Origin of the sequence: Carnobacterium gallinarum DSM 4847 (assembly GCF_000744375.1) — a bacterium.
GTDB lineage: Bacteria > Bacillota > Bacilli > Lactobacillales > Carnobacteriaceae > Carnobacterium > Carnobacterium gallinarum.
The window spans coordinates 173,014-230,684 of the sequence record NZ_JQLU01000004.1; the positions used below are offsets into that span (position 1 = coordinate 173,014).

Annotated in this window: 59 protein-coding genes and 1 riboswitch (2 of these 60 only partly in view); of the genes, 51 read left to right on the forward strand and 8 right to left on the reverse strand. The window is 34.5% G+C overall.

Annotated elements, in window-relative coordinates:
- The 6 genes from BR43_RS03550 to BR43_RS03570 form a co-directional block, all read right to left on the reverse strand.
- Positions 1-798 carry the 5' portion of a pre-toxin TG domain-containing protein gene (locus tag BR43_RS03550; protein WP_034559565.1) on the reverse strand. 156 nt of this gene lie to the left of the window's left edge, so the window shows 798 of its 954 coding nt (coding positions 1-798); its start codon is at positions 796-798; the stop codon falls past the left edge of the window.
- 264 nt (positions 799-1,062) lie between these two features.
- Complete coding sequence (locus BR43_RS19435; protein ID WP_084679716.1) at positions 1,063-1,338, reverse strand: RNA 2'-phosphotransferase; 276 nt, start codon at positions 1,336-1,338, stop codon at positions 1,063-1,065.
- An 86-nt stretch (positions 1,339-1,424) separates the two neighbouring features.
- Positions 1,425-1,757, reverse strand: a complete 333-nt coding sequence (locus tag BR43_RS19440; RefSeq protein WP_084679720.1) for a hypothetical protein — start codon at positions 1,755-1,757, stop codon at positions 1,425-1,427.
- Between the two features lie 12 nt (positions 1,758-1,769).
- A complete protein-coding gene (locus BR43_RS19445) occupies positions 1,770-3,302 on the reverse strand; it encodes a deaminase domain-containing protein (protein WP_169741014.1) in 1,533 nt (510 codons plus the stop codon).
- A complete protein-coding gene (locus BR43_RS03565) occupies positions 3,295-3,654 on the reverse strand; it encodes a hypothetical protein (protein WP_034559567.1) in 360 nt (119 codons plus the stop codon). Before BR43_RS03565 ends, BR43_RS19445 begins: the two co-directional genes overlap by 8 nt.
- On the reverse strand, positions 3,651-3,920 hold the full coding sequence (locus BR43_RS03570; protein WP_034559569.1) for a DUF3130 family protein: 270 nt from the start codon (positions 3,918-3,920) through the stop codon (positions 3,651-3,653). The genes BR43_RS03565 and BR43_RS03570 overlap by 4 nt, the downstream gene beginning before the upstream one ends.
- Positions 3,921-4,335: 415 nt before the next feature.
- Between BR43_RS03570 and BR43_RS03575 the strand changes: the two genes are divergently transcribed.
- The 11 genes from BR43_RS03575 (at position 4,336) to BR43_RS03625 (ending at position 15,898) form a co-directional block, all read left to right on the forward strand.
- The gene (locus BR43_RS03575) at positions 4,336-5,694 is read left to right on the forward strand and encodes a nuclease-related domain-containing protein (protein ID WP_034559571.1); all 1,359 of its coding nucleotides are present in this window, start codon (positions 4,336-4,338) and stop codon (positions 5,692-5,694) included.
- Between the two features lie 419 nt (positions 5,695-6,113).
- Entirely contained in the window at positions 6,114-6,989 is an 876-nt protein-coding gene (locus tag BR43_RS03580) for a YitT family protein (protein WP_051933799.1), read from the forward strand.
- 162 nt (positions 6,990-7,151) lie between these two features.
- A complete protein-coding gene (gene clpB, locus BR43_RS03585) occupies positions 7,152-9,782 on the forward strand; it encodes an ATP-dependent chaperone ClpB (protein ID WP_034559572.1) in 2,631 nt (876 codons plus the stop codon).
- Between the two features lie 399 nt (positions 9,783-10,181).
- A complete protein-coding gene (locus tag BR43_RS03590) occupies positions 10,182-11,087 on the forward strand; it encodes a helix-turn-helix transcriptional regulator (RefSeq protein ID WP_034559575.1) in 906 nt (301 codons plus the stop codon).
- Between the two features lie 795 nt (positions 11,088-11,882).
- Positions 11,883-12,170 carry a TIGR04197 family type VII secretion effector gene (locus tag BR43_RS03595; RefSeq protein ID WP_034559578.1) on the forward strand — a complete coding sequence of 96 codons (288 nt, stop codon included), beginning with the start codon at positions 11,883-11,885 and terminating at the stop codon, positions 12,168-12,170.
- Positions 12,167-12,523 (forward strand): DUF3958 family protein, encoded by a 357-nt coding sequence (locus tag BR43_RS03600; RefSeq protein WP_034559580.1) that lies wholly within the window; start codon positions 12,167-12,169, stop codon positions 12,521-12,523. The genes BR43_RS03595 and BR43_RS03600 overlap by 4 nt, the downstream gene beginning before the upstream one ends.
- On the forward strand, positions 12,513-13,145 hold the full coding sequence (locus BR43_RS03605) for a T7SS effector LXG polymorphic toxin (RefSeq protein ID WP_034559582.1): 633 nt from the start codon (positions 12,513-12,515) through the stop codon (positions 13,143-13,145). The genes BR43_RS03600 and BR43_RS03605 overlap by 11 nt, the downstream gene beginning before the upstream one ends.
- A gap of 105 nt (positions 13,146-13,250) precedes the next feature.
- Positions 13,251-14,141, forward strand: a complete 891-nt coding sequence (locus BR43_RS18945) for an HNH endonuclease signature motif containing protein (protein WP_169741015.1) — start codon at positions 13,251-13,253, stop codon at positions 14,139-14,141.
- Positions 14,142-14,156: 15 nt separating this feature from the next.
- Positions 14,157-14,630: an SMI1/KNR4 family protein gene (locus BR43_RS03615; protein ID WP_034559584.1), complete on the forward strand. Its 474-nt coding sequence runs from the start codon at positions 14,157-14,159 to the stop codon at positions 14,628-14,630.
- Between the two features lie 168 nt (positions 14,631-14,798).
- Complete coding sequence (locus tag BR43_RS03620) at positions 14,799-15,017, forward strand: hypothetical protein (RefSeq protein ID WP_034559586.1); 219 nt, start codon at positions 14,799-14,801, stop codon at positions 15,015-15,017.
- Positions 15,018-15,109: 92 nt separating this feature from the next.
- Positions 15,110-15,898, forward strand: a complete 789-nt coding sequence (locus tag BR43_RS03625; RefSeq protein ID WP_034559588.1) for a hypothetical protein — start codon at positions 15,110-15,112, stop codon at positions 15,896-15,898.
- Between the two features lie 31 nt (positions 15,899-15,929).
- Here BR43_RS03625 and BR43_RS03630 read toward each other — a convergent pair whose 3' ends face one another.
- A complete protein-coding gene (locus tag BR43_RS03630) occupies positions 15,930-16,130 on the reverse strand; it encodes a YjzD family protein (protein WP_034559590.1) in 201 nt (66 codons plus the stop codon).
- 190 nt (positions 16,131-16,320) lie between these two features.
- Here BR43_RS03630 and dnaE point away from each other — a divergent pair, with 190 nt between their 5' ends.
- The 19 genes from dnaE (at position 16,321) to BR43_RS03725 (ending at position 37,100) form a co-directional block, all read left to right on the forward strand.
- Positions 16,321-19,665: a DNA polymerase III subunit alpha gene (gene dnaE / locus BR43_RS03635; protein ID WP_034559592.1), complete on the forward strand. Its 3,345-nt coding sequence runs from the start codon at positions 16,321-16,323 to the stop codon at positions 19,663-19,665.
- 231 nt (positions 19,666-19,896) lie between these two features.
- The gene (gene pfkA, locus BR43_RS03640; protein WP_034559595.1) at positions 19,897-20,859 is read left to right on the forward strand and encodes a 6-phosphofructokinase; all 963 of its coding nucleotides are present in this window, start codon (positions 19,897-19,899) and stop codon (positions 20,857-20,859) included.
- Between the two features lie 68 nt (positions 20,860-20,927).
- A complete protein-coding gene (gene pyk / locus BR43_RS03645; protein ID WP_034559597.1) occupies positions 20,928-22,685 on the forward strand; it encodes a pyruvate kinase in 1,758 nt (585 codons plus the stop codon).
- A 150-nt stretch (positions 22,686-22,835) separates the two neighbouring features.
- Positions 22,836-23,057: a hypothetical protein gene (locus BR43_RS03650; protein WP_034559599.1), complete on the forward strand. Its 222-nt coding sequence runs from the start codon at positions 22,836-22,838 to the stop codon at positions 23,055-23,057.
- Positions 23,058-23,242: 185 nt separating this feature from the next.
- Complete coding sequence (locus tag BR43_RS03655; RefSeq protein ID WP_034559601.1) at positions 23,243-23,935, forward strand: response regulator transcription factor; 693 nt, start codon at positions 23,243-23,245, stop codon at positions 23,933-23,935.
- 177 nt (positions 23,936-24,112) lie between these two features.
- Positions 24,113-24,574, forward strand: coding sequence for a DUF441 domain-containing protein (locus BR43_RS03660; RefSeq protein ID WP_034559602.1), 462 nt, complete (start codon positions 24,113-24,115; stop codon positions 24,572-24,574).
- A gap of 67 nt (positions 24,575-24,641) precedes the next feature.
- Complete coding sequence (locus BR43_RS03665) at positions 24,642-25,523, forward strand: CvfB family protein (protein WP_034559604.1); 882 nt, start codon at positions 24,642-24,644, stop codon at positions 25,521-25,523.
- Positions 25,524-25,638: 115 nt separating this feature from the next.
- Entirely contained in the window at positions 25,639-26,124 is a 486-nt protein-coding gene (gene fur / locus BR43_RS03670; protein ID WP_051933801.1) for a ferric iron uptake transcriptional regulator, read from the forward strand.
- 82 nt (positions 26,125-26,206) lie between these two features.
- The gene (xerD, locus tag BR43_RS03675; protein WP_034559607.1) at positions 26,207-27,097 is read left to right on the forward strand and encodes a site-specific tyrosine recombinase XerD; all 891 of its coding nucleotides are present in this window, start codon (positions 26,207-26,209) and stop codon (positions 27,095-27,097) included.
- A gap of 147 nt (positions 27,098-27,244) precedes the next feature.
- On the forward strand, positions 27,245-28,414 hold the full coding sequence (gene deoB / locus BR43_RS03680; RefSeq protein WP_034559609.1) for a phosphopentomutase: 1,170 nt from the start codon (positions 27,245-27,247) through the stop codon (positions 28,412-28,414).
- Positions 28,415-28,426: 12 nt separating this feature from the next.
- On the forward strand, positions 28,427-29,248 hold the full coding sequence (locus BR43_RS03685) for a purine-nucleoside phosphorylase (RefSeq protein WP_034559611.1): 822 nt from the start codon (positions 28,427-28,429) through the stop codon (positions 29,246-29,248).
- 310 nt (positions 29,249-29,558) lie between these two features.
- A complete protein-coding gene (lysA, locus tag BR43_RS03690; protein WP_034559613.1) occupies positions 29,559-30,878 on the forward strand; it encodes a diaminopimelate decarboxylase in 1,320 nt (439 codons plus the stop codon).
- A 21-nt stretch (positions 30,879-30,899) separates the two neighbouring features.
- Positions 30,900-31,292, forward strand: a complete 393-nt coding sequence (locus BR43_RS03695; RefSeq protein WP_034559615.1) for a GNAT family N-acetyltransferase — start codon at positions 30,900-30,902, stop codon at positions 31,290-31,292.
- 19 nt (positions 31,293-31,311) lie between these two features.
- Complete coding sequence (locus tag BR43_RS03700; RefSeq protein ID WP_034559617.1) at positions 31,312-32,109, forward strand: segregation/condensation protein A; 798 nt, start codon at positions 31,312-31,314, stop codon at positions 32,107-32,109.
- Positions 32,106-32,690 (forward strand): SMC-Scp complex subunit ScpB, encoded by a 585-nt coding sequence (scpB, locus tag BR43_RS03705; RefSeq protein WP_034559619.1) that lies wholly within the window; start codon positions 32,106-32,108, stop codon positions 32,688-32,690. Before BR43_RS03700 ends, scpB begins: the two co-directional genes overlap by 4 nt.
- 25 nt (positions 32,691-32,715) lie before the next feature.
- Positions 32,716-33,459 carry a pseudouridine synthase gene (locus tag BR43_RS03710; RefSeq protein ID WP_034559620.1) on the forward strand — a complete coding sequence of 248 codons (744 nt, stop codon included), beginning with the start codon at positions 32,716-32,718 and terminating at the stop codon, positions 33,457-33,459.
- Between the two features lie 91 nt (positions 33,460-33,550).
- Positions 33,551-34,273 (forward strand): response regulator transcription factor, encoded by a 723-nt coding sequence (locus BR43_RS03715; RefSeq protein WP_034559622.1) that lies wholly within the window; start codon positions 33,551-33,553, stop codon positions 34,271-34,273.
- Between the two features lie 6 nt (positions 34,274-34,279).
- Positions 34,280-36,097, forward strand: a complete 1,818-nt coding sequence (locus BR43_RS03720) for a HAMP domain-containing sensor histidine kinase (RefSeq protein ID WP_034559623.1) — start codon at positions 34,280-34,282, stop codon at positions 36,095-36,097.
- A gap of 107 nt (positions 36,098-36,204) precedes the next feature.
- A riboswitch (FMN riboswitch) is annotated at positions 36,205-36,330 on the forward strand.
- Between the two features lie 176 nt (positions 36,331-36,506).
- A complete protein-coding gene (locus BR43_RS03725) occupies positions 36,507-37,100 on the forward strand; it encodes an ECF transporter S component (RefSeq protein WP_034559624.1) in 594 nt (197 codons plus the stop codon).
- Positions 37,101-37,216: 116 nt separating this feature from the next.
- Here BR43_RS03725 and BR43_RS03730 read toward each other — a convergent pair whose 3' ends face one another.
- Positions 37,217-37,444, reverse strand: coding sequence for a ferredoxin (locus BR43_RS03730; RefSeq protein ID WP_034559626.1), 228 nt, complete (start codon positions 37,442-37,444; stop codon positions 37,217-37,219).
- A 44-nt stretch (positions 37,445-37,488) separates the two neighbouring features.
- On the opposite strand from BR43_RS03730, the gene BR43_RS03735 reads away from it, so the two are divergent.
- From BR43_RS03735 to BR43_RS03835, 21 genes are all read left to right on the forward strand, one after another.
- Positions 37,489-38,556 (forward strand): YpbB family protein, encoded by a 1,068-nt coding sequence (locus BR43_RS03735; protein WP_034559628.1) that lies wholly within the window; start codon positions 37,489-37,491, stop codon positions 38,554-38,556.
- Complete coding sequence (locus BR43_RS03740; protein ID WP_034559630.1) at positions 38,549-40,012, forward strand: RecQ family ATP-dependent DNA helicase; 1,464 nt, start codon at positions 38,549-38,551, stop codon at positions 40,010-40,012. Before BR43_RS03735 ends, BR43_RS03740 begins: the two co-directional genes overlap by 8 nt.
- A 101-nt stretch (positions 40,013-40,113) precedes the next feature.
- Positions 40,114-40,734, forward strand: a complete 621-nt coding sequence (locus tag BR43_RS03745; protein ID WP_034559632.1) for a LysM peptidoglycan-binding domain-containing protein — start codon at positions 40,114-40,116, stop codon at positions 40,732-40,734.
- A 92-nt stretch (positions 40,735-40,826) separates the two neighbouring features.
- A complete protein-coding gene (cmk, locus tag BR43_RS03750; protein ID WP_034559634.1) occupies positions 40,827-41,498 on the forward strand; it encodes a (d)CMP kinase in 672 nt (223 codons plus the stop codon).
- Between the two features lie 108 nt (positions 41,499-41,606).
- Positions 41,607-42,833, forward strand: coding sequence for a 30S ribosomal protein S1 (gene rpsA / locus BR43_RS03755; protein WP_034559636.1), 1,227 nt, complete (start codon positions 41,607-41,609; stop codon positions 42,831-42,833).
- Between the two features lie 358 nt (positions 42,834-43,191).
- Positions 43,192-44,505: a ribosome biogenesis GTPase Der gene (gene der / locus BR43_RS03760; protein WP_034559638.1), complete on the forward strand. Its 1,314-nt coding sequence runs from the start codon at positions 43,192-43,194 to the stop codon at positions 44,503-44,505.
- 262 nt (positions 44,506-44,767) lie between these two features.
- Positions 44,768-45,043 (forward strand): HU family DNA-binding protein, encoded by a 276-nt coding sequence (locus BR43_RS03765; protein WP_010050136.1) that lies wholly within the window; start codon positions 44,768-44,770, stop codon positions 45,041-45,043.
- A 163-nt stretch (positions 45,044-45,206) separates the two neighbouring features.
- The gene (locus BR43_RS03770; RefSeq protein WP_034559639.1) at positions 45,207-46,283 is read left to right on the forward strand and encodes a dehydroquinate synthase/iron-containing alcohol dehydrogenase family protein; all 1,077 of its coding nucleotides are present in this window, start codon (positions 45,207-45,209) and stop codon (positions 46,281-46,283) included.
- Positions 46,284-46,305: 22 nt separating this feature from the next.
- A complete protein-coding gene (locus BR43_RS03775) occupies positions 46,306-47,574 on the forward strand; it encodes a tetratricopeptide repeat protein (RefSeq protein WP_034559641.1) in 1,269 nt (422 codons plus the stop codon).
- Between the two features lie 110 nt (positions 47,575-47,684).
- On the forward strand, positions 47,685-48,242 hold the full coding sequence (locus BR43_RS03780) for a ReoY family proteolytic degradation factor (protein ID WP_034559643.1): 558 nt from the start codon (positions 47,685-47,687) through the stop codon (positions 48,240-48,242).
- Positions 48,243-48,391: 149 nt separating this feature from the next.
- On the forward strand, positions 48,392-48,706 hold the full coding sequence (locus BR43_RS03785; RefSeq protein WP_169741020.1) for a nucleotide pyrophosphohydrolase: 315 nt from the start codon (positions 48,392-48,394) through the stop codon (positions 48,704-48,706).
- On the forward strand, positions 48,699-49,490 hold the full coding sequence (gene dapB / locus BR43_RS03790) for a 4-hydroxy-tetrahydrodipicolinate reductase (protein WP_034559647.1): 792 nt from the start codon (positions 48,699-48,701) through the stop codon (positions 49,488-49,490). The genes BR43_RS03785 and dapB overlap by 8 nt, the downstream gene beginning before the upstream one ends.
- Positions 49,490-50,683, forward strand: a complete 1,194-nt coding sequence (locus BR43_RS03795; RefSeq protein WP_084679754.1) for a CCA tRNA nucleotidyltransferase — start codon at positions 49,490-49,492, stop codon at positions 50,681-50,683. Before dapB ends, BR43_RS03795 begins: the two co-directional genes overlap by 1 nt.
- Before the next feature lie 33 nt (positions 50,684-50,716).
- Positions 50,717-51,088 (forward strand): thioesterase family protein, encoded by a 372-nt coding sequence (locus BR43_RS03800; protein ID WP_034559651.1) that lies wholly within the window; start codon positions 50,717-50,719, stop codon positions 51,086-51,088.
- A gap of 182 nt (positions 51,089-51,270) precedes the next feature.
- Complete coding sequence (locus BR43_RS03805) at positions 51,271-51,870, forward strand: nitroreductase family protein (RefSeq protein WP_034559654.1); 600 nt, start codon at positions 51,271-51,273, stop codon at positions 51,868-51,870.
- A gap of 192 nt (positions 51,871-52,062) precedes the next feature.
- Positions 52,063-53,094 (forward strand): N-acetyl-gamma-glutamyl-phosphate reductase, encoded by a 1,032-nt coding sequence (gene argC, locus BR43_RS03810; RefSeq protein ID WP_034559656.1) that lies wholly within the window; start codon positions 52,063-52,065, stop codon positions 53,092-53,094.
- Positions 53,095-53,117: 23 nt separating this feature from the next.
- Positions 53,118-54,314, forward strand: a complete 1,197-nt coding sequence (gene argJ, locus BR43_RS03815) for a bifunctional glutamate N-acetyltransferase/amino-acid acetyltransferase ArgJ (RefSeq protein WP_034559658.1) — start codon at positions 53,118-53,120, stop codon at positions 54,312-54,314.
- Between the two features lie 24 nt (positions 54,315-54,338).
- A complete protein-coding gene (gene argB / locus BR43_RS03820; RefSeq protein ID WP_245617816.1) occupies positions 54,339-55,088 on the forward strand; it encodes an acetylglutamate kinase in 750 nt (249 codons plus the stop codon).
- Positions 55,085-56,218: an acetylornithine transaminase gene (locus BR43_RS03825; protein WP_034559659.1), complete on the forward strand. Its 1,134-nt coding sequence runs from the start codon at positions 55,085-55,087 to the stop codon at positions 56,216-56,218. Before argB ends, BR43_RS03825 begins: the two co-directional genes overlap by 4 nt.
- 21 nt (positions 56,219-56,239) lie before the next feature.
- Positions 56,240-57,166 carry an ornithine carbamoyltransferase gene (gene argF / locus BR43_RS03830; protein ID WP_034559660.1) on the forward strand — a complete coding sequence of 309 codons (927 nt, stop codon included), beginning with the start codon at positions 56,240-56,242 and terminating at the stop codon, positions 57,164-57,166.
- Positions 57,167-57,373: 207 nt separating this feature from the next.
- Positions 57,374-57,671, forward strand: partial view of a hypothetical protein gene (locus BR43_RS03835; protein WP_034559662.1) — the 5' portion only. Its footprint extends 176 nt past the window's final position; only the first 298 of its 474 coding nucleotides appear in the window; its start codon is at positions 57,374-57,376; its stop codon lies off the right edge, out of view.

The following is a 57,671-nucleotide window of genomic DNA, read 5'->3' on the forward strand; positions in this document are numbered from 1 at the left end:
CCTAGATTCTGTTTTTAAAATATTGGAAGAATCATTCACTACATTTTTCAAATGATTATTCAAAAGTTCTCTGCTACTTGGCGTATCATAAATACCAATCTTACTTAACTCACTTTGCATAGTTTGTGACCTTTGAATGTTGTGTTTATTTCCCTTGGCTTTTCCGAAAAGATAGTCAAGTTTATTTCCTATCTCTGGATTTTTTAGTTTTCCAGCCCCACTAGCTTTCTCAAGCTTCCCAACATCCTCAAAATACCCAGCTTGATTCAACAGTTTTAATTCTTTTTCTGTCAAATTCAACCCTTTAAGAGCCTGATTTCCAGCTTTTAATTCCTTTGCGGCCATGACCATTTTGGCTTGTGGTAATAACAAGATTGCTGTCCAAAGTCCCGCTTCTAAACGCCCAGTTTTATCACCCGTTAGTGGATCTTTTCCAGTGAATAGACGGTAAACATCATACGCACCGGTTAATTCGCCAGTCATTGTGACAGCGGTCATCCCCATTTCTTTCAAATAATCTTGCGATTGAGCATACATGAGATTATCCGAAGCTTGCTTGCTATAATGTCCATCGATATAAACTTTCAATCCATAGCCATAGTCATCCGTTTGAACAATCTCAATCCGCTGAGTAGGGGAGGAGTCATTATAGTCAGAAATCTTTTTATACCAATCTTTTCCAGAACAATCGACATACGTGTATGTCCCAGTTTTCTTATCAAAACTCTTGCTTTTTCCTAAATCATTCATTGCTTGTTCTAACTCAAGTCCAAGTGGGATTAGTTCCGCTAGTTTCAAAATTTTAATAAGAATAATAGCGTGAAATCTTATTTTCAGATTTCATGCTATTCATAAATTATCTACAAATTTTATTTATCTTCCTAAGGAATATGAATATGCTTATAATTATTAACTTTATCAGGCGGGGCAATTTTAACTCTACAATTCACCATGCATTTTTAATATGAACTCGTCCATTTCAAAGTTTCGTCCTTAGGACCTAGCAGGATTTTTTTCTTTATCATTACCTTAAGCATCTAAAAACAGAATTAGAGAGTATCTTTATTTTTTTAATACTTCAAGAAATTCTGTGGGGATACTATCTGCTAGCCAAACTTTTTCATTTTCCAAATAGAATTTCGTCCCTTTGATTCTAGCATGCTTTGTATTAATCATTAAAATAAAAGGATTTTTCTCTTTTCTCTTTCCAACTAAATTAGCTGTTTCAATGTCTTCAGATAAATGAACATATTTCCTGAACATTGGAGATAAGCCCTTTTTTTCAATCTCAGGTAAAAAATTATGAGCAGTTCCATGATAAAAAATTTTAGGAGGAATTGCTTCTTCCTAAAATTTTTTCGTGGGAACGGAATGTCCATTCAAGGCTTTACTATCCGATTCCAACTAGATAGTAAAGTGCCTTTTTATTTTAACTGTTCTTTTGTAGTATCAACATCTTTACAAAACAAGGAAACTTCATCACTTTCCAAGTTATTGATAATTTCTTTTAAATTATTGTCAGACATCAAGCTAACTAGTTCACTTCTCAAAAAATCAAAATTTTGCTTTTTATCAATTAATAATGTAACAAATGATACATATAGAGAAGTTTCTTCAGTCTTATCATAATTTTCATTTAGTTCAAAATCACCAAGAAATGCATAAAAAGTATCTTCTATTGGATATTTTGCATTTATATAGAGCCTTTCATAAGTGTCAATGGCACTCTCTTTTATCTCCTCATATCTTAATTCCATAAAATATCACTCCTAATTTTTTGTAAATATATTTAGTTGAATATTTGGAAACTTACTTCTGAATTCTAAAATAATATTTGAGCAGCTTTGACAAGCAGGTAGTTCTGTAAACAAATCTATTGTTCCAAAAGTATTGGGGTCTGTAATCTTTGAAGCAATGTCCTCCAAAATTTTTGCTTCGGTATCATGAAACCTATCGTATTTGCGCCCATTGATAGTTGAAGCAGATGGTTCATAATTTTTAAAAAACCTTTCCGATTCAGAATTTTTCATTGAAAAATCTCCCAAATCTGCACCTTTATCTGTCAACGAATCAATCTGACTATGAGCCATAAATGTATCTGGTAATCCAGTCACATTAACATCCGCTGTTGCCATGTTTCCTCTTTTTTTCAAAGTATTATTCGGCATTTTATTTCTTACATCATTAATTCTATCTTGAAATTTCTCAACTTTTTGTGCTTTAGTAAGTCCACTGGCTTTCTCAAGTTTCCCAACATCCTCAAAATACCCAGATTTATTCAACAGGTTCAATTCTTTTTCTGTCAAATTTAGCCCTTTAAGTGCTTTGTTTCCAGCTTTTAATTCCTTCGCTGCCATCACCATTTTTGCTTGTGGTAATAATAAGATTGCTGTCCAAAGTCCCGCTTCTAAACGCCCTGTTTTGTCACCCGTTAGTGGATCTTTTCCAGTGAATAGACGGTAAACATCATACGCACCGGTTAATTCGCCTGTCATTGTGACAGCGGTCCTACCCATTTCCTTCAAATAATCTTGCGATTGGGCATACATGAGATTGTCCGAAGCTTGTTTGCTATAATGTCCATCGATATAAACTTTCAACCCATAGCCATATTCATCCGTTTGGACAATCTCAATCCGCTGAGTAGGGGAGGCGGTGTTATAGTCAGAAATCTTTTTATACCAGTCTTTTCCAGAACAATCGACATAGGTGTAAGCTCCAGTTTTCTTATCAAAACTCTTACTTTTTCCTAAATCATCCATTGCCTGTTCTAATTCATTTCCAAGTGCCACAAGTTCCGTAAAATCATTGGCATGATTGGTTTCAAAGGTTTCGTACTTTTCCAATAAATCGACTTTTTTCTGGGTTTGTCCAATCTGAAAATCTTTGTAAAAAACACCAATTCCAGCAGTATCCATCATTCCACTTAAAATATTAGTGGCGATATTCTCCATTAAATCAGCTTTTTCTTGTTGGATCCGATTCAGTCTATCTTGTAAATCTCTTAATTGATCAGTATCTAAAACCTTGGTTGTTTCGCCAACTTCACTTTCAAAACTAGCGAGAAAGGCGGCGGAGGTTTCACCGAAGTCACAGTGATAATTATACAACGATTTCGACACAACTGTATAGGGGGAGAGTGCTTCTTTGGCGGCATCCCAACCAAGACCTGTTAAATCAGGTGAAGTGGTGAACTCATCAACGGTTTTTTCGATTTTTGAAAAGGTCGGTAAATAAGTGACTCGTGCTGTTTGAACCGCCGCGTATGCCGCCTTGACTTCGGAGTAGCTAAATCTAGTCATTGGCAGCCTCCTCCTTTTTGGCTTCGTAATAGTCTTCATTTAAATCATCTTCTAATGTAATAAGCTTCTTTTTCTTTTGGTCAAATTCATCCTCAATCTTGGCAATAAAATGGCTATGTTTCCTACGTTCTTCTTCAAAATAGTCTAATTGTTGTGAGGCATCTCTGGCAGAGGTTGTCTGTTGGCTAAGATAGTCAATTTCACCTAGCACATCTTGTTCTTGTTGCTGTATGTAATCCCAATGATCCTGATACTCTTCCCATAGAGTCTTCTTTTTTGATAATTCAACTTTTTCATCATCAACTTGTTGGAGCTGTTTTGAAATTGTGTGTGAGTCTAATTTGTCCTTCATTTAGAAAATACCTGCTTTATTTCTGCATCGGTTTTCTCATAAGAATCACTCATTGCTAGAATATTTTTCCCATCAGTTTGAGTACTAGTTTCAAATTTTTCCGTGAGATTCGTTAATTGTGTAAGAACACTTTGGCTGTCTTTCACTGCACTTCCATCAGAAGCGGAAATAAATGTATTCCCAACTGAATAGGGTGCCATTGAAGGCAGAACCAATCCACTAGAAAAAGCAAGCGCTTTTTGTGAATCATGTTTAATCTCGGTCATTTTTTAAATCCTCCTGTAAAAATTAAAAAGTTTGTAACTTTCTATAATATAATTATATCATAAAATTAAATGAAGTTCGTTTTTTTTAAATTCGGTATTATGTACTAAAAGTAGAAATCCTTTCAATTTAATAGGTATAAAGTGAAAGAAAGGATAATAAGGTTTTACATAATTGGGAATTAAAAAGAGAAGATTTTTGTAAAAGTGGAAATTAACTATCGGAAAAGTGAAGCATAAATAGTTGTTTTTTATTGATATTTTGAATAGATGAGTAGTTAATTTGTGAGTGATTCACGAAAAAAATTATGCATAATATTATAGAAAATAAATAATACGTGTGATACTATATTGATAGTACTATTTTATATAGGATAATGGTATATGAATATAGTTTGAAGAAAATGGAGGATTTAATTTGTCAGTATTAAAAGAAGTTTTTGATGTGTATATGAATACAATGACATTTATTTTAGGTGGATTATTAATTATTGGTTTACTTATTTTAATTGTAGGAATCTATAGGCAATTTAATTCGGTTATAATTACAGCAATCCTTACATTTGTTGTTCTATCCGTTTTGAAAAAATTAACAGAAAATTCGATTATTTCTATTCTAATAAAGTTCCTAACAATTTTGTTTGTTTTATCTCCCTTAATAGCAATTGGATTAGGTGTTAGCATTCTTGTTTATTGGCAGTATAAAAAAATTCAAAACAAAGAATCTTTTGAAATTGTTCAAGAAGAAAGAGAATATGAAAGGCTTCAAAGAAATGAACCAAATAGAATGCTTAAACAAGAAAAAATACTTAAAGATCAATCAGAACGCATCGCGGCTCAAAATGAATGGAAGATTTTTGAAAATAAGTACTTACGAAATAAAATTCTTCCTAATGAAAAAGATGTGTTTCTAAATAAGAAAGTCAATAACTATCAATTAAAAGAAATCTATGTTAGTTTTATAGAAAATTCAGGTTATAAATTTTCTGAATCAAAATTTATAGAAGAATACATAGATAAACTATTAAAAACGATAGATAATTTAGAAGAGAAAGTTCAAACTACTGTCACTATTTTTCGTGCTAAAAGCATTGGGGAAAATGACTGCATGGATTCTTTAAAGAAAGATATAACACTATACAAAATAAAACTTAATAAGATACGTTCCAATTATATTTCCTTTGTCTATGGACAAAAAGGAGAAGAAAAAGTTGAGCATGCTTTAAGAAAATTAAAAGAAATATATAACTATCACTATTTTAGAAATATTGGAATTGCATGTTGTAATGAACAAGCAGATATTGATTTTTTGGCTGTATCCAGAGCAGGTATTTTCATAATAGAAGTAAAGAATATTAGTGATACAGTAAACAAACAAGCCAAGATTCACTTTATGAAAGATGGCCGAGTAGAAAGAATATATGGCAATGGAACTCAAGCTAGAGATACTGAAATTTTGAATCAGCATAATTTCCATGAAAAAGTTGTTAAAAATTTTTTAAAGGAAAATAGATGTGAAAGGGTACCTATTCACTCGATTATTGTCATTGCTAATGATCATATAGATATCAAAAATGAGAATGATTTATTGCAAGTTGTACGTATTGATATGTTGGTTAGACTAATGGATTCTAAAGTGGAAAAAATAAACCAGCAAATGTATCTAAGCTTAGTTGATTTGATTGATCTAAATAAAAAAGAAGAAAAAGTCCGGAATGTAACAGTCTTAAATGATGAGATAGTTAAAAAAATTATTCAATTAAATGATGAATTTTAACTAAGAGAAAAAGATTTAATCTGGATTTAGTTTACCATAATAAAATTATGGTAAACTAAATGTATTTGCTCCATCTAATAGTTAATCGTACTTTCTTTTTAGGCTGAACCTTTCTTTTTTTAAAGTTTAGCTAATCTAGAATGGATTGAAGATAAGCGCTAGTAGGGCTACAAATTTCGGAACATGACTTTCATGTTTTAGAAAAAGAAATGTAGCTATTAGACAGTCTAATTTAATTTAGATTGTCTTTTTTTAATTTCTTTATAATTCGATAATAAACAAACTATAAGTTTATTAGAATGAAATCATAAATATGGAGTTATTCTGTCGAAGTGTTATAATTTTTTTGTAGAGAATTCATTGATTTTAACTAAAATAAAAAATTTAGAAGTTCTAAAATTTGAAAAGGCGAGTGTCTCATGTATAAACAAGAAGAAACAAAACCTGATTTTAAAGCAGATATCTATCATCGTTTAGGAGCAGCTATTTTATACGGCATGATTGCCAGTATTGGAATTAACTTTTTTCTAGTACCAGCAAAAGTTTACTCAAGTGGAATTACAGGTTTAGCGCAATTATTAGCAAAAATCTTACAAGAATTTCTTCATTATAATGTATCCATGTCTATCCTAATTTTGGTCTTGAATTTGCCATTGATTTTCCTTTCATGGAAAAAATTAGGTCGTAGCTTTACGATTTATAGTCTAGTTTCGGTTTTATCTTCGGCTTTTTTCTTGCATGTCATTCCGATAACCGTTATAACCACGAATCCATTAGTTGCCGCAATTTTTGGCGGAGGTTTATGTGGGATAGGTGTGGGGATTTGCTTGAAATATGGTCTTTCAACGGGTGGCGTGGATATTATTGCGATAGTTGTTCAAATGGCAACCGGGCGTAAAATTGGTCAATTAAATTTCTTCGTAAATGGCATGATTTTAGTCGTTGCCGGCTTTTTATTCGGCTGGGAGCTAGCTTTATATAGTATTATTGCAATCTATGTCAATTGTCATATGGTGGATTTCTTCCATACACGTCAGCAAAAAGTGACGGTGACGATCATCACTAAAAAAGGCGGACTTGTAGAAGCGAAATTGAAAGAATGCTACATTCATGGTGTGACGGTCATTGATCGTGGTTACGGATTATACACCAACGAACCTGTGAAAATGTTTATTACGGTTGTATCGAAGTACGAATTGCTTCATCTAGAAACAATAGTCAAAGAAGCGGATCCGAAAGCTTTTGTCAATGTACAGCAAACAACCGCCTTAGTTGGAAATTTCAGACAAATTTAATTAAAAAAAACAAGCTCATTAGTACCTTAAAAGTTGTACTAACGGGCTTTTTTTGTTAGTCTTAGCAGTGAAAAAAGAATTTAAAAAAGGCATAAAAAAAGTTTGACCTTTACTGACCAATGTCGTATAATAGACTCAGAAAGCAATAGGGAGGGAAACCAAATGGAATTAGAAAAATTAACTACAACAATGCAACAAGCCTTAGGTGATGCACAGCAAATTGCTGTCACACGACATAATCAAGACATCGATATTGTACATTTATGGAAAATATTTTTAACTCCAGATCATTTTGCTAGAGGGCTATATCAAGAAGTAGGCTTAGATATCGCTGCCTTTGAAAGTAAAATCGATCAAGAGTTAGACCGCTATCCTTCCGTTGAAGGCGGGAATGTCCAATATGGTCAAGGCATGAGCCAAAATTTATATAACTTATTATTAGAAGCGGATAAGATTAGAGAAAGCTTCAAAGATGAGTATATGGCAACAGAAACAGTTGTCTTAGGCTTAATGAAACTAAAAAATTACAGTTTGACCAACTATTTAAAAGAACAAGGCATTACTGAAAAAGCCTTAAAAGAATTAATTGAACAAATGCGAGGAGGAGATCGAGTGACATCACAAAATCAAGAAGAACAATATCAAGCATTAGAAAAATATGGAACAGATTTAATCCAAGCTGTTAAAAGCGGCAAACAAGATCCAGTTATTGGACGAGATGAAGAAATCCGCGATGTGATTCGGATTCTTTCACGTAAAACAAAAAATAATCCAGTATTAATCGGTGAACCAGGTGTTGGTAAAACAGCGATTATTGAAGGATTAGCACAACGAATCGTCCGTAAAGACGTTCCAGAAAACTTAAAAGATAAAACAATTTTCTCATTGGATATGGGTGCCTTAATTGCAGGTGCGAAGTTCCGTGGGGAATTTGAAGAGCGTCTAAAAGCAGTCTTAAAAGAAGTTAAGAAAAGTGATGGACGAATTATTCTCTTTATTGATGAGATTCATACGATTGTTGGTGCTGGAAAAACTGAAGGTAGTATGGATGCCGGAAATCTATTAAAACCAATGCTGGCTCGTGGTGAGCTACACTGTATTGGTGCCACAACGTTAGATGAATATCGTCAATATATGGAAAAAGACAAAGCGTTAGAACGTCGTTTCCAAAGAGTCGTTGTGAATGAGCCAACGGTTGAAGATACAATTAGTATTTTACGTGGATTAAAAGAACGCTTTGAGATTCACCACAGTGTGAATATTCATGACAATGCTTTAGTTGCTGCGGCGACTTTATCGAATCGTTATATCACAGATCGCTATTTGCCAGATAAAGCGATTGATTTAATTGATGAAGCCTGTGCCACTATTCGAGTGGAAATGAATTCAATGCCAACTGAATTAGACCAAGTAACACGCCGTTTAATGCAGTTAGAGATTGAAGAAGCGGCCTTGAAAAAAGAAAACGATGACGCTAGCAAAAAACGTCTAAGTCTTATCCAAGAAGAACTTTCTGAATTGAGAGAACAAGCCAATCAATTGAAAATGAAATGGGAAACTGAAAAAGAAGAAGTCTCTAAAATCCGCGACAAACGTGCAGAAATCGAACAAGCGCGTCGTGAATTGGAAGATGCGGAAAGCAACTATGACTTAGAACGTGCTGCAGTCTTGCGCCATGGTCAAATTCCAGCTTTAGAAAAAGAAATTGAAGAATTAGAAGCTGAAAATGAAGCGAAAATTCAAGGAGACGATCGTCTTGTTCAAGAAGCAGTAACCGATAATGAAATTGCTACTGTAATTGGAAGAATGACTGGTATTCCTGTAAGCAAATTAGTCGAAGGTGATCGTGAAAAACTACTAAAACTTGGCGATACGTTGCATCAACGTGTCATTGGACAAGAAGAAGCAGTAGACAGCGTAACCGATGCTGTTATTCGTGCGCGTGCTGGCTTACAAGATCCATCTCGTCCTCTTGGTTCATTCTTATTCCTAGGTCCAACTGGGGTTGGGAAAACAGAATTAGCCAAAGCTCTAGCTGAGAATTTATTTGATTCTGAAGAGCATATGGTGCGAATTGATATGAGTGAGTATATGGAAAAACACAGTGTTTCTCGTTTAGTTGGTGCGCCTCCTGGTTATGTTGGATATGAAGAAGGCGGTCAATTAACAGAAGCGGTTCGTCGTAGCCCATATACAATCGTTTTGTTAGATGAGATTGAAAAAGCACATCCAGATGTCTTTAACATTCTCTTACAAGTGTTAGATGATGGTCGTTTAACGGATTCTAAAGGACGGGTAGTTGACTTTAAAAATACAGTCTTAATTATGACAAGCAACATTGGTTCAAACTTATTATTAGAAGGAACCGATGCAAACGGTCATATTGAGCCAGAAACCGAAGAACAAGTAATGACACTCTTAAAAGGTTCATTCAAGCCTGAATTCTTAAACCGAATTGACGACACTGTCTTGTTTACTCCACTAAGCCTAGAGGATGTTAAAGGGATTATTGTGAAAATGTCAGCGTCACTAAGTTCTCGTTTAGCCGATCAAGAGATTGTCTTAGAAATTTCAGATGAAGCCAAAACGTGGATTGCTGAAAATGCTTATGATCCAATCTACGGAGCACGTCCATTGAAACGCTTCTTAACAAAAGAAGTCGAAACACCATTAGCGAAAGAAATTATCGCTGGACGTGTGATGCCAAAAACAAAAGTCATTGTGACCTTATTTAATGAACAATTGGCTTTTGAAAATATTGATTTAAGTGATGATGTAACCTTTTCAGATTAAAAAGATGATTAATTAAACCAGCAGAGAATCTGTAGTAGATTCTCTGCTGGTTTTTTGATGAATGATACACATACATAGGAATTTTAAAATAAGAGAATAAAAATAATTATGTATTTGAATAAAGAAAAGGCACAATCATGAGTGTTTCTAATGTGACTATTGCCTTTTTGTTGAATATAATTTTTGATTTGTGAGCTTGCTACTATGGGATGAAATGATTTTAAATAAGTTCTAAAACATTAAATAAAGCCAATACTGCCATATGTGGAGATTAAAGTAGTTAAATTTTCATCAATAGTTAAATTTTGCAATGTTATTCCTCCTTTTTTAAAATAAGTATGTATTAATTATATAATATAGTGTAAAATAAAGCAATGGGCGCAGAGAAAGGGGAAGGTTATGAAAAAATCAAATTTAGGGGAACTCATAAAAACAGAAAGGAAGAAACATAAACTTTCACAAGAAGTGTTAAGTGGAGGAATATGTACGCAAGGTACGATTAGTAACCTTGAAAACTTGGGACGTTTGCCTACATTAGAGATTTTACTAGTTATAGTTGAAAGGCTTAATATTCCGCTGGAACAATTTTATGAAACAATGAAATCTGATAATTCTATGTATTATGATGAATTTAATGAAGTTCAATTATTGTGTAATAAAATTAAACATGGTGAAGCAAAAAAAATAATAGTAGAGTCAATAGACTTTGATCAATTAACAACAGATCTACAAAGAATGAAATATTATTATTATTTTGGAATTACGTCATTAATTGGTGAAAATAATTATCGAGAAGCCCATTATAACTTTAATCAAGTAATTGCGATTCATCCAGAAAATATTAATCTATTTCATATACTAGCAATCAATGGGATAGCCATTACTTATTATATGGAAAAAGATAGCAATAAAGCAAAAACGTATTTTGAAAATGCTTTAAAACTTTTGGAACCTATATCAAAATTAGATAGTTTTGATATAAGAAATCCTGAGATTATTAAAGTGTATTTTAATACAGCAACATACTATTCCGAAATGTTAGAATATAAAAAAGCCGTTGAAATGTCTGAAAAAGGTTTAGAACATTGTAAAAATAATCATATTGATTTTGGTCAAGAATATTTAATCTATGAGAAAGCTTATAACTTATATAAATTAAATCAAAAAGAAACAGCAGAGAAAAACTTTATTATGGCAGGTTCTCTAGCTCTTTTAAATGATAATCAAAATATGGTTTTAGCGATTAAAAAGGATGCTAAAGAGTTTGGGTTAGAAGTAATAACGCAATTTTTAGCTATGAACTAGCCATATGATTTTAAAATAAATTTGATAGTATAAAAAAATTACCTAGTTAATTGACCTTATCTATCAAGATAAGTTAAACTATGAATGATTAAAGAATAAAAAACTTTGAGGAAAGACGGTCATCTATCCACAAAGAACAGTATCTAATAAGCAGTAACTTTATGATACCAGTTAACAAATCAATATTTGCTGAAATGAATGATGTATACTCAAAAATTAATAACTAGCACTTTTTTTGAGGAACCATAAAATATCAGTCAATAATTGTTTGTCACAGGTATTAGCGAGTAGTGCAGCTAATGCTATTTTTTTGTACTTTAATTACCATAAGATCGAACGAAAAAAAGGCAATCTAAAAACTAGCGGTCACTAGTTTTTTTGATTCGCAAACATCATCAGTAAATGATTGTTGCGTTGCCTTTGTCAATAGTTGTATCGACCAGTTCATTGTATCTAAAAATTGATAGAAATACTAGTCTTTTTAACGTTTTTATTAATTTTGTAATGAAAAACTAATTTATTGACAATATGTTTAGAATTTCTCTTCATATTTTTTTGTTTGTAGTATTAAGTAGTTATGCTTAAAATACGAGAATAAAATGTGCCGAATTTTTACTTATTTTTTAAGCTAGTATTTAGTACAGGCTAACTTAACATGGAAATTTTGTGAGACCCATAAGTCACAAAATAAGTGTTAAGTTAGTTTTTTTAAATTCTTAATTATTAGTATTTTATTATTAAATAAGTGTGTATTTAATATGGTAAGATTATTTTAACTAAAAAGGAGGGGACATCATGGTACAGTTTAAAAGTAACCTAGATAGGGCAAGTCTGCTAGCAACAAATTTATCAAGTGCAGTTACTCCAATCAATTCAGCAAAACCTATTTTTACAGCAACTCAAACAACCTTACAAGGAAATTCTAAATCTGCTTCTTTAAGTCAAAAAAAACAAGTTTTAACGAACTCATTTTGTAGTGCATTAAGGAAAGATATTGCTAATATACATAGTGTAGCTAGCGATTTTGAAGCAATCGATACTCAATTGAAGCAGCAATTTACTGGGATGGGAGGATTTAAATGACTCAAAATTTGGAAGAAATTGATTTTCAATTAAGACAAGTGAGGGAACAACTGGAAGATTCAGAACGTGGGTATCAAAAGTATGAAGATAACTGTGAAGCTGCTGATTCTATTTTTCAACGTGTGCTTCATTCTTTTCACGAGGATCAAGCAATTTGGCAAGATGGAGAAATGAGGTATCGCACGGAATCGGTGTCAGATGAATTTTCTATAACCCAACAACAGTTTAGGCTTAAGTATGAGGATATGAAAGAGGAGTTAATCAGAGAAAAGAGTTCGTTAGTTAAAAAGTTGGACTCTTTGCTAATGGAAAAACAAAGCTTATTGGCACAGGAGAAGTCCCATGAGTATTAATGTCTATGTCGGTGAACTGCAAACGCAGCTAGAAGAGATAACGAGAGATTCTCAAAATACGATTCAAGTGATGGAAGAAATTCAAAAATCCTTAAATGCTATTATCATAGAGCCATCATTAACGGGACTTACTTACGATTCAATGAAGAATTATTTCAAAAATGTCTATTTACCAGTGACAAAAGGATTTATATTAGTTTCTGAAACAATGATTACGTCAAATCAAACGTTATTAAATCGCTACTTAGAAGAGGTAGATGTGAATGACTTACAAGAACATATTCTTGAAGCTCGTATTAAACAATATAACCATCTGTCTCAAATGTTAGATTCATTAGAAGATAAAACCGGACTAGTAGATAAAATGATTGATAATATGCAAGAAATGAGCATTTATACAACGAGAAAGTTAGATGAATTAAGAGAATTTGATTATTTTTCCATTCAGATAGCTGATGAATTAGATGCCCAGTTAGCCGAATTAGAAATTGGCGTAGGAATATTAATGGATGGTAAAGCTTGGAACCAGTCAACTGGTACATTTTCGACACTTGGGTTAAACTTAGAATGGGCAGGTACGATTAATCGGAAATGGGAAGATAAACAAAAGAAAAAAGAATAAGAACAAATTAAGGAAGCTGAAGCTGAAGGATTAAAACTACAGAAAGAATTAGATAAACGAACTTACAAATTAGTTGAAGTTAATGGAACAAGGCAATGGATGTGGGTGACCGATCCCACCAAAATTACACCAGAAGATATCAAGATCAATCAGGCCTATACAGAGTGGATAAAAAAACAAGTAGCTTTATATGGAAGGGACATGATTGCAGGAAGAGGAGAACTTGATGAATTCTCTAAATTAGCAATTGAATTAAGGGAAGGAAAAGATTATGATACTGGAGAACCTTTAACCGATCTTGAAAAGCTTCAGCATTGGTCAACAATTGCTAGTCTGATTGCGGTAGTGGGAATTGCGGGTTATTATGGAACACATCCGCTCACACTCCAGCAAGTTCCTACAAGTAAAAGTCAGAAAATTACTGGAACTAAGAACGGCAAAGAGTACTCTTTAAATAAAGACACAGATACCGGAACAGGGAGTTATAAAAAAATTAACGGTGCTAAACCTAATAGTATAGAAGGGTTTATTAGTGGAACTAAGAACTTTAACGAAGTTTTAGATGAATTTGCAAAGGCATATGCTGGAAAGGTTAATAGTAATAGCAATTGGAAATGGAGAGATATACCAGGTTCTGAAAAATTAAATGATATTCAAATAGCGGAAATTAGAGAGACAGCTAAAATAAAAGGATATATTCCAGCTGTTCCAATGAAACCAGATACTAAATTTCCAGATTTTAAAAAAGCTGATGTAATTTATAAAATTAACGGATTTCCAGTCATCAAAGAACTTCCTAAGGAATTATGGATGAAAGGAGATAAGGTACAATTTGAATGGTTAGATAAGCAATTACCAAATGGTAGGCCGGCTGGATATATATGGCATCATAGTGAAATTCCTGGTAAAATGGAACTCGTAGAATTCGGCATTCATAATTCTACATGGCATAAAGGTGGAAGAGCGCCTGGTGAATGGGCTGATGCTAAAAGATAGAGAGGATGAATTGATTTGTTTAGGGCAAAAGAAGATAGTATATTACCAGCACCAACTGAAAAATTGATTGAAGATGTCGAAAAATATTATAGAATGAAATTACCTTTAACATATAAATCATTTTTGAACAACTACAATGGAGTCATTCCTATTACAAATACGTTTAAAGTAGAGGGTAATGAATATATTATTGAGAGGTTTTTGTCTTTATTAGGGGATGAAATTAATGAATCTGAGTATGGGTGGACCGATATAGAAGTTGTCATTTCACAAATTAGTGAGCGATTAACTAATGATGGTAATCAAATAGGAAAGAAAATTATCCCGATAGGAGCGCTATTTGCGGGGGATTTTGTTTGTTTAGATTATAGAACGAATCCTGAGCAACCATGTATAAGTATATGGTATCATGCAGAGTCAGATGAATTTTCACCGATAACAAAGTGGGTAGCTGATGATTTTGATTCATTTATCGGGCTTCTAAAATAGAATCATCTATTTTTTTAAACATAGAAAATTTTGAAACTAAGTTGTATAATCCGCAAATGCGAACCTGATTGAACTGAAATTTGTAACACTGATTTTACTGAATCGCATTGATAGTAAACAGTTTTTAGTATCTTAGCATTAAACCCTAACTAATTAAGGAGGTGTGGAATGTTTGTTTTTCCAAAAATAATTATTCAAGCGATCGGTCGATTATTTGGGTATTTTTTTAATTTTTTCATTGTAGGTGTTGGAATTAAGATGTGTATTCTATCTTTTCAAACAGAGAGTATGACTACTTTTTTAACGACATTCATTATTACATGGTTGTTTAGCTGTTGGACAGGATATTTGGTTTATAGTGGTTTTAAAAAAGCTAAAGCGGACTGACTCTCTTTCAAGTTAGATATTGAGGATTCTCTGAAATCTTAGTATACTAAATAAACTGAATGCAAATTTATAGGTAGAACCGAGGGAATCACATGGAGTATCATCGATTTAAAGCGCCAATGGCGTATTGTCCAACTTGTTCTAGGAAAGTTGATTTACTTTTTCCAGAAAGCGGAGCTGCAACTAATGAGAGCTTTTATATTTGTTTTAAATGCAAAACAGTTAGTCAACTGGGTGTTGGTGAATTAAAAGCGACTACGGGTTTTGCTGCTTTTTCAGATAAAGAACGTCAAGCAGAAGTGAAAGCTTCGATTGCTGAGATTCCAGATAAATACATCTATAAAACCAAAGGCAGCCAGTTAAGATACGACACGAATGAAGCCACTTTTAATCGAAGATGGTTGGGATTAGCTGAATATGAAAAAAACTTTGGGGAAGCTCTTGGTTATGGGAAAGTGGATTTTCGTGAGGATTCAACTACATGCAAATGGTGTGGCAAATCCTTAGTAGCGCCTCGTCGTTCATTTTGTGCAGATAAGTGTTCCAGAGCATATGGAAAAGTGACTTATTTTAAGCGTGGAGTCAGTGCTTTACCTTACCGTATTGCTTGTCGAGATCGTTTTTATTGCCGTGGAACAGGGGAAGATTTGGCTTTCACCAATCGTTATGGAGTTCGGATTCCTGCTAGTAATGGACAAGTGGAAATTCATCATCTGATTTTAGTTTCAGAGGGTGGAAGCGATCACGAAGCTAATTTACTGACGATTTCAGCGGAACTCCATAAAGCGTATCATGTTGGAGAACCCAAGGCATTAGAGCTGATTAATCAAATTAAAGCCAAACAATTAGAGCTGTATCATGAACTTATGTATACTACTTAATCAACAAAAATAAAAAACGACGGAATTGTAATTACAATTCTGTCGTTTTTGTTTCACTTTTTTTAGTATCACTTGAAAGGACTTCTCCAATAGCGATAACAAGTACGCCACCAACTAAGCCAAGTAATGTTGCTAATTTGAAATCATATGTGCTGTTGCCTAGGGCACTTCCGATATAATAAGCAGCTTGTCCTAAACAAAAGGCCCAAAATAAAGTTACGATATATTTCATTGATTTGCACCTCTTCTCATTCGCCTTAATTTTATCATAAATTAGTGAATTGTAAAGGGATATCCTTGTTTATTTAAGGATAAGAGTCATTATGCGAACTAGGAATCAAGAAGGGAATGTTTGTTTGCTTTGTAGGCTGGAAACAGGTTATAATGAAAGGAATGAAGAAGAATAAGGAGTGAGCCATCATATGACCTTTGTACAGCTACAAGTTATTAGTGCCTATAGTTTGTTGAAAAGCACCACCTCAATTGAACAGTTGGTCATTTCGGCTAAAAATAAAGGCTATTCAGCGTTGGCATTAACGGATTATAATGTACTTTATGGAGTAGTTGATTTTTATAAAGCTTGCTTGAAGCATGAAATTAAACCAATTTTAGGCTTAACGTTAGAAGTTTCAGGCGCAGTTCGTAGCGAAGACAATTATCCCTTAGTATTATTAGCAAAAAATAAGCAAGGGTATCAAAATTTAATGGCATTATCGACAGAAAAAATGCTTTTATCTGAACGTGAACAATTAGATTTTCAAAAAATAAGCCCTTATTTAACAGATTTGATTGCCATTACTCCAGGAGAAACAGGGGAAATTGAACAAGCTCTTTTGAACCAACAAGAGCAATTGGCAGAGGATAGTTTAGCAAAATGGTTAACGTTATTCTCGGCAGATAATTTTTATATTGGCGTTCAAGTGCATCAAAATTTGATTGGAATTCAAGAATCTTTAGGTCAATTGGCAACGAAGCATCAGTTAAAAACTGTAGCAATGCATGATGTACGTTACTTAGATCCCAATGATGATTTTAGTACAAAAGTGTTACGTGCTGTTGATCAAGGTCTAAAGCTAGATTTAGCAATTAATTCCACTAGCGGTCCATATTATTTACCAGAAGCGACAGCCATTAGTGAGCGGTTTAAAGTGGTGGGATTAGAATCAGCAGCAAAGGAAACAAGCCTCATAGCTGACAGAATTCATACTGAGATTGATTTACATCAACATTTATTACCAAAATATCCGATTCCAACAGCTGAGACAACGGTTGCTTATTTACTGGCACAATGTCAAGCGGGTTTAGCTAAAAGAGTTCCTAATGCAGATGCTCGTTACCATGAAAGATTGACCTACGAGCTAGGCATTATTCATAAAATGGGTTTTGATGATTACTTTTTAATTGTCTGGGATTTAATGGCTTACGCTCATAAAACGAAGATACTGACTGGTGCCGGTCGTGGTTCAGCTGCAGGATCATTGGTGTCATATGTACTAGAGATTACCGATGTTGATCCAATTGACTATGATTTGCTATTTGAGCGTTTTTTAAATGAAGAACGATTCACTATGCCCGATATTGATTTAGATTTCCCTGATAATCGCCGAGAAAAAGTATTGCACTATGTTAAAGAAAAGTATGGTCAAGGACATGTTGCTCAGATTGCGACTTTTGGAACGTTAGCAGCTAAAATGGCTTTACGTGATGTAGCCAGAGTATTTGGTTTGAATCAAAATGAAGCCAATGTTTGGTCGAAGGCGATTCCTAGTGTTTTAGGGATTACCCTAAGCGAAGCCTTTAAACTCTCAAAAAACTTGCAAAATTTAGTCAATGAAAATGAAAAAAATAAGCTTTTATTCGATACTGCTAAACGAATTGAAGGCTTGCCACGACATGTTTCGACTCATGCGGCGGGTGTTGTTATTAGTGATCGACCTTTGGTATCGTTAATTCCTTTACAAGAAGGTAGCAACGATATTCATTTGACCCAATATGCTATGGGAAATGTGGAAGAGATTGGACTATTAAAAATGGATTTTTTAGGACTGAGAAATCTGCAAATTTTAGATAATGCACTTCAATTAGTGAAACGTGAAAATGGTGAAATAGTTGATATTCATAGTATTCCAATGGATGATCAGACAACTTTGGAAATTTTTAGAAAGGCAGATACATCGGGTGTCTTTCAGTTTGAATCAACCGGTATTAAAAATGTCTTACGCAAATTAGGACCAACTTCTATTGAAGATGTCGCCGCAGTTAATGCTTTGTATCGTCCAGGTCCAATGGAGCAAATTGATTTATTTATTGACCGTAAAAAAGGAATTGTACCCATTGACTATCCAGATGATAGTTTGAAAGACATTCTAGGAATTACTTATGGAGTCATGGTGTATCAAGAACAGGTTATGCAAGTTGCGTCAAAAATGGGTGGTTTCACATTAGGTCAAGCGGATATTTTACGACGGGCTATGAGTAAGAAACAAAAAGATGTGATTGATCAAGAGCGGAAACATTTTGTCGAAGGTGCTTTAGCGCAGGGCTATACAAGTGACGTTGCGACAACCGTTTATTCTTATATAGAACGTTTTGCCAATTATGGTTTCAATCGAGCACATGCAGTGGGCTATTCATTTATTGCGTATCAACTGGCGTATTTGAAAGCTCATTATCCTCATGCTTTTTTTGCAGCATTGTTAAATTCAGCCATTAATAATCCAACGAAAATTAAAGAGTATTTATTGGAAGCGAAAAAACGGAAAATTGAAGTCTTGCCACCAAGTATTAATCAAAGCGGCTATGTCTTTTCCTTAAAAGCAGGGAAGATTCAATTTGGACTAAACAGCATCAAAGGACTTCGTCGTGATTTAATACAGGAGATTATTGAGTTTAGAAAAGCGCATGGTTCCTATCAAGATTTGGTTGCTTTTTTAAGAAGTTTAGATAATAAATGGCTCAAAGATGAGATTATTCGTCCTTTTATTTATGCTGGAGCATTTGATGAATTTGGCTATTCTAGAGGTGTGTTATTAGCTTCATTAGATGGCATTTTATCAAGTGTAAAATTCAGTGGCAATAATGTTCAACTTTTTGATGTGTTAGCACCCAAATATGAAACAAACGTAGCGGATATTTCGATAGATGAAAAGCTTGAATATGAAGAACAAGTTCTGGGGGCATATTTATCTGGTCATCCAATTGAAGGGTTTGAAAATCTGCGCTTTGTGAAGCAGGCAAGTTATATTATTGATTTACAAGCAGGAAAAAATGACCGATTTATTGGTTTGGTTAAAAATATTCGGAAAATTAGAACAAAAAAAGGCGAGCAAATGGCTTTTGTTCAAGTCAATGATCAATCTGGCGAATGTTCTTTAACGTTGTTTCCGCAAAAACTACGTCAATATGGACGCTTAATTGAGAAAAACAAGATTCTTTATATAGAAGGAAAAGTTGAAGAAGGCCAGCAAGAAGAGAAGCAAGTATTGATTAATCATATTGCGGATGCCACTTTATTGGGGCAAGAAAGTAGTAAGGATAAATGCTTTATTCGGATTCAACCAGAATTAGATGCACCTGATAAATTAAAAGAAATGAACCAAATGATGCAAAACTATGCAGGAAATGTACCAGTCATTTTATTCTATGTAAAAACAAATCGTAAAATTGTCGTGAATGAATCTGGTTGGGTTGACGGTTCGGCAGAATTTGTAACAGAATTAGAAAAATTATTAGGAAAGGGCAATATTATTATTCAAAAAGGGAACTAAATTTAGTTGAAATTAGGTAAATTGCACAAATACGCTTCTTTTTTTGCAAATTCGCCATTTTGAAAAGACAATTGCTAGGAAAAGTGTTAAAATAGCCATGTGAGCTTTTTACTGTGTTATTGTTCCTTTTCAGAATAATAGCTTGGAAAAAGGTTTAGGGAAGACATAAAGATTATTTTTATTCAGTTAAAAGTAATTTCTATGATAATAATTCTATGAGGTGAGAGGTATATGAAACGTATCGCTGTTCTAACAAGTGGCGGAGACGCTCCAGGTATGAATGCTGCCGTTCGCGCAGTTGTTCGTAAAGGAATTTACGAAGGTATGGAAGTTTATGGCATCAACTACGGTTTTGCCGGCTTAGTTGCTGGAGATATTCGTAAACTATCAATTAGTGATGTAGGGGATATGATCCAACGAGGAGGAACATTCCTATATTCTGCACGTTATCCTGAATTTGCCACTGAGGAAGGCCAATTAAAAGGAATCGAGCAATTGAAAAAATTTGGTATTGAAGGCTTAGTTGTTATTGGTGGAGATGGTTCTTACCATGGTGCAATGGCTTTAACAAAACATGGTTATCCAGCTGTTGGTTTGCCAGGAACAATCGATAATGATATTCCCGGAACTGATTTTTGTATTGGTTTTGATACAGCAATCAACACAGTATTGGAATCCATTGATAGAATTCGTGATACTGCAACAAGTCATGTTCGTACATTCATTATTGAAGTAATGGGACGTGACGCAGGAGATATCGCTCTTTGGGCTGGTATCGCTGGTGGTGCAGAACAAATTATTATTCCAGAAAAAGATTTTGATATGGCAGAAGTTGCTGAAACAATCCAAAAAGGCCGTGACCGTGGTAAAAAACATAGTTTAATTGTGGTTGCTGAAGGTGTAATGGGTGGCAATGAATTTGCTGAAGAATTAGCGAAACATGGTGATTATCATGCACGTGTAACAGTTTTAGGACATGTTCAACGTGGTGGCGCACCATCAGCTCGTGACCGTGTGCTTGCTAGTACATTTGGTGCACATGCTGTTGATTTGTTAAAAGAAGGTAAAGGCGGTTTGTGTGTAGGTATCCGTGATAACAAGATTGTTGAAAACAATATTGTGGAAACACTTGAAAAAGGCAAACACGTAGCAGACTTATCTTTATACCAATTAAACAAAGAAATTTCTTATTAAGATCAGTTAGTACGATCGAGCTTAAACCTTTATGGTAAAAAATATATTTTTGGGAGAGATTATAAAAAATGAAAAAAACGAAAATTGTATGTACAATTGGTCCAGCAAGTGAATCAGTAGAAACTCTAGTGAAATTGATCGAAGCTGGAATGAACGTTTGTCGTTTAAACTTTTCACATGGTGACTTTGAAGAGCATGGTGCGCGTATTAAAAATATCCGTGAAGCATCAAAAATCACTGGTAAAATGGTTGCCTTATTATTAGATACAAAAGGTCCAGAAATCCGTACCCATGATATGAAAGATGGCAAAATCGAATTTACAACTGGCGATGTTGTCCGTTTATCAATGAAACAAATCGAAGGAACAAAAGAAAAATTCTCTATCTCTTACCCAGAATTAATCAATGATGTAAATCCAGGATCACACATTCTTTTAGATGATGGTTTAATTGATCTAGAAGTTACGGATATTGACCGTGACGCTAATGAAATCGTAACTGTTGTTAAAAACTCTGGTATCTTGAAAAATAAAAAAGGTGTTAACGTACCAAACGTATCTATTAACTTACCAGGAATCACTGAAAAAGATGCGGCAGATATTGCTTTCGGAATTGAAAATGATATTGATTATATCGCAGCTAGTTTCGTTCGTCGCGCAAGTGATGTTTTAGAAATTACTGAAATTTTAGAAAAACACAATGCAACGCATATCCAAATCATTCCTAAAATCGAAAACCAAGAGGGTGTTGATAATATCGACGAAATCTTGAAGATTTCTGATGGTTTAATGGTTGCTCGTGGAGATTTAGGTGTTGAGATTCCTACTGAAGATGTTCCTATCGTTCAAAAATCTTTAATCAGAAAATGTAACGAATTAGGTAAACCAGTAATTACTGCAACTCAAATGTTAGATTCTATGCAAAAAAATCCTCGTCCAACTCGCGCTGAAGCAAGTGACGTGGCAAACGCGATCTTTGATGGAACAGATGCAATCATGCTTTCTGGTGAAACAGCTGCTGGGGATTACCCTGTTGAAGCCGTTCAAACAATGAACAGCATTGCTATCCGTACGGAAGAAGCTTTAGTAAATCAAGATGCATTTGCATTGAAAGCATTCAGCAAAACAGATATGACAGAAGCAATTGGTCAATCAGTTGGTCATACTGCACGTAACTTAGGAATTCAAACAATCGTAGCTGCGACTGAATCAGGTCACACTGCACGTATGATTTCTAAATACCGTCCAAAATCTCATATCGTTGCAATCACATTTACAGAACGTCAAATGCGTGGTTTAGCACTTTCATGGGGAGTTTATCCTCAAGTAGCTGAAAAACCTAACTCAACTGATGATATGTTTAACTTAGCAACTCGTGTTTCTCAAGAAACTGGTTTTGCTAAAGAAGGCGATTTAATCATCATCACTGCTGGTGTTCCAGTTGGTGAACGTGGAACAACAAACTTAATGAAGATTCAATTAATTGGTTCTAAATTAGTTAGTGGACACGGAATCGGTAGAACTTCTGTAATTGGTAAAGCAATTGTTGCTAAAGATGCTGCAGAAGCAAATGCAAATGCTGTTGAAGGTGGAATTCTTGTAGTTCCTACAACAGATAAAGATTATCTTCCAGCTATCGAAAAATCAGCAGCACTTGTTGTTGAAGATGGCGGTTTAACTAGCCACGCAGCAGTTGTTGGAATTGCTATGGGAATTCCTGTAATTGTTGGTACAACAAATGCAACAACATTAATTCATGATGATGAATTAATTACGGTTGATTCTCGTCGTGGTATTGTATACCGTGGAGCTACAACAGCGATTTAATGATTATTCTAATGAGAAGACGACCTAAGCAATTTTGCTTAGGTCTTTTTTTTAATTATTTAATATTTTTTAAGTAGAAAAGTAACTTTACATCAGGAATCGAATAGATTACAATTGTTTTATATAGACTAAATTGTGGAGGTTGCGATGATGCAGGAAGAAGATTCAAAAAAAGTGAACTGGAGCAAATACTTACCGATGATTTATGTTGCTATGTCGCTGATGGCACTGGTTGTTATTGGTATGAATTTATACTATGATATTTATTTTTCTACAAGTATAAATTGGCTGAAATTAATTATTCCAGTAGTTAGCCTATTATTTTTTGTCTATTGCTTGATTGGTGAAAGAAAGTCTAAAAAAATAAAATGAAAAGCGTATTAAGACAAAACCACTCCTTTTAATAGTGAGAGAGGTTTTGTTTTTTTGATTTAAAGTTAAGATTTTCTTTAAATGACAGGATTTACTTCATTCGCTTCACTATTTTAGTATAATAGTGAAGTAAACGGAAGAATTCATTGTGAAATGAATTCCATTTTTGAAAGAAGGCAAATGGTTTGGATTATACGATATTAATTGTAGAAAATGATATGGAAATTAGTGAACTGGTTTCAGAATCATTATTTAAAGAAGGCTATCACATAAAATTAGCTAGCGATATTGAAACAGCATTGCTTGAATTTAAACACCAAATCCCAGATTTAATTGTATTAGATATAAGGATTCCAAAACAAGGTGGGGTTTATTTCTTGAAAAAAATCCGAGAAATAAGTAACATTCCAGTCCTATTAATGAGTTCAAAAAAAGATTGTAGAGATCAAAATTATACATTTGATATTGGCGAAAGTAGATGGCTTGAAAAGCCATTTTCCACTCACCAATTACTTAGTCATGTGAAAAAATTATTAAATAAATATTATAAAAACAGAGAAAAAATTATAAAAACAGAACAAGTTATTGGAGAATTACAACTAGATTTTAATAATTATGTTGTGATAAAAAATGGACGAAATTTAAATCTTACCTTAACAGAATTTAAAATATTCGTGTTATTTATATCGTTTCCAGATCAAATTTTTACTAAAGCACAAATCTATCAACAAGTTTGGCAAGAAGAATATTTTGGAGATGAAAATGTTATCAATGTGCATATTCGTCGCTTGAGAGAAAAAATTGAAAATGTTCCATCTAAGCCACAATATATTAAAACTATTTGGGGAGTTGGTTACAAGTTAGGCGATATTGAGTAACTATAAAGATAATTAAGGTTTATAAGTAACAAAAGAATGGTGTGAAACAAACTAAAAATGAACACCTGTTTTTATAATTGAATTAATTCTTAGAGAATACTTAGTTCTTGGTGTTTTCTCTTTTATTCTGCTGGTTTTTTAGTTAAAATAAGTAAGGAGAAGAAGGGGCGAATGTTTATGTTTGAAAGTTGGCTTTTTTTAGCAATTATTTTAGGAATTGGTATAGTAGCAAAAAATCAATCTTTGATCATTGCGACGGCAGTTGTATTAGTATTAAAATTAATTCCACAAACAGATAAATGGATGGAAGCGATCCAAACGAAAGGGATCAATTGGGGTGTAACAGTGATTACGATTTCCATTCTAATTCCGATTGCTACTGGTCAGATTGGCTTTAGAGAACTGTTAAATGCTTTCAAATCACCTTTAGGTTGGATTGCGGTTATTTGTGGTGTGGGTGTTTCTTTATTGTCTAGTAAAGGGGTTGGATTGTTGGCGGCTAGTCCTGAAGTAACTGTGGCGCTAGTCTTTGGTACAATTATGGGAGTTGTTCTTTTTAAAGGTGTAGCAGCAGGTCCAGTAATTGCAGCAGGCCTAACTTACTGCATTTTACAAGTCCTACAAATTAGTCCAAAATGAAAATTGATAGGCAAACTGGTGTTTCTAGGCTATAATAAAAACAGATGAAAAACGGAGGCACAAAAAAATGAATGAATCTTTAGGTAGAATTGTTACTGGAATGGTAACAGATGAAAATGATAAGGCGTATTTTATCCAGAAGGATGGTGTAACATACCGCTTAAAGAAAACTGAAAAAATGAATTATCAATTAGGCGATACAGTTGAAGGTTTTGCTTATGTTGCTATGAATAAAGACTTTATGATGACGCAAGAAATCCCAAAAGTTCGAGTAGGTCATTATGCTTGGGGAACTGTTATTGAAACAAGAAAAGACTTAGGTGTATTTGTTGATATTGGTTTACCTGATAAAGAAATGGTTGTTTCATTGGATGAACTTCCAACTGAGAAACGTTTATGGCCTAAAAAAGGCGATCAATTAATGATTGCGATTCAAGTCGATCAAAAAGATCGTATGTGGGGTACATTAGCTGAAGAATCAATTTTTCAGTCAATGGCTCGTAAAGGTGAACTTGAAGAGTTGAATAATAAAAATATTGTTGGAACAGCATTTCGTTTGAAACTTGTAGGTACGTATATTCTTACAGAAGACAATTATCTAGGCTTTATTCATCCGTCAGAACGTAAAGATGAACCAAGATTAGGTGAAGTAGTCAATGGACGTGTGATTGGTGTTCGACCAGATGGCTTATTGAATATTTCTTTAATGCCAAGAGCTTTTGAAGCAATTGGTGACGATGCGGGGATGTTATTAGCTATTTTAGAGCGAACTCAAACAGGTAGTTTCCCGTATACAGATAAAAGTGATCCACAAGCAATCCAAGAACGATTTGGTATTAGCAAAGGGCAATTTAAGCGAGCTTTAGGAAATCTAATGAAGCAACGTAGAATTGTTCAACAAAATGGAGAAACAATTTTAGTTGAAGCACTAAATGAGAATGAAGATTAGGATTTTATTCAAAAACTGTGTTATAATAGAAGAAACTCATTGCAGTTAGATTGTAATTTATATAAACTGGAATAGATAGAGTTTGTACTAATTATAAATAAGTGAGGCTATTATAGTGAAAACAACTGAATCTCCCCTATTAAAAATTAAAAATCAATTGCATTCAGCAGGTTTTAAATTAACCCCTCAACGTGAGGCAACAGTTGCTGTTTTGCTAGAAAATGAAAAAGATCATTTAAGTGCTGAAGAAGTGTATATGTTAGTAAAAGACAAAAGTCCAGATATTGGTTTAGCAACAGTATATCGGACATTGGAAATTCTAACAGAGCTGAATATCGTCAATAAGATTAGCTTTAATGATGGATTGGCGCGTTATGATGTACGTAAAGAAGGTGCTAAGCATTTCCATCATCATTTGTTATGTATTGAATGTGGCAATATTGAGGAAGTTCACGATGATTTATTAGAAGACATTGAACGTGTTGTAGAAAGTCGCTTTCATTTTATTGTCAAAGACCATCGTTTAACTTTTCATGGTGTTTGCGAAAATTGTCAGCAAAAAAACAGTACTGCCAATCAAACGAAAGAATCAAACAAATAGGAAAGGAGTATTGATCATGTTAGTTAGTGTTCAGTACTTCTTTTTTGTGATTTATTTTAAATTGTAGGGAGTGAAATGAATAATGGAAGAGGATTTACAAGAGTATTTGCGTTTTTTAACAATTGAGCGAGGTCTTTCAAAGAACACTGTTGAAAGTTACCATCGAGACTTGGCACATTATTTAACTTACTTACAGGAAAATGAAATTGCTAATTGGAATCAAATTGATCGTTATTTTGTTTTGAGCTTTTTACAACAATTAAAGGATGAACAAAAAGCAGCAGGTACCATTATTCGGATGGTATCAAGTTTAAGAAAATTTCATCAATTCTTAAAGCAAGAGCGCTTAAGTGAGGTGGATCCAATGTTGCATATCGATACACCAAAAAAGGCTCAAACATTGCCTAAAATTTTATCAATGAAGGAAGTTGAACAATTAATTGAAACACCGGATGATAATACAACTTTGGGTTTGAGAGATCGGGCGATGCTAGAGGTCATGTATGCAACGGGTTTACGAGTGACAGAGTTAATTGAACTAAAATTAACAGATTTACATCTATCTTTAGGACTGATTCAGACTATTGGTAAAGGGGATAAGGAACGGATTATCCCTTTAGGTGATTTAGCAATTAAGTGGATAGAAAACTATTTAAAATATAGCCGTACTAAACTAGAAAAGCCTGGAAAACGGGTCCCTTATCTATTTTTAAATCATCATGGGAGAGGGTTTACTAGGCAAGGCATTTGGAAGAATTTAAAACAGCTAGTGAAACAAGCCGGAATTGAAAAAGATGTCACACCCCATACATTGCGTCATTCGTTTGCTACCCATTTATTAGAAAATGGTGCGGATTTACGGGTAGTTCAAGAATTATTAGGACATGCTGATATTTCCACCACGCAAATTTACACGCACATTACAAAACAACGAATGACCCAAGTCTATAAAGCGTATCATCCTCGAGCCTAATTCTTAGTTTATGAGGATTTTCCTAGCTTTATAAGGTAGATTTTACTATAATATAGGAGAAGTTCAAATCGCTTTCAACAAAAACAAAGTGAAGTGAACTCGCTTCAACCGTAGTCACAATGGATTGATATTTAGGAGGATGAGAAAATGTTATTTAAAAGAGTACATTTAATCGTAATGGATTCAGTAGGGATTGGGGAATCCCCTGATGCAGCGCAATTTGGTGATCTAGGAAGTGATACATTAGGTCATATCGCTGAAGTAGCAGGTTTAACGATTCCTCACTTAGAACAATTAGGTTTAGGCGATATTCGTCCTTTAAAAGGTGTTCAAGAAGTTAAAGATAATCAAGGGTATTATACTAAATTAGAAGAAGTTTCAGTTGGTAAAGACACTATGACAGGGCATTGGGAAATTATGGGATTAAATATCCAAACTCCCTTCCGCGTTTTTCCAGATGGATTTCCAACAGAACTATTAAAAAAAATTGAAGATTTTTCTGGACGTAAAGTAGTCTGTAATAAACCCTATAGTGGTACAGCAGTCATTGATGATTTCGGTGAACATCAAATGAAAACTGGTGATTTAATTGTTTATACATCCGCTGATCCAGTACTACAAATTGCAGCACACGAAGAAATTATTCCATTAGAAGAATTGTATCGAATTTGTCAATATGTTCGTGATATTACTTTAGAAGATCCATATATGATTGGACGTATTATTGCTCGACCTTATTTAGGAACTCCAGGTAATTTTAAAAGAACAAGCAATCGTCATGATTATGCATTAAATCCATTTGGTAAAACGGTTTTAAATGAACTAAAAGATGCGGGTAAGGATGTTATTGCAATTGGAAAAATCAATGATATATACAATGGTGAGGGTATTACTGAAGCAATTCGTACGAAAAGCAACATGGACGGTGTCGATCAACTACTAAAAGTAATGAAGCAAGATTTTAATGGATTAAGTTTTTTGAATTTAGTTGATTTCGACGCGCTTTACGGCCACCGTCGTGATGTTAAAGGATATGCAGAAGCAATTGAAGCTTTTGACCAACGTTTGCCAGAAATTTTAGCTGCGCTAAATGAAGATGATTTAGTGTTAATTACAGCAGATCACGGCAATGATCCAACTGCACCTGGAACAGATCATACTCGTGAGTATGTTCCACTATTAGCTTATTCACCAGGTATGAAGAGTCATGGTCCTTTGACTCAAGGTCATTATGCAGATATTGGTGCAACAATTGCAGAAAACTTTGCAGTTAAAGATACTGGATTCGGAACAAGCTTTTTAGCAGAACTAAACTAAAGGAGAGTAATCATGACACTTACATTACAAGAAAAAATTACAGAAGCGACTGATTTTATTAAAGCACAAGGAATTGGTGAAATTGAATTTGGCTTAATCCTTGGTTCAGGTCTAGGCGAATTAGGTGATGAAGTTGAGGATGCAATTGCAATCAAATATGATGGAATTCCATATTTCCCTGTGTCAACAGTAGAAGGGCATGCAGGACAACTTGTCTATGGAACACTTGGTGAAAAGAAAGTCTTGGCAATGCAAGGTCGTTTCCATTATTATGAAGGCTATTCTCTAGAAGAAGTTACGTTTCCAATTCGTGTGATGAAAGCTTTAGGCATTCATTCGGTCATTGTGACTAATGCAGCTGGTGGAATCAACACGAGCTTTAGCCAAGGTGAGCTAATGATGATTACCGATCATATTAATTATACAGGTGTAAATCCACTAATTGGCCCAAATGACTCAACAATGGGACCTCGCTTTACAGATATGAGTCAAGCATATGATGTAGCTTATCAAGCAATCGTTCGTGATGTAGCTAAAAAAATGGATTTAGATTTAAAAGAAGGCGTGTATATTGGTTATACAGGACCAACCTATGAAACACCTGCTGAAATTCGGATGTCACGGGTAATGGGAGCAGATGCTGTTGGAATGTCAACCGTTCCTGAAGTTATCGTGGCAGCCCATGCCGGCTTACGAGTAATTGGCGTTTCGTGTATAACAAACTTGGCAGCGGGAATGCAAGCTACCTTAAATCACGCAGAAGTTGTTGAAACAACAGAACGAGTAAAAGGCACGTTTAAAGCATTGATAAAAAACGTTTTGCAAGCTGTTTAATTGATTATTTTATTGAAGGAAAAAACATTTTCTATTTTCATTTAATGGAAAGCATGTTACGATAAATTTATTGATTTTTACGGATAAGAAGAGTTACTTGATTTTAAAGTAACTCTTCTTATTCCAATTTGAAAGTCAAGTGGATACTTAGCAATAGGGGAAAAGTAAAAAAATACTAATTGAATGATTAATTTATAACAAGGATCCGAGGTTAGATTCCCATTTGAATCGCCGTTGTGGCATTGAGAATCTAGTAGGATTGTGGTAAAGTTAAGAATACAATTAGTGGGAATTGGAACGGGGGAAAGAAATGAATAACACTTTATTAACAGGGACTATGAAAGTAAATGAACAAAATCATTTAGAAATTGGTGGGGTTGATACCGTAACTTTAGTTGAAAAGCACGGTACACCTGTTTATGTCTATGATGTATTTCAAATAAAAGAAAAGGCGCGTGCTTTTAAAAATACCTTTGCTGTTAGAGGAATTAAAGCACAAGTAGCGTATGCTAGTAAAGCTTTTGCTTGTACGGCAATTTACCAATTAATGGCACAAGAGGGGCTTTCAGTGGATGTCGTTTCAGGTGGCGAGTTGTATACCGCTATTCATGCAGGATACCCAAAAGAAAAAATTCATTTTCATGGAAATAACAAAACAGAAAGTGAAATTGTAGATGCATTAAATTATGAAATTGGTTGTTTTGTAGTTGATAATTTCAATGAGTTAGATCTGCTGCAACACCATGCAGCGGAACGCAATCAAAAAGTTGCTATTTTACTTCGTGTAACGCCAGGTGTTGAAGCTCATACTCATGAGTATATTTCAACTGGACAAGAAGATTCCAAATTCGGTTTTGACTTATTAAATGGTCAAGCTGAAAAAGCAGTTGAAGTCGCTTTAGCATCTTCTCATTTAGATTTATTGGGACTCCATAGTCATATTGGTTCCCAAATTTTTGAAACCCAAGGCTTTTTAATGGCAATTGATAAATTATTAACAGAAGTTACAAAATGGCAAAAAACACAGTCATTTGATCTTAAAGTATTGAATTTGGGTGGTGGTTTTGGCATTCGTTATGTTGAGGGGGATCAACCGCTTCCTGTTTCAGAGTATGTCAATACCATTATTGATGAAGTGATTACTCAAACAACAAAATTCAATTTAGCTATGCCAGAGATTTGGATTGAACCTGGTCGAAGTATTGTAGGAGATGCTGGAATTACTCTTTATCAAACTGGTTCTGAAAAACAAGTTCCGGATGTACGCAACTATCTAGCCATTGACGGCGGAATGACAGATAATATTCGTCCGGCCTTATATGAAGCAGAATATACAGGAGTTCTAGCGAATCGTGCTAATGATATAGCGACAGAAACCTACTCTATTGCTGGAAAATGTTGTGAATCTGGAGATATGTTAATCTGGGATTTGCCTCTTCCTAAACGGGAACAAAATGATATTCTAGCAGTTTTTAGCACAGGCGCCTATGGATATTCAATGGCGAATAATTACAATCGGATTCCACGCCCTCCAGTTGTATTTGTGGAGAATGGAATAGATTATGTAGTTGTTGAAAGAGAGAGCTATGCGGATTTAATTAGTTTAGACCGTTCTCTACCTCAAGGCTAAAGGAAATTAGGAGGATATTTGATGTTAATCAATTATAAGAATGACTACGAAAAAATTATGATGGGGCTCTTGTCTTTTGTTCCTGATCTAAAAGATGTTTCTCGTCTGAAAGCAGAGATAGATTGGTATGAAGCAGACCCTAGTCGTAAGCTTTATTTGTGGAGTAATGAGGAATCAAATGATATTATTGGAATGCTAGGAATCGAAGATGGACTAGAAATGATTTTATTGCGTCATATTTCAATTAATCCATCTTTTCGTAAAGAAGGCATTAGCTATCAAATGTTGAATGAGTTAGATCAAAAATCAGCAGATAAAAAAATTATTGGAACACTAGAAACAGCTCCGATTATTGCGAAATGGGAGCAGCAAAAAAATAGCCCAGACCTAGAGGATTCTGAAGACTTAGATTAAGAAAGAGGTTGAATACAAAATGGCGGATATTAATGTCAAAATTGATGTTTTCGAAGGACCGCTTGATTTATTATTGCATTTAATCCAAAAACTAGAACTAGATATCTATGATATTCCCATGGCTGAAATCACAGCGCAATATCTAGCTTATCTTCATACCATGAAGGAGCTGGAGCTGGATATCGCCGGGGATTATTTAGTAATGGCAGCCAGTTTAATGGCGATTAAGAGTAAAATGTTATTGCCTAAGCAGGAGTTAGAAATTCCAGAAGATGAAGAAGGTTTTTACGAAGAAGGAGAAGATCCTCGTGATGCTTTAGTAGATCAATTATTGGAATACCGGAAGTATAAATATGCTGCGGACCTTTTAAAAGATAAAGAAGAAGAACGTAGTCAATATTACACAAAAACGCCAATGAATTTACAAGAGTTACAATTAGATGTACCCATGGAGCCTTTGCAAATATCAACAGTTGATTTATTTGTAGCTTTTCATCAAATGATGACTAAAAAACAAAAGAAAATTCCGATGCAAACTAAAATTGCAGCTGAGGAAATAACAATCGATGAAAAAATGAACACAATTGTGAAACGTTTAAAACGGTTGAAAAAAAATGAATCGCTTTTATTTGATGATTTTTTCCAAGAACCAAGTAAATCAGAAATGGTAACAACATTTATGGCTTTGTTGGAACTTATTAAAGAGGGAATGATTTGGATTAGCCAAGATGAAATTTGTGGGGATATCTTAGTCTATGGTTCTGAAAAAGATGAAATAAATGAAGATGAAACAATTCAAGGAGTAGAAGCGGAATGAATGAATTAGGAGCCGTAGAAACCTTGCTTTTTGTAGCAGGTGATGAAGGCCTTTCTTTGGAAGAAATTGCGTCTGTTTTAGACTGCACAACTCAATTTGTGTTTCAACTATTGAATCAATTACAAAAAATGTATGAAGAATCTAAAACAAGCGGTTTGATGTTACTTGAAGTTGGCAATCACTATCAATTAGCAACCAAAAAAGAGTATGCAGATTTAATTAAAAAATATGCGGTATCACCGCTATCAACCAATCTTTCGCAAGCGGCGTTAGAAACATTAGCAATTATTGCTTATAAACAACCTTTAACTAGAATGGAAATTGATGAAATTCGTGGTGTGCAAACATCAGGTGCGCTACAAAAATTATTGCTTAGAGGGTTAATTGAAGACAAAGGACGAGTAAATGGTCCTGGACGAGCAATATTGTATGGAACAACCGATTATTTTATGGATTATTTTGGTTTAAAGACATTAAAAGAATTACCAGCAATTGATGAGCTGGAACAAGATCAAGAAGAAGTCGAATCGGATTTGTTTTTTGAAAAATTCAATCAACAATTTCAAACACAAGAAGAGTAAATGTTAAAAACAAAGGGGAATTATAATGGAACGATTACAAAAAGTAATAGCACATGCAGGCGTTGCATCTCGACGTAAGGCTGAAGAATTAATTGCAACTGGACACGTAAAGGTAAATGGATTAACTGTTAAGGAAATGGGGATTCAAGTTGGTAATTCAGATGTGATTGAAGTAGATGGAGTTCCAATCGATCGCGAACAACCAGTTTATTTCTTACTGTATAAACCAAGAAATACGATTTCTGCTGTTTCAGATGATAAAGAACGCCGTGTTGTAACGGATTTCTTTTATGGTGTTTCACAACGAATTTATCCAGTAGGAAGATTAGATTATGATACGACTGGTGTGTTGATTATGACTAACGATGGGGAATTATCACAGCAATTGATGCATCCTAAATATCATATTGCGAAAACATATGTTGCAAAAGTTAAAGGGATTGTTGATCCTATGTCAATCCGGAAATTAGAACGCGGAATTGTGATTGAAGGACAAAAAACTGCACCAGCAGAAGCTCGTTTGATTTCAGCTGATCGTGTTAAACAAACATCTATTGTTGAATTGACAATCTATGAAGGTCGGAATCGTCAAGTAAAAAATATGTTTTTAGCATTAGGACATCCCGTTCAAAAGTTAAAACGTGAAACCTATGGAACGTTAAATTTATCAGGATTAAAACCAGGTGACTGGAGAGAATTAAAACCTTTTGAGGTAAACCAATTAAGAAACTTAGCAAAAGAATCACAAAATAAAAGCTCTAAGAGGTAATTACTAGAGGTTATTGGTTGAAAAAATAATCGATTGTTGTGTATAATTAAGTAGCTAGTGGACTTGTTTTTAGAAAGAGGGTAACAAAAAAATGAAAACCGATGCGGTAAGTATACTGATTGTCGATGACGAAGAAAGAATTCGACGCTTATTGAGAATGTATTTAGAACGTGAAAATTTCATTATTACCGAAACCGATAATGGAGAAGATGCACTTTCTTTAGCTTTAGAAAATGATTATGATTTAATTTTATTAGACTTGATGTTACCCAAAATGGATGGGATTGAAGTAGCTAAAAACTTAAGAGAAACAAAAGAAACACCTATTATGATGTTAACAGCTAAAGGTGAAGAAACAAATCGTGTACAAGGGTTTGAAGTTGGAGCAGATGATTATATCGTGAAACCATTTAGCCCACGGGAAGTTGTTTTACGTGTTGCTGCTATTTTAAAAAGAACTCAAAGTGTGAAACCAGTAGTACCAGAAAATCCTGATTTAATTGTTTTTCCACATATCGAAGTAGACAATCAAGCCCATCGTGTTTTAGCAGATGGCAAACCAGTGAATTTGACACCTAAAGAATACGATTTACTCCTTTATTTGGCTCAGGCACCAGATCAGATTTTTGGTCGTGAACAATTGCTACGTGAAGTGTGGAAATATGAATTTTTTGGAGATTTACGAACAGTGGATACACACGTAAAAAGGCTTCGTGAAAAATTAGCACAACAATCAGATCAAGCAGCTAAAATGATTGTGACTGTCTGGGGATTAGGGTATAAATTTAATTCTCATTATGACTCTAAGGAGTAACCCTGTATGACAAAATTAAATAGTATCGTTTTTCGGACATGGATGGTGACAATGGGAATTGTCGCCTTTTGTTTAATTAGTAGTACCTTAATTTATTCCAGTATTTATCAAAAGCATGTTGAAAAAGTATATGTAGATGAATTTAATGAATCTATTTCCAATGTAGAGAAGTTAGTGATGGAGAATCCAGAATTTTTATTAAAAAATCCGGATAAATTTGAACCATTTGATACACATTTATTTTTTACGATTGAATACAATGGTGAAAAACGTGAATTTTTCAATAATTATGATAAAGAAATTGGAATTGATAAAACGTTTATTAATCGGATTTTAAGCCGAAAAGATGTAGTGAAGTCTGTTAAAACCGGGGTTGATGATGAGATTCATGGGCATGCAGAGTTAGCTGGATATAGTAATTCCGATTTTATTTTATCGATTAAACATTTTAGTTATAATGGCAAAAAAGGCGTGCTTTATTCCTATGGAGATTTATCTTTTTTAACTAAAATTGCAAATCAAATGAGTTATTGGACCCTTTCTATTTTTCTGATGTTATTGTTATTATCAATTTTATTTTATTATTTCTTGAAGTTAAAAATTGGAGATCCGTTATCAAAAATGCGAGATATTGCTTTTGAGTATGCTAAAAATGATTTTACTCACCAAGCCCCTGTAACATCAAAAGATGAGTTGTTACAATTAGCTTTAGCTATGAATAAAATGGGGAAATCTTTGGAATCGATTGGAATGGCAACCAGGCAAGAGAAGGAATTATTGGCTCATATTCTATCCTCTATGACGACGGGTGTTTTATTCTATAATCGTGATAAAGATTTGTTGATGTCCAATCCAATGGGTGAGGAATTCTTGCAACAGTGGCGTCGTAGTGCTCAGTATACGAACTCTGATACGATTCCTTATATTTTAGATCAAAAAATTAATGAGATTATTGAAAGCACAGTAGATGTAACCTTTGAATTACAATTAGATGATTATTATTATAAAATTAATCTAGTTCCTTTGTATAGTGAGGACATGATTACGGTTCGTGGTGTGTTAGCTTCAGTGCAAGATATGACGAAGGAACGTCGTTTAGATACAATGAGAGTTGATTTTATCAGCAATGTTTCTCATGAACTTCGGACACCTTTAGTGATGATTCGTGGATACAGTGAAGCAATCTTGGATGATGTGGCTGAAACTCGTGAAGAAAAACATGAAATGGCTAAAATTATTTGGGAAGAGTCTGAACGCATGAGTAAAATGGTAAATGAAATGTTAGATTTGTCTAGAATGGAAGCGGGTTATATTGAACTACAATGTACAGATGTTGATTTGTACGGTTTTGTTCGTGATTTAATGTCACGTTTTAATCAAATTGCCCAGTCAGGTGAAGTAACATTATCTTTTGAAATTCAAAAGGGAATGGACACGTACTATATGGATGAAGACAAAATGAGTCAAGTTTTGTTTAATTTAACGAATAATGCCATCCGTCACACCATTATGGCCAATCGAGAAGATGGCGAAGTCCGAATTAGTGTTCGTTTAGATCGAATTATGGATGAACTATTGATTGAAGTGTTGGATAATGGAACTGGAATTCCAAAAAAAGATTTGCCTTATATTTTTGAACGCTTCTTCAAGGTAGATAAATCTCGAGTAATTGATAAACAAAACCAAACGGGAACAGGGATAGGTTTGTCAATTGTAAAAAATATTGTTGAAGAGCATGAAGGATATATGGAAGTTCAGAGCGAGGAAAATGTTTCAACTAGTTTTATTATACATTTACCTTATCAAGATAAAATTGAAAAATAAATGTATAAAATATTATAGCTAACTATTAGTAAGCAATTAGCTTGCATAATTACAAATATACGGTATAATGTTTGTATACATTGCAATGTATACAAAATAATTTAATGATTCGTCTTCAGGGGCAGGGTGTAATTCCCGACCGGTGGTAAAGTCCACGACCTATTTAGTTCGCTAAATGGCTGAACTGGTGTAATTCCAGTACCGACAGTAAAGTCTGGATAAAGAAGATGGGGCTTATTTGAATCTATTCAAATGCTCTGTTTAGTATGTTCTGAAGAGAAACTACTGACGAGCATTTTTTTATTTAATTAATTTATTTGATAACGAAATAGATTGATATTAAGTAGTGTTGTAATAGAGGAGAATAATTCCACAATCGCTCTAGATGAATCCTTTTAGGAGGATTTTTATGAAAACCAGTAATACCAAAAGATTAGTAGGAATTGCCATGTTTGGGGCAATTGCTTATGTGTTAATGTTCTTTGCTTTTCCAATCTTACCCAGTGCGTCCTTTTTAAAAATTGATTTTAGTGATATTCCAATTTTATTAGGTATGTTTCTATATGGTCCAATGGGTGGTGTATTGATTGCGTTAATTCGGAGCATCTTACATTATGTGCAAACGGGTGGCGATATGGGCTATCCAATTGGTGATGTAGCAAGCTTTGTAGCAACATTAACGTATGCTTTTCCAATTTACTTGATTATCAATAAACAACTTAAAAAACAAAAATTAACGTTGCCTCATATGGTAATGGCAAATGTCACAGGAACTGTTAGTATGACGGTTGTCATGTCTATAGCTAATTGGCTGATTTTAACGCCATTATATTTAGCTGTAATGGGCTTTAGTGTAGGACCAATTAGACAATACATTTTACTTGGGATTCTACCTTTTAATATTATTAAAGGGCTACTAGTCAGTATTGTATTTATCTTCATGTTCAGTACAATGCAGTCTTGGATTATCAAAAATCAAGCGAATACAACTCTTTATAAATAAAAAAAACTTTTGTAGTGGGATTTCTGCTACAAAAGTTTTTTTATTTATGGCATTGAAATGACGAATAAAAGATGCTAGTACGCTAGTAATTTGATATGATAGGATTAACGAAAGAGTTAAAAGGGTTTAGAAGCTCGTAAGATAGCATGTGTCGGACAGATTAGATAGGCTGCTTTAAATTCATCAGTTAGATTAGTAGGAATTGTTTGAGAACCTTGATTTTGATCTAATTGATTAAAGGCAATTCCGACTTCAGTGTAATCAAAGATAGCTGGCGCTTTAATCTGGCATAAGCCGCATGCAATACATTTTTCTTGCGCAACTTTTGTATAAATTTCAGACATTGCTAGACCTCGTTTTTATTATAGTATAGTTAGGATGGAAAAAAATGGAGCAGCTTTCTTATTTAGAGTACCTATTATTTAGTTTATTTTCAACTAAAAAGTCACGTAAAGCTATGACAGTTTACCATATTGTTTCAGGTAAAAGAACAGCTTCCATTCTTTATCAAGCTGAAATTTATCAGCTATCAGCTTATTTTAGCCTATTTTCTAAGTTAAAAAAAGAGCAGTATCAAAAAATTATTGAAAAAGGGATAACGCTAAAGCTTTTAATTTATGAAAATGAAGAACAATTGCTCCTTACTGAAAAAGGTGTTCAGTGGCTGGAAACGTATTTTTCAAGTCATCATTTACCAGTGAATTTAAATTTATTACACTATGGACGTTGGGTGAATGAATTTTGGCGTAGAGTGCTATTTTTAAGTCAGGTTTTGTCAGAAATTAGATATGAGAATAAGGGCTATCTCCCGATTGAAAAGGAATGGCGTATTCAAATCTGGGTAAAAAGCTGGCTACAAAAGCAAAAATTAGAACGGAGCCTAGTAGCAAAAGATTTTGGTGCAGAGTGGTTGAATTTAGGCTCTACCCTATCGGAGCAGAAAATGACGATTTTAGTTGGCTATTTGTCTGGCTACAACACGATTGGACAAACGACACAACAATTGGCAACAAGTTTAGCGACTGAACCTAGTGAAATCAGTGTCAGCTTAGTTGAGGCACTATGTGAGATGATTGTTGAAATTCAACAAAATAAGGTGGTTTATCCACTTTTATATCAGATTCAAGCAGAATTGGAACAATCTATAGGTGCAGTGAGCCAAAGTATTCGTAAGACAGAAGAAGAATTAAAAAATGGATTGAGTTTAGAAGACATCACTCAAATGCGTCAATTAAAACTTAGTACAGTTTCTGAACATATGATTGAATTGGCGATTATTGATCCCAAATTTTCAGTGAGAGCAGTTATTAAAAATCAACCATTTGTAGAAGTTAGTCAACTTTTACAAGTTAATCCAAGTTGTACCTATACAGAGATCAAAGAACAATTTCCAGAAGTGCCTTTTTATGTGTATCGTATTGTTCAATTGGAAAGGTGGCGGGCAGATAATGAATGAATTGGAAACTAAGTTAAATCAAGCGTTAGAACACTATTTTCACTATACTAGCTTCCGACCAGGTCAAAAGGAAACCATTTTGGCAGCTCTTAATCATGAAAATACATTAGTCTTATTGCCAACGGGTACTGGAAAATCGATTTGTTATCAATTGACGGGCTATTTACTTGAAGGGATGGTTGTAATTGTTTCGCCACTGTTATCTTTAATGCAGGATCAAGTTGAGCAATTAAAACAAAAAGGTGAAAAACGGGTAGCGGCATTAACTAGCATGCTCGATTATCAAGAAAAAAATTTTATTTTTCAACATTTTAAAGAGTATAAATTTTTATTTTTATCGCCTGAAATGTTGCAGCAAGAACGAGTAATGCAGGAATTAAAACAAGTGAAAATAGCTTTATTTGCTATTGATGAGGCGCATTGTATTTCACAATGGGGGATGGATTTTCGACCGGATTATTTAGCTTTAGGAACTATTCGTCAGCAACTAAACTGGCCACTAACGATGGCTTTAACTGCAACCGCGAATCAACGTGTGCGAGAGGATATCTTTGTTTCATTAAAATTAGTCCCACAAGAAACGACACAGGTCATTCACTCAGTGGATCGTCCCAATATTGGACTTAAAACAATTGAATGTTATAAAAATAAAAATGAAATAGTGCTAGAATATGTAAGAAAATTAGAGAAGCCTGGAATTATTTACTTTTCTAGTCGGAAAATGGCAGATGAGCTGGCGGAATTGATTCGTCAAGAGACTTCTTTGGTTGCCGAGAGTTATCATTCAGTGATAGAATCACAGGATAGAATTCGGTTGCAACAGCAGTTCATTCATAATCAAATTGATATTGTCTGTGCAACGAATGCATTTGGAATGGGTGTTAATAAGGCGAATATCCGTTTTGTGATTCATTATCATATACCTAGTAGCATGGAAAGTTATCTCCAAGAAATTGGTCGTTGTGGTCGGGATGGAGAGGAAAGTTTGGCACTGTTATTATATGAAAAAAGTGACGTGTACTTGCAGATGCGTTTACAGGAAAATGATTTACCTACAGAGGATATGATCGCGTACACTTATCGAAAAGGCAGTGTTTTAACTGGCAGTTGTAGTGAAAGTCAACAACGGTTGTTAGAAAATTTTCTGGCGCTAAAAATTCCCTTAGAAGATGCTAAAGCTCAATTAAGAAGTCGAGCCTTTCAAAAGAATAGTCAATTGAATTATATGGTGGATTATGCTGAAACTTCTGGTTGTAAGCGGGAAATGATGTTACACTATTTTGAGGAACAAAAATCAAAGGTTATTTCAAATTGCTGTAGTAGTTGTGGATTGGATGAAGAGCCGTATTTACAAAAAGACGGTAAATTACCTTCCTTAACGAAAAATGAGTTAGAAAAAGCAAATAACTGGCAAGAAAAATTAATTCAGCTTTTTAATTTTCCTGTAAATTATTAAGAATTTGTTAGAAGATTTAACATTCATAATAATCTTTTAAAAGACAAGTATCTTATTAGTATGGTACAATTAGAGTGAAATATTTTTAGGAGGAAATCCAAATGAGTAAAAAGAAGGTTGAGGGGAATCCCAAAAAAGAAGAAGCGTGGTCACGTAAATTTGATGAAGAAGCTGGTTATACAGAAGGCAATTATTCTAGAACAGCCAGAAAAAAAGCTAAGGGAGGGATTTCTCCTATTTTAACGACACTTTGTGTGTTTTTAGCATTATTAATTATTTTACCGATTGCTACTGTTTGGTGGTATTCAGATAGAGAGGACTCATCGGGCGTAAAATCTGCTAACGATCAAGTTGCTATGAATAGTAGCAGCAAAGAAAGTAGCAGTAGTAAAGAAAGTAGTAGCAAGGAAAGCAGTAAGGACAGTAGTAGCTCGTCTTCAGCGGCTGCAAGCTCATCTGCAGCATCAAGTGTAGCGCCTGTTGAATCAACGCCAGCACCTGCACCAGATCCAACCCCTGCTCCAACGCCAGTACCAGAACCGACTCCTGCTCCAACTCCAGAACCACCAGCAGAAGATAAACAATATTACACAGTTAAATCTGGAGATACGGGATTATTTAGAATTGCAGCGAATCACGGTTTAAGTTTAGACCAACTTAGAGCATTAAATAATTTTGCGTCAGATGATATAACTATTGGTCAGGTTATACGAGTAAAATAACATTAGGAGCCGTCAAAGATGACGGCTTTTAATCTGTAAAAATTTGTTCACTATAGCGAGAAATGAATTAATAGATGAAAGAAGGCTTTTAAATGACTGAAAAAAAATTAAGAATTGCAATTGATGGGCCGGCATCTGCTGGGAAAAGTACGGTAGCTAAAATTTTAGCGAAAGACTTAGGTTATATATATTGTGATACTGGTGCTATGTACCGTTCGTTAACTTATTGGGCAATTCAGAACCATGTGGATCCTAATGATGAGCCAGCATTAATGGACTTATTAAAGAGTATGGAGCTAGAATTCAGTCCTAGCATGGACATGCAAAAAGTGTTTGTTAATGGACAAGACGTAACTGAAGAAATTCGTCAAACAGATGTGACAAATCTGGTATCAGCTATATCAGCTCATGAAAAAGTTCGTGAAGAACTGGTAAAACGCCAACAAAAAATTGCAGATGCTGGTGGTATTGTTATGGATGGTCGAGATATTGGAACAACCGTTTTACCAGATGCAGAAGTGAAAATTTTCTTAGTCGCTAGTGTGACTGAGCGAGCTGAGAGACGATTTAAAGAAAATCAACTGAAGGGTATCACAACGCCTTTAGATGTGCTGCAACAAGAAATTGCTGATCGTGATTATAAAGATTCTACGAGAGCGATTTCTCCCTTAGTTCAAGCAGATGATGCTATTTTAGTAGATACAACGGGTCTTTCGATTGAAGGTGTTGTGAACCAGTTAAAAGCAATAATTGCAAAAAAATAAAAATAACGAACGAATTTTTTAGTTTTATGAATGTTTTTGTGGCAATATTTCTAAATATTCGTTAAAATAGAGTGTATAGAATGATTAGGCTGTTGAGGAGGACTAGAAATGACTGAAAATGTAGAAAACCAAAATGTTGAAGCAACAGAAACAATGATGGACGCAATGAATAGCGTACAAGAGGTTAATATCGGAGACGTTGTTAAAGGTGAAGTACTAAAAATCCAAGATAATAAACAAGCAATTGTTGGAATTATTGGTGGAGGTGTTGAAGGTGTAATTCCATTTAATGAATTATCATCAACTCCATTTGAAAATGTAACAGATATCGTCAATGTTGGAGATGTTGTTGATTTAGTTGTTATTAAACCAATCATGGATAAAGAAAATGGTAGTTTCTTGCTTTCAAAACGTCGTATTGACGCGAAAAAAATCTGGGAAGATATCCAAAAAGATTTTGAAAATGGAACAATTATTGAAGCACCTGTAACAGATGTTGTTAAGGGTGGTTTAGTTGTTGATGCGGGTATCCGTGGATTTGTTCCAGCATCAATGGTAGATGCACATTTTGTTGATGATTTTTCTGTTTATAAAGGTCAAACTTTAAGCTTTAAAATTATCGAAATTGAACCAAGTGAAAATCGTCTGATTTTGTCACATAAAGCAGTCGTTGAAGCTGAAAAAGAAGTAGCGAAGAAAGATATTATGGCTAAACTTGTTGAAGGTGATACTGTAACGGGTAAAGTTGCTCGTTTAACAAATTTTGGTGCATTTATTGATCTTGGTGGTGTGGATGGGTTAGTTCACATTTCTCAAATTTCTTACAACCATGTAAAAGCTCCTAGTGATGTTTTAGCAGTGGATCAAGAAGTTCAGGTGAAAATTTTGTCAATTAACGAAGAAACAGGACGTATCTCATTGTCTATTAAAGATACACAACCTGGTCCTTGGGAAAATATTGAAGAACGTGCGGCAGTTGGTGCTGTTTTAACTGGTACAGTGAAGCGTCTAACAAGCTTTGGTGCATTTGTTGAAGTCTATCCAGGTGTTGAAGGTCTTGTTCATATTTCACAAATTTCACACAATCATATTGCTACTCCACATGAAGTGCTACATGAAAATGATGAAATTAAAGTAAAAGTGTTAGAAGTGAATCCTACAGATCAACGTTTATCTCTAAGTATTAAAGCCTTAGAAGAAAAACCAGCTTCAATGAAAGCTGAAAAAGAAGAAGTAACTGATTATGAGTTACCTGAAGAAGACACTGGTTTTACATTAGGTGATATTTTAGGGGAACAATTATCAGATATGGCTTCTGAAGAGGACAATAACTAAAACTTAACTAGCGTAAATTTGAAGCACTTAGCCTTGTTTAGTTAACTGGGTTAAGTGTTTTTCCTGCTTTTTACTTAAATAAACATCAGACAACAAATTATTCTACTTCTTAGTTTCTTTTAATAAATTGTAGGGAAAGCTTGCAACTTGTGGGTTTATTCTATAAACTACTAAGAGGAATGTAAAAAAAGTAAAAAGATGTTTAGTTAAAAAGTGAATTTGAAGCAATTAACGAGGATGAACCAATTAATTAAATGCTGAAAAGCTAATTTAGTTGCAAAGAACTACTAGCATTTTTGAACAATTAGAGACTTTATTTAGTAAGTTTCAGATAAATGAAAAGAAGGAGGCTAAAACCATGGCAAAACCAGTAATCGCCATTGTGGGTCGTCCAAATGTTGGAAAATCAACTATTTTTAATCGAATTGTTGGTGAAAGAATTTCAATCGTAGAAGACGTATCTGGTGTCACTCGAGATCGCATATATGCAGATGCAGAGTGGTTAGGAAAAGAATTTAATGTTATTGATACAGGTGGTATTGATATCGGAGATGAGCCTTTTTTAGAGCAAATTAAGCAACAAGCTGAAATTGCAATGGATGAGGCAGATGTAATTATTTTTATTACAAGTGGACGTGAAAGTGTAACGGATGCAGATGAAAATGTTGCTAAAATGCTGTACCGTACGAAAAAGCCTGTTCTTTTAGCAGTAAACAAAGTTGATAATCCAGAAATGCGTAATGATGTTTTTGATTTTTATGCATTAGGTTTAGGCGAACCTTATCCAATTTCAGGAAGTCATGGATTAGGATTAGGTGATTTATTAGATGCAGCAATTAGTCACTTCCCGGAAGAAACAGAGGAAGACTATGATGACTCTGTCATTAAATTTAGTTTGATTGGCCGACCTAATGTTGGAAAATCTTCGCTAGTAAATGCTATTTTAGGTGAAGATCGCGTCATTGTTTCAGATATCGCTGGGACAACCCGTGATGCGATTGATACAGAGTTTGTTTCAGCAGATGGAACTGAATTTGTCATGATCGATACTGCCGGTATGCGTAAACGCGGGAAAGTCTATGAAACAACTGAAAAATATAGTGTTTTACGAGCTTTGAGAGCGATTGAACGTTCGGATGTTGTTTTGGTTGTACTTGATGCTGAAACAGGAATTAGAGAGCAAGATAAGAAGGTTGCAGGTTATGCTCATGAAGCAGGTCGTGGAATTATTATCGTTGTGAATAAATGGGATACACTTGAAAAAGACAACAGCACTATGAAGAAATTTGAAGAAGACATTCGTGAATCCTTTGCCTATTTAAGTTATGCACCGATTGTGTATGTTTCAGCGAAGACGAAACAACGTCTAAATACATTACCAGATGTGATTGAACGTGTAAGTATGAGTCAAAACTTACGGATTCAGTCAGCTGTTCTAAATGATGTTATTATGGATGCTGTTGCAATGAACCCAACACCAACGGATAAAGGCAAACGCTTGAAGATTTACTATGCAACACAAGTAGCTGTTAAACCTCCAACGTTTGTTATTTTTGTAAATGAACCAGAAATGCTCCATTTTTCTTATTCACGCTTTTTAGAAAATCGAATTCGTGATGCATTTACTTTTGAAGGAACGCCGATTAGAATCATTGCAAGACAAAGAAAATAGGCATTTTAACACATTTGTAGTTGGTTTTCAAACAATATCTAAAAAAATTATTGAATGATTAAATTTTCACTGTAAAGGTGGAAAAATCCTTGCAGTATCAGCTTTTCTATGATATCTTTTATAAGAAATGTTAATTGTGTCGAACACAGCTTAATGTTTCCATTCAAACCATTCTTGGACCACTCAAGTTTGGTATTATCGATGTATATTTGCTTATTCAAATGAAGCATTTATTCTTCTTTTCGAGGGAGGTGAAATACACATGGCTAACAAAGCAGAATTAATCGAAAGCGTTGCAACTTCAACAGGTTTAACTAAAAAAGATGCAACTGCAGCAGTTGATGCAGTATTTGAAACTATCCAAACTACTTTAAGTTCTGGAGAAAAAGTTCAATTAATCGGTTTTGGTAACTTTGAAGTGCGCGAACGTGCTGCACGTAAAGGTCGTAACCCTCAAACAGGGGAAGAAATCCAAATCGCTGCAAGCAAAGTACCTGCATTCAAACCAGGTAAAGCTCTTAAAGACGCAGTTAAATAAGTCGTTTAGAAAAAAGGTTGTTGCACATTTGTGCGGCAACCTTTTCTTATATAAAATGAGAATTAAAATGTTTTAGTAGTTTTTAAGATGAGATCCTACATATTTAGAAACAGAGTGTGGTAAACTTAAAGAGATAAATTGAGAGAAGATTGGGGGGATCTTGATGGAATTTAAATTAGCTCGAGATAGTCAGCAAGTGTTACTTTATTTTGGAGCACCGCTTACTCAACTAATTGAAAACCAACATGAACTTTTTAAACAGACCTCTCATTTTTTAATTATAGTGAATCAAACCAATTATGATTCCTATTATGAAAAAATTCAGTTGTTGCTTAGAAAGCAAAGACAACAATATTGGTACGTTTGTCCAAATAATTCGCAAAGTAGTAATTTAGCTGAGTTTGAAAGAGTATTGTCTTACAGTATTGAGATGGAGTTGGATACACAGGTTTGTGTAATTGCGTTTGGTGATGCAGGGGTTATTCAACTAAGTGGTTTTTTTTCTAGTGTCTATCTTGGTGGCGTTACGCTGCTGGAACTGCCGACAACGTTAATGAGCTTGGAGCAGACTCTTGGTGGAAGGGCTGGGCTTAATCATTCATTGAGTCGTAACGTTGTTAGCGTTGTGAAACATTCAAGAGGTATCTTCTTAGAGTCGCGTTTTTTGCGAGAGAATACATTGTCAGAAATTAGAATTGGTTTTAGTCGTTGGGTTCGTCTGGCACTAGGGCTGGATTTGCCTTTTTATCATAACTTGATGCAGGAATTTGGGACTGAGAAACAACTTCAAGAGAAAAGTCTTATTCCCTATTTAACTTCCTATTTCGCTTTACATCAATTGGAAAATGAAAGTGGGAATGAGTTGTCTAAGAAATTCGGTACAGAGTTTCAACAAGCCTGTAATAGCTTTTCTGAAGACTCTAGGAATAGTTCTGAAAATGACGTGTTTTTAATTAGCTTAGGTTTCTCGTTATTTGTTTCTGTGAGATTAATGTCAGGGGTTTTTGACCTAGATAGCTGGTTTAGTTGGCTAGACCGTTTAGGATATTCCTTTATATTACCAGAAAGTTGGTTGACTTCAGAATTAGTGGAGCGACTCCTAAAAAGTGGTGGAGATAAAAAAAATTTTTTACTGATCGTGCGAACAAGCAATGAAGAATTAAATAAAGTTGAGATTACTTTAGCAGATTTAGTGATGTATGTTGAAGACTATCGAAGTTGGTTGGCTGAAAAGAAATAGAAAATAGATTGGAGATAGAAACATGAATTACGGCGAACAAATGATTGAAGCGTTACAAAATAATTTATTGGAAGAAGCAGAGGGATATTTTTTAGAGGCTTTAGAAAAAGATCAACCTGATGAATTGTATGTTTTAGCGGATACTTTGTATCAACTTGGTTTTTTAGTTGAAACAAAGGCTATTTATGAACATTTATTGATTGATTTTGGTCATGATGATGAATTAAAGATTGGATTAGCTGAGATTGCAATTGAAGAAGATGATATTGATGGAGCAATGGATTGGTTAGCGGCAATTAATGAAGATAGTCCAGCTTATCCCCAAGCTCTTTTGGTATCAGCGGATTTGTATCAAGTTCAAGGACTTTATGAAGTTAGTGAACAGAAGTTGTTATTAGCAAAAGAAATTTTACCTGAAGAGCCAATTTTAACATTTGCGTTGGCTGAGTTGTATTTTGTGATGGGTAAATATGCACAAGCAATTTATAACTATCAAGAGCTTGTTGATACTGGTTTAAATGAAATGAGTGGGATTTTCCTAGAACATCGGATTGGAAGTGTCTACAGTGCCTTAGGGGACTTTGATCAAGCGATTCCTTATTTAGAACGAGCAGAATCACAAAACGAGACAACCGACTTATTATTTGAACTTGGCTTTACTTATTTACAGAATAAAGAATATCGTCGGGCAAGTGAAACGTTATTTAAATTGAAAGAATTAGACGCTAGTTACACATCTCTTTACCCTTATTTAGCGAAAAGCTTAGAAGAAGAGAATCAATTAGAACGAGCTAGTGAAGTGATTCGTGAAGGTTTGCGAGTTGATCAGTACAATCCAGAACTTTTCTATTATGCCGCGAACTTATCTTTAAAATTAAACGATGAAGAACAAGGTGAATATTATTATCAAGAGTCCTTAATTTTAAATCCAGACAGTGAAACCGTTCAATTAGCATTAATCAATTTACTATTAAAACAGGGACGTTTTGAAGAGGCTGTTACAAAAATTGAAGCAGCATTGGAAAATGAAGAGGCTGATCCACAATTTTATTGGAACCTAGCGTTGGCTGAAACTGGGTTAGAACAGTACAAAAATGCTACAGCGGCCTATGAGCAAGCTTATCCTCATTTTACAGGGAATAAAGATTTCTTAAGAGAGTATGCTCTATTCTTAAGGGAAGAAGGAAATTTAAAATTAGTTCAAGAAGTTATTGAGAATTATTTGAAATTAGAACCTTCAGATGAAGAAATGATTGGGATTGTGGAAGAAATAAATGGCGATTTCAATTAAAATAAGTTATAATTAATCTAGAATTACAATTAAATCATTTTAGTTATTTATTTTTAATCTGATTTTTTTAACAATAAAAACTAAGGAAATCAAGGACTGGAGGGTTTGAAATGAGTATTAAGATATCATTAGAAACTAAAAAAGAATTTTTAAGCTGGTTCTTGGATTACCATCAATTAAAAAGAAGAGAAGCGATGTGGATTTTAAATTATTTAATGACTCATGAAGCTGTCTTAAATAAAATCCATTTTGTTGAAGCTGTTGAAGCGACTCCAAGAGGAATGTCCTTGGCTGCCATTGGAACCGAAGAAGAACCATTTAAATTTTACAAAGAAGGTCTTGCGTTTGAAGATCCAGAACAAGGTTTTCATGAGATTCGTTTAAATTGGGGTGAGCAATTGTATGTTGAATTGTTTTTTAAAGATCAATGGAAATCAGCAGAATATTTGGCTGTTTTAGAAGACAATCCTTACCATCGTTGGAATGATAGTGTTAGTGAAGCAGTGAAAAAAGATGTCGATGATGCTTTGGTTCGCTTTGATTTGGAACGAAAGAAAGCGGAGCTAACTCCTAAAATTAATTCAGCCCTTGAAATCGGTAATCGTGAATTGTTTGAAGAGCTATCAAAAGAATGGAATCAATTAATGCTTGAGTTTGAAAAACTTTAAACATCAAAGGATTAGAGCATTAGTTTCTAATCCTTTTTTATTATGGAAAGATAGACAAAGAAATTGTATACTATAGAGAACCGATTTAAGTGATGGAAAGTTAGAGATATGTACAGGAGGTTACTTATTTGGAAAAGACGCTAAAAACTATGCAACAAGAAGTTGATACCTATATTGGTCAATTCAAAGTTGGTTATTTCTCACCTTTAGGCCAGATGGCGCGACTTACGGAAGAGGTTGGAGAGCTAGCTCGTGAAGTAAATCATCAGTACGGGGAGAAGAGTAAGAAATCAACAGAGACAACTAAAGAAGTAAGTGAAGAGCTTGGAGATGTGTTATTTGTTGTTCTATCGATGGCTAACTCATTAGATATTGATATGACAGAAGCCTTTGATCAAGTGATGGGGAAATTTAATCAACGGGATAAATTCCGTTTTGAAAGGAATGATGAAAAGCATGATTAAAATTATTATTGCTGGATTTAAAGGGAAGATGGGGTTAACTGCTACAAAAATGGTATTAGACCGCGAAAATTTTGAATTAGTTGGTGTTTTAGATCCCTTTGCTGTAGAAACAAATTTAAATCAATTTGCAGAATTTGCCAATGAAGATATTCCTGTGTTTACTAAAAAAGAGGAGATAGTTAAACAAGTTGCTGCAGATGTCTGGATTGATTTTACAATTCCTAAAGTAGCTTATGAGCATACGAAATATGCGATTGAACATGGTATTCGTCCAGTTGTTGGGACAACAGGCTTTACGGAAAGCCAAGTTCAAGAATTAATTGTTGAATCTCAGAAACGTCAAATTGGTGGACTGATTGCACCAAACTTTGCGATTGGTGCAATTTTAATGATGCAATTTGCTCAAAAGGCAGCACACTATTTTCCGGATGTGGAGATTATGGAATTGCATCACGATCAAAAATTAGATGCACCCAGTGGGACAGCAGTTAAAACTGCAGAAATGATTGCTGAAGTTCGCGGACACCATCAACAAGGGAATCCTGCTGAAAAAGAATCAATTCCAGGTGCTAGAGGAGCTGATTTTGAAGGTATGAAGATTCATAGTGTTCGTTTGCCAGGATTAGTTGCGCATCAACAAGTTCAATTTGGTAGTGTTGGGGAGGGATTGACCATTCGTCATGATTCCTACGATCGAACATCCTTTATGACGGGTGTGGCTTTAGGTTGTGAAAAGGTGATGGAGTTGGATGTGTTGGTTTATGGGTTGGAAAATCTACTATGATGCAATTAGTTCCAGAATTTATAACGGCTTTGCCTGTGTTGAAGAAAATTGAGGAAGCTGGATTTGAAGCTTATTTTGTTGGTGGCAGTGTCCGTGATTTGATTTTACAAAAGCCGATTTCAGATGTGGATATTGCAACCAGCGCTTTTCCTGCTGAGATTAAAGCCATTTTTCCAAAAACGATTGATGTTGGAATTGACCATGGTACAGTGATGGCTTTATGGCAAAAGGAAAGCTACGAAATCACAACCTTCCGAACAGAATCGACATACCAAGACTATCGTCGTCCTGATGAAGTTGTTTTTGTTCGTTCTTTGAAAGAAGATTTGAAGCGTCGTGATTTTACTGTGAATGCACTTGCAATGGATGCCGATGGAAAAATTATTGATTATTTTGATGGTCTTCAAGATATTCAAAATCGAGTGCTTAAGGCAGTTGGATCGCCGACAGAACGTTTTCATGAAGATGCATTGAGAATGATGCGTGGTGTGCGTTTTGTAAGTCAACTTGATTTTGAACTAGAAACTACAACGGAAGAGGCTATTTTAGAGCATCATGCTTTATTAGAAAAAATCGCAGTAGAGCGGGTTCAAGTTGAATTTATAAAACTATTATTGGGTCGAGGACGCAGTCGTGGTTTAGAAAAAATGATTCAAACGGAACTTTATTTGTATTGTCCGGGATTGCGTCATTCAGGTGAAGGCCTCTATCGTTTTGCTAGTCTAGAGGGGCAATTGGTAGACCGTTTAACTGCTTGGACATTGTTGGTTTATTTTATTCAGTTAGAGAATGAAAACATTGACTCTTTTATGCGTCAATGGAAATGTTCAAAAAAAGAAATTCAAGAAGTTCAATTAGCAAAAAGTGCTTTAGATGAGCGTTTATTTGGAACCTGGACAGTTGATTGTTTATATCGAACGGGTATTGAGATTGCTGTGACGGTTGAGACGATAGTTGGCATGTTGACGGAGAAGAATGATGTAAGCCGTCTTAAAGCGATGTTTCAGCAATTACCTATCAAACATAAAAAAGAATTGGATATCACGGGAAATGAGCTGATTGCTGCGTTGGATTGTCCGCCTGGTATTTGGTTAGGAGCGTTATTGACAAAAATTGAAGGAGCCGTTCTTCATGGTGAATTAAAAAACGATAAACAAACTATTTTATCTTGGGCTAGAAGTCAGAAGAAATAAATGTTCATAAAAACTAGAAGCGAGGGAAAGAATATGAGTTTAAAAATCAATAAAACAATTATTGTCGATTCACAGCAGACAGCAGAAGCCTTTAAATCTGGTGATATACCGGTCTATGCTTCCCCTGCATTGATGGCAAAGTCTGAAGAATTAGCTAAAGACTTGGTTATCCCGCTTTTAAAAGAGGGAGAAACAACCGTGGGAATTGAATTTTCTCTGAATCATATACGACCAACAGAAGTCGGAGCTCAGGTTGATTTTGAAGTTCGATTAGTTGAGCAGAATAAAACAATTTTAGTTTATGACTTTACGGTGGAATCTAAAGGTCAGTTGATTGCTGAAGGAACTCATAAACGTGCAATTATTAATCGCCAAAAATTTATGGAAAAACTGACTAAGAAGTAAATAGTTAAAAAATAGAGGCTAATGAACTTTTATTAGCCTCTATTTTTTTATAGAAATCCTTTTAAATCAACATTTATAAAATAAATTTGTAAAAAAAACAAATAAATTACTAAAAGTTGTTTACTTACTAAAAGAAAGATGTTAATATATTGTTTGTAAGTTACTTTAAGGAGGAAAATAAAATGTCAAATAATTATATCGAAGTATTAAAGAAACGTCGTTCAATTTACGGATTAGGTAAAGGAGTTTCTTTAAATGATGAAGCAGTTGTTTCATTAATTAAAGAAGCTGTAAAAGAAAGCCCATCTTCATTTAATTCTCAAACTTCACGTGTTGTAGTATTATTTAACGAATCACATGATAAATTATGGACAATTGCTGAAGATGCTCTTAAAAAAATTGTTCCAGAAGATTCTTTTGGTCCTACTTTAGAAAAGTTAAACTCATTCCGTGCAGCTCACGGTACAGTTTTATTCTTTGAAGATACAGATGTCGTGAAATCTTTACAAGAACAATTTGCATTATATGCTGATAACTTCCCAATCTGGTCTGAACAAGCAACAGGTATTGCACAACATTCTGTATGGACTGCATTAGCTCAAGAAAATATTGGTGCAAGTCTACAACATTACAATCCACTAATTGATGATGCTGTAAAAGCTGAATGGGATATCCCTGCTAGTTGGAGTTTGAGAGCTCAATTGCCATTTGGTTCAATTGTAGCGCCTGCTGGTGAAAAAGAATATATGGACGATGCTGCAAGATTCCGTGTATTTAACTAATTAATGAAAACATAAGATGAAATAAAAGTTGAGAAATCAGCTTTTATTTCATCTTTTTTTATAGTTATTTCCAAAAATAAATATACATAAAATATGCATATTGATAAAAATTAGAAAAAGATTAAAAAAAAGATTTGACTTCTATAATTTGTTTCATTATAATAAGCTTTATATTTAAATCGAGGTGATTTTATGAAGGTTTCTATTATTGGCGCAACAGGATATAGTGGTCTGGAATTAATACGATTGTTACAATCACATTCAAAAGTAACAATTCAATCTTTGCATAGTTATTCTAATTATTCAGAAAATATTGCATATTTATATCCTCATTTGAAAGACGTTTGCGAACTATCATTGGAATCGGTAGATATCAAGAAAATTTGTCAAACAAGCCAGATTGTTTTTTTTGCTACCCCATCAGGTGTTTCAAAAGATCAGGCAGCCGCTTTTATCAAAGCTGGTTTAATAGTGGTGGATTTATCAGGGGATTTACGCTTAGAAAATCATACTTCTTATAAAAAATGGTACAATTTTGACGGTGCTTCGCAAGAGCTATTAACACAAGCCGTTTATGGATTAGCAGAGTGGAATGATGTGACAAATCAAAAACTAATTGCCAATCCAGGTTGTTATGCTACAGCGACTTTATTAGCTTTAGCACCTTTACTTATCGAAGATATTCTTCACTTAGATTCGATTGTTGTAGATGCCAAATCTGGTGTATCAGGAGCTGGTAAAACACCAAATCCTAGTTCTATGTATACAGAAACAAATGATAATTTGACGCTTTATAAGGTTAATCAGCATCAACATATTCCTGAAATCATGCAACAACTAAAAAAATGGAATCCCTCAATTGAAAATATCCAATTTTCAACAACACTGATTCCCGTTACTCGTGGTATCTTAGCAACTATTTATGGCAAATTAAAGTCCACGCTTACCACAGAGGAAGTAGTGGACTTATTTCAGAAAGCGTACCAAGATAAACCCTTTGTTCGTATTCAGGAAGTTGGAAATCTGCCAACAATTAAACAAGTGGTGGGATCTAACTATTGTGACATTGGTATTTCTGTGAATCCAGTCACAAATCAAGTTTTAGTAGTAGCGACAATTGATAACTTAATAAAAGGAGCAGCTGGTCAAGCGATTCAGAATATGAATCAAGCAGCTGGATTTCCTCTTAATACCGGGCTTCAGTTTAGTCCACTTTATCCATAAGAATCAGAGAAGGAGCGGTTAGAATGAGATTTATTACTGGTACAATTGCATCACCTAAAGGTTTTTTTGCAACAGGAGTCCACGGGAAATTAAAATATAAACGTAAAGATATCGGCTTGATTTATTCAGAAGTTCCAGCAGTAGCGGCAGCAGTCTATACAACTAATCAATTTCAAGCTGCTCCGATTATCGTAACCAAAGATAGTTTGAATCAAAGCAAGACGTTACAGGCTGTTATTGTAAATAGTGGCAATGCAAATGCATGTAATGGTGAAAATGGTTTAAAAGATGCGTATACAATGCGTCAATTAACAGCAGCTAAATTAGGCATCGATGCAAGAGCAGTTGCGGTTGCTTCGACGGGAATTATTGGGGAACCTTTGCCAATGGAAAAAATTATTAATGGTATCAAAGAATTAGATTTTCAAAAAGGAGTACCCTTAGATTTCCACGAAAGTATCTTGACAACGGACACCTGTGAAAAACAAATTACAGTGGAACTTATTTTAAATCAGCATCCTGTAATCATATCAGGAGTTGCGAAAGGCTCTGGAATGATTCATCCTAATATGGCCACTATGTTAGCTTTTATTACAACAGATGTTGCTATTTCTAGTAAATTATTGGATCAGCTCTTACGTCAAAGTGTGAACCAAACCTTTAATCAAATTACAGTGGATGGTGATACTTCAACGAACGATACCGTTTTAGTTATGGCGAATGGTTTGGCCGGGAATTCAGAAATAAGTGAAGAAAATGAGGACTACCAAATTTTAAAGCAAGCATTTGAAATTGTTTGTGAACATCTGGCGAAAAAAATTGCTCAAGATGGTGAAGGAGCAACAAAATTAATTGAAGTCACAGTAGATTCTGCTAAAAATATTGAAGAAGCTAGGATGATTGCTAAAACGATTGTTTCATCAAGTCTTGTGAAAACAGCCATGTTTGGTGAAGATCCTAATTGGGGTAGAATTATTTGTGCAACTGGGTATAGTCAAGGTTCTTTAGATCCAGCAAATATTAGGATTGAAATAGGATCAATTTTAATTTTAAAAAATACGAAGAAGGTTGTTTTTGAGGAAGCTGCATTAAAAGAATATTTAGAAAATGATGTGATACGAATTACAGTTGATGTTGGTGTAGGGACAGAAACAGGTGTTGCGTGGGGATGCGATTTAAGTTATGACTATGTAAAGATCAATGCTTGTTATCATACGTAGAGAGTGAAAGAGAGGTGGATTTTAGTGGGAAATGTTATTGTAATTAAGCTTGGGGGAACATCCTGTGAAGCGTTGGAACCACATTTTTTTAACGAAATTAATAAACTGCAAAAGGCTGGTAAAAAAATTATCATTGTCCATGGTGGCGGTCAATCTATCACAAAATGGATGGAAAAATTAGAGATTCAAGTAGAGATTGAAAATGGTCTACGAATGACGAATGAAGCTGCTCTAGCTATTACGAAAATGGTTTTAATTGGTGAAGTTCAGCCACATTTGTTGCAGCAATTTGCAGAGCATCAGGTTAAAGCAATAGGGTTGAATGCAGCAATGAATCATCTTTTGGTTGCAAGGCAGATTCAAGAAGGAAAACTGGGTTTTGTTGGAGAGATTCAAAAGGTGAATACAGAGATATTGGTGGATAGTTTACAGCAAGGGTATCTTCCAATTGTTGCTCCACTTGGTTTGGATGAAGCTGGACAGTGGCTTAATATTAATGCGGATGAAACAGCGAGCAAAATTGCCGAAGCGATGGAAGCAGAAGAGTTAATTTTAATGACTGAAGTTCTTGGGGTTAAAGAAGAAGGAAATGTTTTAAAGAGTTTAAATGCGACTGAACTTGTTGCATTTATTGAGAGTGGTGTTGTTTCAGGGGGAATGATTCCTAAGTTGAAATGTGCACAATATGCCTTGAAAAAAGGCGTTAAGCAAGTTCGGGTTACGTTAAGATTAGACTATTTAGGAACAAAGATGGTTCAGGAGGGAAGCTTATGAGTTCAGCACTTTTTCCAACATATGCCAGAAATTCACTTGAATTAGTTCGTGGTTCTGGTTCAATCGTTGTTGATGCCCAAGGTAAACAGTATTTGGACTATACTGCAGGAATTGCTGTTTGTAATTTAGGTCATAGTCATCCTAGATTAAATGCGATTTTACAGCAGCAATCTGAAGCAATCTGGCATACGTCTAATTTATATGAAAATTCTTTACAAGAAAAAGTTGCAAAACAATTGGGTGGGAGCGACTATCTAGCTTTTTTTGCAAATAGTGGAGCTGAAGCCAATGAAGCAGCGATTAAATTAGCCAGAAAACACACTGGTAAAGACAAAATTATTACGTGTTTAGCCTCGTTTCATGGTCGTACTTTTGCTACAATGAGCGCTACTGGCCAACGTAAAATTCATGATGGATTTGGCTCATTATTGCCAACTTTTGACTATGTTCCTTTTAATGATTTTGAGGCATTAGTTGCGGTAGCAGACAATCAAACAGCAGCGATTATGTTGGAATTGGTTCAAGGAGAAGGTGGCGTTATTCCAGCCAATCAAGATTATATCGCTAAAGTAGCAGATTTTTGTAATGAACACCAAATTTTATTGATAGTTGATGAAGTCCAAACGGGAATTGGACGAACAGGTAGTTTATTTTGTGGAGAAATTTACGGCATTCAACCAGATATTATTACAGTAGCTAAAGGATTAGGAAATGGATTTCCAGTGGGGGCGATGTTAGGTAAGAAAAAATTTGCGAGTAGTTTTGGAGCTGGATCCCATGGCTCAACTTTTGGTGGCAATAAGTTAGCGATGTCAGTAGCCAATGAAACACTGAAAATTATTCAAGAACCCAATTTTTTAAATGAAGTGAAAGAAAAAGCAACGTATCTTCAACAACTATTAAAAGTAGAACTAAAGCAAAAACAACAAGTTGTAGCGATTCGTGGACTAGGATTTTTATTAGGAATTGAGTTGATTGACCCCGTTGCACCACTCATTGTGAAACTACAAGAAAAAGGCGTACTGATTCTTTCTGCGGGACCAAATGTAATGCGTATTTTGCCACCATTAACAACAACTAAAGAAGAAATTCAACTGGCCGTAAAATTAATTTCAGAAGAAATCAACTGAACAATTAAGGGGGAGTTTAAAATGAAACAGATAAAAATAGATACGTTAACTTTATTAGAATGGAGTTCAATAGATTTAGAGGAAATGATTCAGCTTGCGATTAAAATCAAAGATAATCCTAAAGATTACCGTTATGCTTTAGATGGAAAAATATTAGGCATGATTTTTGATAAAGCTTCAACTAGAACAAGAGTATCTTTTGAGGCTGGTATGTTGCAGCTAGGAGGCTCAGCGATTGTGCTTTTTTCCAAAGATTTGCAAATTGGGCGAGGAGAACCTATTAAAGATACTGCGCATGTCTTATCTGAATATTTAGATGGATTGATGATTCGGACATTTGCCCATGAGACAGTGGAACAATTTGCTGAATATGCCTCAATTCCGATTATTAATGGGTTGACAGATCTTCATCATCCGTGCCAAGCTCTTGCTGATTTATTGACAATTTATGAAGTGAAAGGAACCTTTAAACAAGTTCAATTGACGTATTTAGGAGATGGTAATAATGTCTGTCATTCATTGTTATTAGCAAGTGCTTTAGTTGGTTTAACCATTCATTGTGCCACTCCAATTGGCTATCAGGTGGATCCAGTTATTTTGGCAAAAGCTCAAGAGATAGCAAAAATAACTGGCGCTACTATTACGATTTATCAAGATCCAATAGAAGCTGTAAAAAATGCTGATTTTATTTATACAGATGTTTGGACAAGTATGGGACAGGAAACTGAAAATGCGTTGCGTTTGAAAGCCTTTGAAGGAGCCTATCAGGTGAATGCTAAATTAGTTGCCTATGCGAAATCAGATTATCATTTTTTACATTGTTTGCCTGCACATCGGGAGGAAGAAGTCACAAGTGAGATTATTGATGGTCCTCATTCATTAGTTTATCAACAAGCTGGAAATCGACTTCATGCTCAAAAAGCATTACTATTAATGAGTTTGTTTTAGAGGAAAATACAAGTGTGGTTTCACAAACTTTGCGAATTAAATATATGAATCGTTATTTATCAAGGGCTTCAGTAGAAAAGGCGACTATTTTTGGCTAAATTCAAGTTTTTTTCTTTAGAGTATGTTAGAATATAGAAGTGGGTTAGGCTAAAACGATAGCGCTAACACCAAATTCTAAAGATTATATTTGTGAAGGAGAGCATAGACATGAAAAGAGAAGTAGTTGGCTTAAAATTCTTTTTCCGTAATGGTGAAACTTGGACTATTGGAAAAGAGCATATTGGCGATTTATGGATTAAACAAATTACAAAAAGTTTTGGCCGTATTGGAGGAAGTGATTTCCAAGAAATCCATCCTTGTGAATCTTTAAGAATTGAAATTGCTCAAGAAGCAGACCATGTTCATACAGATGATATTAATTTAGGTGGTTTAGAGTTAGGGATGTTTGAACGTGCAACTCAATATCCAGATATCGAAATGATGGATATTTTATACAAAGATGCAA

Bases quoted from the DNA above. Each gene is read 5' to 3' on its own strand.
- BR43_RS03595 (WP_034559578.1), top strand. From the start codon at position 11,883: ATGGTACAGTTTAAAAGTAACCTAGATAGGGCAAGTCTGCTAGCAACA.
- dnaE (WP_034559592.1), top strand. From the start codon at position 16,321: ATGACCTTTGTACAGCTACAAGTTATTAGTGCCTATAGTTTGTTGAAA.
- scpB (WP_034559619.1), top strand. From the start codon at position 32,106: ATGAATGAATTAGGAGCCGTAGAAACCTTGCTTTTTGTAGCAGGTGAT.
- deoB (WP_034559609.1), top strand. From the start codon at position 27,245: ATGTTATTTAAAAGAGTACATTTAATCGTAATGGATTCAGTAGGGATT.
- BR43_RS03720 (WP_034559623.1), top strand. From the start codon at position 34,280: ATGACAAAATTAAATAGTATCGTTTTTCGGACATGGATGGTGACAATG.
- BR43_RS03780 (WP_034559643.1), top strand. From the start codon at position 47,685: ATGAGTATTAAGATATCATTAGAAACTAAAAAAGAATTTTTAAGCTGG.
- BR43_RS03630 (WP_034559590.1), bottom strand. From the start codon at position 16,130: ATGAAATATATCGTAACTTTATTTTGGGCCTTTTGTTTAGGACAAGCT.
- BR43_RS03700 (WP_034559617.1), top strand. From the start codon at position 31,312: ATGGCGGATATTAATGTCAAAATTGATGTTTTCGAAGGACCGCTTGAT.
- BR43_RS03620 (WP_034559586.1), top strand. From the start codon at position 14,799: ATGTTTGTTTTTCCAAAAATAATTATTCAAGCGATCGGTCGATTATTT.
- argJ (WP_034559658.1), top strand. From the start codon at position 53,118: ATGAGATTTATTACTGGTACAATTGCATCACCTAAAGGTTTTTTTGCA.
- cmk (WP_034559634.1), top strand. From the start codon at position 40,827: ATGACTGAAAAAAAATTAAGAATTGCAATTGATGGGCCGGCATCTGCT.
- BR43_RS03770 (WP_034559639.1), top strand. From the start codon at position 45,207: ATGGAATTTAAATTAGCTCGAGATAGTCAGCAAGTGTTACTTTATTTT.
- BR43_RS03745 (WP_034559632.1), top strand. From the start codon at position 40,114: ATGAGTAAAAAGAAGGTTGAGGGGAATCCCAAAAAAGAAGAAGCGTGG.
- BR43_RS03805 (WP_034559654.1), top strand. From the start codon at position 51,271: ATGTCAAATAATTATATCGAAGTATTAAAGAAACGTCGTTCAATTTAC.
- BR43_RS03665 (WP_034559604.1), top strand. From the start codon at position 24,642: ATGAATGAATCTTTAGGTAGAATTGTTACTGGAATGGTAACAGATGAA.
- rpsA (WP_034559636.1), top strand. From the start codon at position 41,607: ATGACTGAAAATGTAGAAAACCAAAATGTTGAAGCAACAGAAACAATG.
- BR43_RS03765 (WP_010050136.1), top strand. From the start codon at position 44,768: ATGGCTAACAAAGCAGAATTAATCGAAAGCGTTGCAACTTCAACAGGT.
- xerD (WP_034559607.1), top strand. From the start codon at position 26,207: ATGGAAGAGGATTTACAAGAGTATTTGCGTTTTTTAACAATTGAGCGA.
- BR43_RS03730 (WP_034559626.1), bottom strand. From the start codon at position 37,444: ATGTCTGAAATTTATACAAAAGTTGCGCAAGAAAAATGTATTGCATGC.
- BR43_RS03735 (WP_034559628.1), top strand. From the start codon at position 37,489: ATGGAGCAGCTTTCTTATTTAGAGTACCTATTATTTAGTTTATTTTCA.
- BR43_RS19445 (WP_169741014.1), bottom strand. From the start codon at position 3,302: ATGACTAGATTTAGCTACTCCGAAGTCAAGGCGGCATACGCGGCGGTT.
- BR43_RS03600 (WP_034559580.1), top strand. From the start codon at position 12,167: ATGACTCAAAATTTGGAAGAAATTGATTTTCAATTAAGACAAGTGAGG.
- BR43_RS03695 (WP_034559615.1), top strand. From the start codon at position 30,900: ATGTTAATCAATTATAAGAATGACTACGAAAAAATTATGATGGGGCTC.
- BR43_RS03795 (WP_084679754.1), top strand. From the start codon at position 49,490: ATGCAATTAGTTCCAGAATTTATAACGGCTTTGCCTGTGTTGAAGAAA.
- BR43_RS03715 (WP_034559622.1), top strand. From the start codon at position 33,551: ATGAAAACCGATGCGGTAAGTATACTGATTGTCGATGACGAAGAAAGA.
- BR43_RS03800 (WP_034559651.1), top strand. From the start codon at position 50,717: ATGAGTTTAAAAATCAATAAAACAATTATTGTCGATTCACAGCAGACA.
- BR43_RS03825 (WP_034559659.1), top strand. From the start codon at position 55,085: ATGAGTTCAGCACTTTTTCCAACATATGCCAGAAATTCACTTGAATTA.
- BR43_RS03740 (WP_034559630.1), top strand. From the start codon at position 38,549: ATGAATGAATTGGAAACTAAGTTAAATCAAGCGTTAGAACACTATTTT.
- BR43_RS03580 (WP_051933799.1), top strand. From the start codon at position 6,114: ATGTATAAACAAGAAGAAACAAAACCTGATTTTAAAGCAGATATCTAT.
- argF (WP_034559660.1), top strand. From the start codon at position 56,240: ATGAAACAGATAAAAATAGATACGTTAACTTTATTAGAATGGAGTTCA.
- BR43_RS03565 (WP_034559567.1), bottom strand. From the start codon at position 3,654: ATGAAGGACAAATTAGACTCACACACAATTTCAAAACAGCTCCAACAA.
- BR43_RS03625 (WP_034559588.1), top strand. From the start codon at position 15,110: ATGGAGTATCATCGATTTAAAGCGCCAATGGCGTATTGTCCAACTTGT.
- dapB (WP_034559647.1), top strand. From the start codon at position 48,699: ATGATTAAAATTATTATTGCTGGATTTAAAGGGAAGATGGGGTTAACT.
- BR43_RS03590 (WP_034559575.1), top strand. From the start codon at position 10,182: ATGAAAAAATCAAATTTAGGGGAACTCATAAAAACAGAAAGGAAGAAA.
- BR43_RS03785 (WP_169741020.1), top strand. From the start codon at position 48,392: ATGCAACAAGAAGTTGATACCTATATTGGTCAATTCAAAGTTGGTTAT.
- BR43_RS03570 (WP_034559569.1), bottom strand. From the start codon at position 3,920: ATGACCGAGATTAAACATGATTCACAAAAAGCGCTTGCTTTTTCTAGT.
- argC (WP_034559656.1), top strand. From the start codon at position 52,063: ATGAAGGTTTCTATTATTGGCGCAACAGGATATAGTGGTCTGGAATTA.
- BR43_RS03710 (WP_034559620.1), top strand. From the start codon at position 32,716: ATGGAACGATTACAAAAAGTAATAGCACATGCAGGCGTTGCATCTCGA.
- clpB (WP_034559572.1), top strand. From the start codon at position 7,152: ATGGAATTAGAAAAATTAACTACAACAATGCAACAAGCCTTAGGTGAT.
- lysA (WP_034559613.1), top strand. From the start codon at position 29,559: ATGAATAACACTTTATTAACAGGGACTATGAAAGTAAATGAACAAAAT.
- BR43_RS03660 (WP_034559602.1), top strand. From the start codon at position 24,113: ATGTTTGAAAGTTGGCTTTTTTTAGCAATTATTTTAGGAATTGGTATA.
- BR43_RS03605 (WP_034559582.1), top strand. From the start codon at position 12,513: ATGAGTATTAATGTCTATGTCGGTGAACTGCAAACGCAGCTAGAAGAG.
- BR43_RS03775 (WP_034559641.1), top strand. From the start codon at position 46,306: ATGAATTACGGCGAACAAATGATTGAAGCGTTACAAAATAATTTATTG.
- BR43_RS03725 (WP_034559624.1), top strand. From the start codon at position 36,507: ATGAAAACCAGTAATACCAAAAGATTAGTAGGAATTGCCATGTTTGGG.
- pyk (WP_034559597.1), top strand. From the start codon at position 20,928: ATGAAAAAAACGAAAATTGTATGTACAATTGGTCCAGCAAGTGAATCA.
- BR43_RS19440 (WP_084679720.1), bottom strand. From the start codon at position 1,757: ATGGAATTAAGATATGAGGAGATAAAAGAGAGTGCCATTGACACTTAT.
- BR43_RS03650 (WP_034559599.1), top strand. From the start codon at position 22,836: ATGCAGGAAGAAGATTCAAAAAAAGTGAACTGGAGCAAATACTTACCG.
- BR43_RS03685 (WP_034559611.1), top strand. From the start codon at position 28,427: ATGACACTTACATTACAAGAAAAAATTACAGAAGCGACTGATTTTATT.
- pfkA (WP_034559595.1), top strand. From the start codon at position 19,897: ATGAAACGTATCGCTGTTCTAACAAGTGGCGGAGACGCTCCAGGTATG.
- der (WP_034559638.1), top strand. From the start codon at position 43,192: ATGGCAAAACCAGTAATCGCCATTGTGGGTCGTCCAAATGTTGGAAAA.